Annotated in this window: 49 protein-coding genes (2 of these 49 running past the window's edge); 12 read left to right on the top strand and 37 right to left on the bottom strand. The window is 67.4% G+C overall.

Annotated elements, in window-relative coordinates:
- Both AC07OD_RS20310 and AC07OD_RS20305 read left to right on the top strand, forming a co-directional pair.
- Positions 1-65: the 3' portion of a wax ester/triacylglycerol synthase family O-acyltransferase gene (locus AC07OD_RS20310; protein ID WP_494597890.1), read on the top strand. 1,570 nt of this gene lie to the left of the window's left edge; only the last 65 of its 1,635 coding nucleotides appear in the window; its start codon lies beyond the left edge, outside the window; the stop codon is at positions 63-65.
- Positions 62-682, top strand: coding sequence for a DUF922 domain-containing Zn-dependent protease (locus AC07OD_RS20305; RefSeq protein ID WP_492245662.1), 621 nt, complete (start codon positions 62-64; stop codon positions 680-682). Before AC07OD_RS20310 ends, AC07OD_RS20305 begins: the two co-directional genes overlap by 4 nt.
- A gap of 27 nt (positions 683-709) precedes the next feature.
- Here the strand turns inward: AC07OD_RS20305 and AC07OD_RS20300 are convergent, their stop codons facing one another.
- The gene (locus AC07OD_RS20300) at positions 710-1,567 is read right to left on the bottom strand and encodes a LysR family transcriptional regulator (protein WP_218341398.1); all 858 of its coding nucleotides are present in this window, start codon (positions 1,565-1,567) and stop codon (positions 710-712) included.
- A 95-nt stretch (positions 1,568-1,662) separates the two neighbouring features.
- On the opposite strand from AC07OD_RS20300, the gene AC07OD_RS20295 reads away from it, so the two are divergent.
- A complete protein-coding gene (locus tag AC07OD_RS20295; RefSeq protein WP_218341397.1) occupies positions 1,663-2,043 on the top strand; it encodes a tautomerase family protein in 381 nt (126 codons plus the stop codon).
- 113 nt (positions 2,044-2,156) lie between these two features.
- Here AC07OD_RS20295 and AC07OD_RS20290 read toward each other — a convergent pair whose 3' ends face one another.
- The 4 genes from AC07OD_RS20290 to AC07OD_RS20275 all read right to left on the bottom strand — a co-directional run bounded on the left by AC07OD_RS20290 (position 2,157) and on the right by AC07OD_RS20275 (position 7,617).
- A complete protein-coding gene (locus AC07OD_RS20290; protein WP_494597889.1) occupies positions 2,157-3,794 on the bottom strand; it encodes a tannase/feruloyl esterase family alpha/beta hydrolase in 1,638 nt (545 codons plus the stop codon).
- Between the two features lie 167 nt (positions 3,795-3,961).
- A complete protein-coding gene (locus AC07OD_RS20285) occupies positions 3,962-4,963 on the bottom strand; it encodes a LuxR C-terminal-related transcriptional regulator (RefSeq protein WP_369641244.1) in 1,002 nt (333 codons plus the stop codon).
- A gap of 253 nt (positions 4,964-5,216) precedes the next feature.
- Positions 5,217-6,314, bottom strand: a complete 1,098-nt coding sequence (locus AC07OD_RS20280) for a M14 family metallopeptidase (protein ID WP_218297277.1) — start codon at positions 6,312-6,314, stop codon at positions 5,217-5,219.
- A gap of 94 nt (positions 6,315-6,408) precedes the next feature.
- Positions 6,409-7,617 carry a M20 aminoacylase family protein gene (locus tag AC07OD_RS20275; RefSeq protein WP_218297278.1) on the bottom strand — a complete coding sequence of 403 codons (1,209 nt, stop codon included), beginning with the start codon at positions 7,615-7,617 and terminating at the stop codon, positions 6,409-6,411.
- A gap of 76 nt (positions 7,618-7,693) precedes the next feature.
- On the opposite strand from AC07OD_RS20275, the gene argE reads away from it, so the two are divergent.
- Positions 7,694-8,866, top strand: coding sequence for an acetylornithine deacetylase (gene argE, locus AC07OD_RS20270; RefSeq protein ID WP_494597888.1), 1,173 nt, complete (start codon positions 7,694-7,696; stop codon positions 8,864-8,866).
- Between the two features lie 146 nt (positions 8,867-9,012).
- Here argE and AC07OD_RS20265 read toward each other — a convergent pair whose 3' ends face one another.
- On the bottom strand, positions 9,013-10,161 hold the full coding sequence (locus AC07OD_RS20265; RefSeq protein WP_492245666.1) for an ABC transporter substrate-binding protein: 1,149 nt from the start codon (positions 10,159-10,161) through the stop codon (positions 9,013-9,015).
- 152 nt (positions 10,162-10,313) lie between these two features.
- Between AC07OD_RS20265 and AC07OD_RS20260 the strand changes: the two genes are divergently transcribed.
- On the top strand, positions 10,314-12,416 hold the full coding sequence (locus AC07OD_RS20260) for a molybdopterin-containing oxidoreductase family protein (protein WP_494597887.1): 2,103 nt from the start codon (positions 10,314-10,316) through the stop codon (positions 12,414-12,416).
- A 95-nt stretch (positions 12,417-12,511) separates the two neighbouring features.
- On the opposite strand, the gene AC07OD_RS20255 is transcribed toward AC07OD_RS20260, so the two are convergent.
- The 5 genes from AC07OD_RS20255 to AC07OD_RS20235 all read right to left on the bottom strand — a co-directional run bounded on the left by AC07OD_RS20255 (position 12,512) and on the right by AC07OD_RS20235 (position 18,187).
- Complete coding sequence (locus tag AC07OD_RS20255) at positions 12,512-14,155, bottom strand: MFS transporter (protein WP_494597886.1); 1,644 nt, start codon at positions 14,153-14,155, stop codon at positions 12,512-12,514.
- On the bottom strand, positions 14,148-14,552 hold the full coding sequence (locus AC07OD_RS20250) for a DoxX family protein (RefSeq protein WP_492245750.1): 405 nt from the start codon (positions 14,550-14,552) through the stop codon (positions 14,148-14,150). The genes AC07OD_RS20255 and AC07OD_RS20250 overlap by 8 nt, the downstream gene beginning before the upstream one ends.
- 5 nt (positions 14,553-14,557) lie before the next feature.
- Complete coding sequence (locus tag AC07OD_RS20245; RefSeq protein WP_494597885.1) at positions 14,558-16,459, bottom strand: amidohydrolase; 1,902 nt, start codon at positions 16,457-16,459, stop codon at positions 14,558-14,560.
- 162 nt (positions 16,460-16,621) lie between these two features.
- Positions 16,622-17,323, bottom strand: a complete 702-nt coding sequence (locus AC07OD_RS20240; RefSeq protein WP_494597884.1) for a hydrolase — start codon at positions 17,321-17,323, stop codon at positions 16,622-16,624.
- 135 nt (positions 17,324-17,458) lie between these two features.
- On the bottom strand, positions 17,459-18,187 hold the full coding sequence (locus AC07OD_RS20235) for a pirin family protein (protein ID WP_396505137.1): 729 nt from the start codon (positions 18,185-18,187) through the stop codon (positions 17,459-17,461).
- Positions 18,188-18,372: 185 nt separating this feature from the next.
- Between AC07OD_RS20235 and AC07OD_RS20230 the strand changes: the two genes are divergently transcribed.
- Complete coding sequence (locus AC07OD_RS20230) at positions 18,373-19,275, top strand: LysR family transcriptional regulator (RefSeq protein ID WP_056422664.1); 903 nt, start codon at positions 18,373-18,375, stop codon at positions 19,273-19,275.
- Between the two features lie 257 nt (positions 19,276-19,532).
- Here the strand turns inward: AC07OD_RS20230 and AC07OD_RS20225 are convergent, their stop codons facing one another.
- From AC07OD_RS20225 to AC07OD_RS20200, 6 genes are all read right to left on the bottom strand, one after another.
- Positions 19,533-20,603 (bottom strand): alpha/beta hydrolase family protein, encoded by a 1,071-nt coding sequence (locus AC07OD_RS20225; RefSeq protein ID WP_494597883.1) that lies wholly within the window; start codon positions 20,601-20,603, stop codon positions 19,533-19,535.
- Between the two features lie 239 nt (positions 20,604-20,842).
- Entirely contained in the window at positions 20,843-21,523 is a 681-nt protein-coding gene (locus AC07OD_RS20220; RefSeq protein ID WP_494597882.1) for a type 1 glutamine amidotransferase domain-containing protein, read from the bottom strand.
- A 98-nt stretch (positions 21,524-21,621) separates the two neighbouring features.
- Positions 21,622-22,785: an iron-containing alcohol dehydrogenase gene (locus AC07OD_RS20215; protein WP_494597881.1), complete on the bottom strand. Its 1,164-nt coding sequence runs from the start codon at positions 22,783-22,785 to the stop codon at positions 21,622-21,624.
- 121 nt (positions 22,786-22,906) lie between these two features.
- On the bottom strand, positions 22,907-23,260 hold the full coding sequence (locus AC07OD_RS20210) for a hypothetical protein (RefSeq protein WP_494597880.1): 354 nt from the start codon (positions 23,258-23,260) through the stop codon (positions 22,907-22,909).
- A 3-nt stretch (positions 23,261-23,263) separates the two neighbouring features.
- Positions 23,264-23,605 carry a hypothetical protein gene (locus AC07OD_RS20205; RefSeq protein WP_218297289.1) on the bottom strand — a complete coding sequence of 114 codons (342 nt, stop codon included), beginning with the start codon at positions 23,603-23,605 and terminating at the stop codon, positions 23,264-23,266.
- 136 nt (positions 23,606-23,741) lie between these two features.
- Complete coding sequence (locus AC07OD_RS20200; protein ID WP_494597879.1) at positions 23,742-24,701, bottom strand: LysR family transcriptional regulator; 960 nt, start codon at positions 24,699-24,701, stop codon at positions 23,742-23,744.
- 137 nt (positions 24,702-24,838) lie between these two features.
- Here AC07OD_RS20200 and AC07OD_RS20195 point away from each other — a divergent pair, with 137 nt between their 5' ends.
- From AC07OD_RS20195 to AC07OD_RS20185, 3 genes are all read left to right on the top strand, one after another.
- Positions 24,839-25,954 (top strand): alkene reductase, encoded by a 1,116-nt coding sequence (locus AC07OD_RS20195; RefSeq protein ID WP_494597878.1) that lies wholly within the window; start codon positions 24,839-24,841, stop codon positions 25,952-25,954.
- Positions 25,955-26,018: 64 nt separating this feature from the next.
- The gene (locus tag AC07OD_RS20190) at positions 26,019-27,038 is read left to right on the top strand and encodes a zinc-binding alcohol dehydrogenase family protein (RefSeq protein ID WP_494597877.1); all 1,020 of its coding nucleotides are present in this window, start codon (positions 26,019-26,021) and stop codon (positions 27,036-27,038) included.
- 130 nt (positions 27,039-27,168) lie between these two features.
- Positions 27,169-27,582, top strand: coding sequence for a VOC family protein (locus AC07OD_RS20185; RefSeq protein WP_218297292.1), 414 nt, complete (start codon positions 27,169-27,171; stop codon positions 27,580-27,582).
- A gap of 109 nt (positions 27,583-27,691) precedes the next feature.
- Here the strand turns inward: AC07OD_RS20185 and AC07OD_RS20180 are convergent, their stop codons facing one another.
- Both AC07OD_RS20180 and AC07OD_RS20175 read right to left on the bottom strand, forming a co-directional pair.
- Positions 27,692-28,669 carry a Bug family tripartite tricarboxylate transporter substrate binding protein gene (locus AC07OD_RS20180; RefSeq protein WP_218297293.1) on the bottom strand — a complete coding sequence of 326 codons (978 nt, stop codon included), beginning with the start codon at positions 28,667-28,669 and terminating at the stop codon, positions 27,692-27,694.
- 206 nt (positions 28,670-28,875) lie between these two features.
- Complete coding sequence (locus AC07OD_RS20175) at positions 28,876-29,883, bottom strand: fumarylacetoacetate hydrolase family protein (protein ID WP_494597876.1); 1,008 nt, start codon at positions 29,881-29,883, stop codon at positions 28,876-28,878.
- 103 nt (positions 29,884-29,986) lie between these two features.
- Here AC07OD_RS20175 and AC07OD_RS20170 point away from each other — a divergent pair, with 103 nt between their 5' ends.
- The 3 genes from AC07OD_RS20170 to AC07OD_RS20160 all read left to right on the top strand — a co-directional run bounded on the left by AC07OD_RS20170 (position 29,987) and on the right by AC07OD_RS20160 (position 32,588).
- Positions 29,987-30,769, top strand: a complete 783-nt coding sequence (locus AC07OD_RS20170; protein ID WP_218297295.1) for an IclR family transcriptional regulator — start codon at positions 29,987-29,989, stop codon at positions 30,767-30,769.
- 27 nt (positions 30,770-30,796) lie between these two features.
- On the top strand, positions 30,797-31,957 hold the full coding sequence (locus tag AC07OD_RS20165) for a DUF3108 domain-containing protein (protein ID WP_494597875.1): 1,161 nt from the start codon (positions 30,797-30,799) through the stop codon (positions 31,955-31,957).
- Positions 31,958-32,288: 331 nt separating this feature from the next.
- On the top strand, positions 32,289-32,588 hold the full coding sequence (locus AC07OD_RS20160; RefSeq protein WP_010462989.1) for a BTH_I0359 family protein: 300 nt from the start codon (positions 32,289-32,291) through the stop codon (positions 32,586-32,588).
- Between the two features lie 46 nt (positions 32,589-32,634).
- Here AC07OD_RS20160 and AC07OD_RS20155 read toward each other — a convergent pair whose 3' ends face one another.
- The 18 genes from AC07OD_RS20155 to AC07OD_RS20070 all read right to left on the bottom strand — a co-directional run.
- Positions 32,635-35,064 (bottom strand): tetratricopeptide repeat protein, encoded by a 2,430-nt coding sequence (locus AC07OD_RS20155; protein ID WP_494597874.1) that lies wholly within the window; start codon positions 35,062-35,064, stop codon positions 32,635-32,637.
- A gap of 135 nt (positions 35,065-35,199) precedes the next feature.
- Complete coding sequence (locus AC07OD_RS20150; protein WP_494597873.1) at positions 35,200-36,261, bottom strand: AbrB family transcriptional regulator; 1,062 nt, start codon at positions 36,259-36,261, stop codon at positions 35,200-35,202.
- 161 nt (positions 36,262-36,422) lie between these two features.
- The gene (locus AC07OD_RS20145) at positions 36,423-37,373 is read right to left on the bottom strand and encodes a UDP-glucuronic acid decarboxylase family protein (RefSeq protein WP_218341378.1); all 951 of its coding nucleotides are present in this window, start codon (positions 37,371-37,373) and stop codon (positions 36,423-36,425) included.
- Complete coding sequence (locus AC07OD_RS20140; RefSeq protein WP_494597872.1) at positions 37,370-38,770, bottom strand: UDP-glucose dehydrogenase family protein; 1,401 nt, start codon at positions 38,768-38,770, stop codon at positions 37,370-37,372. The genes AC07OD_RS20145 and AC07OD_RS20140 overlap by 4 nt, the downstream gene beginning before the upstream one ends.
- Positions 38,771-38,867: 97 nt before the next feature.
- Positions 38,868-41,084 carry an O-linked N-acetylglucosamine transferase, SPINDLY family protein gene (locus AC07OD_RS20135; protein WP_494597871.1) on the bottom strand — a complete coding sequence of 739 codons (2,217 nt, stop codon included), beginning with the start codon at positions 41,082-41,084 and terminating at the stop codon, positions 38,868-38,870.
- 224 nt (positions 41,085-41,308) lie between these two features.
- A complete protein-coding gene (locus tag AC07OD_RS20130; protein WP_494597870.1) occupies positions 41,309-41,866 on the bottom strand; it encodes a hemerythrin domain-containing protein in 558 nt (185 codons plus the stop codon).
- A gap of 7 nt (positions 41,867-41,873) precedes the next feature.
- The gene (locus AC07OD_RS20125) at positions 41,874-42,287 is read right to left on the bottom strand and encodes a ribonucleotide reductase subunit alpha (RefSeq protein WP_492254477.1); all 414 of its coding nucleotides are present in this window, start codon (positions 42,285-42,287) and stop codon (positions 41,874-41,876) included.
- 49 nt (positions 42,288-42,336) lie between these two features.
- Positions 42,337-43,032 (bottom strand): nitroreductase family protein, encoded by a 696-nt coding sequence (locus AC07OD_RS20120; protein WP_494597869.1) that lies wholly within the window; start codon positions 43,030-43,032, stop codon positions 42,337-42,339.
- 22 nt (positions 43,033-43,054) lie between these two features.
- Positions 43,055-44,386, bottom strand: coding sequence for an NnrS family protein (locus tag AC07OD_RS20115; RefSeq protein ID WP_494597868.1), 1,332 nt, complete (start codon positions 44,384-44,386; stop codon positions 43,055-43,057).
- Positions 44,383-46,815 carry an adenosylcobalamin-dependent ribonucleoside-diphosphate reductase gene (locus tag AC07OD_RS20110; RefSeq protein ID WP_494597867.1) on the bottom strand — a complete coding sequence of 811 codons (2,433 nt, stop codon included), beginning with the start codon at positions 46,813-46,815 and terminating at the stop codon, positions 44,383-44,385. The genes AC07OD_RS20115 and AC07OD_RS20110 overlap by 4 nt, the downstream gene beginning before the upstream one ends.
- Before the next feature lie 96 nt (positions 46,816-46,911).
- A complete protein-coding gene (locus tag AC07OD_RS20105; protein WP_492245692.1) occupies positions 46,912-47,592 on the bottom strand; it encodes a carbonic anhydrase in 681 nt (226 codons plus the stop codon).
- Between the two features lie 30 nt (positions 47,593-47,622).
- Complete coding sequence (locus AC07OD_RS20100; RefSeq protein ID WP_218341431.1) at positions 47,623-48,429, bottom strand: peptidylprolyl isomerase; 807 nt, start codon at positions 48,427-48,429, stop codon at positions 47,623-47,625.
- A 157-nt stretch (positions 48,430-48,586) separates the two neighbouring features.
- Positions 48,587-49,321, bottom strand: coding sequence for a respiratory nitrate reductase subunit gamma (gene narI / locus AC07OD_RS20095; RefSeq protein WP_218297307.1), 735 nt, complete (start codon positions 49,319-49,321; stop codon positions 48,587-48,589).
- Complete coding sequence (gene narJ / locus AC07OD_RS20090) at positions 49,318-50,019, bottom strand: nitrate reductase molybdenum cofactor assembly chaperone (protein WP_218297308.1); 702 nt, start codon at positions 50,017-50,019, stop codon at positions 49,318-49,320. The genes narI and narJ overlap by 4 nt, the downstream gene beginning before the upstream one ends.
- 21 nt (positions 50,020-50,040) lie before the next feature.
- On the bottom strand, positions 50,041-51,564 hold the full coding sequence (narH, locus tag AC07OD_RS20085; protein WP_492245694.1) for a nitrate reductase subunit beta: 1,524 nt from the start codon (positions 51,562-51,564) through the stop codon (positions 50,041-50,043).
- A 23-nt stretch (positions 51,565-51,587) separates the two neighbouring features.
- Positions 51,588-55,391 (bottom strand): nitrate reductase subunit alpha, encoded by a 3,804-nt coding sequence (locus tag AC07OD_RS20080; RefSeq protein WP_494597866.1) that lies wholly within the window; start codon positions 55,389-55,391, stop codon positions 51,588-51,590.
- Positions 55,392-55,425: 34 nt separating this feature from the next.
- Positions 55,426-56,844 (bottom strand): MFS transporter, encoded by a 1,419-nt coding sequence (locus AC07OD_RS20075; RefSeq protein ID WP_218297311.1) that lies wholly within the window; start codon positions 56,842-56,844, stop codon positions 55,426-55,428.
- Between the two features lie 19 nt (positions 56,845-56,863).
- Positions 56,864-57,082: the end of an MFS transporter gene (locus tag AC07OD_RS20070; RefSeq protein ID WP_218297312.1), read on the bottom strand. The gene runs 1,074 nt beyond the window's last position; only the last 219 of its 1,293 coding nucleotides appear in the window; the start codon falls outside the window, past its right edge; its stop codon occupies positions 56,864-56,866.

Raw genomic sequence — 57,082 nt, 5'->3', positions numbered from 1 at the left:
ACGCGTTCGCGCCCGAGTTCGACCAGCTCTCGCTGCTCACGCTGATGCTGCCCTGGGGCGAATGAAGCGGCACCCTGTGACGCTGCGCGGCCTGGCGGCCCTGGCACGGCGGCCGCGGATGAAGGCAGCCGCACTGCTGGCGGCGCTGTGGGCCGCTGTGCCCCTGGCGCAGGCCGCCGTGCGCGAGGAGCATGCCGAGCGCCCGTACGCCGTGCATGCGGAGCCTGGCGACACGCTGCGCCAGGCGCTGAACGCGGCCACGCCCATCGTCACGGACGGCCAGCGCTTTCACGGCCACACCCGCTGGAACGTGCGCTGGACCTTCCGCTGGGGGCGCGAGGCCTCGTCGGGCGAATGCCGCATCACCGAGGTCACCACACGGCTGCGCACCGAGGTGCAGCTGCCCGAGCTGCGGCGCGCCACGCCGGCGCAGCGGGCGCTGTTCGACCGCTACCTGCCGGCCCTGTCACGCCACGAGCAAGGCCATGTGCAGTTCGGACGCGACGCCGCCCGCGCCATCGACCAGGGCATTGCGCAGCTGCCCGCCGCGCCGGACTGCGCCACGCTGGAGCGCCAGGCCAACGCGCTGGGCCACCGCCTGCTGCGCGAACACGCCGAGCGCGAGAAGCAATACGACCGCGACACGCGCCACGGCGCATCGCAAGGCGCCAGGCTGGAGTGAGCGGATCATCGCCCGGCCTCGGCCAGGCTAGCCCCGCACCGCGCTGCGGAAAGCCGCGGACAGCGCCGCCAGGGCGTCGCGCGGGCGGCCGTCCCTGATGCGGGTGTGCAGCAGCACGGGCAGGCGGGGCAGTGCGGGCAGCGCAAGGCGCGTGCCGACGTCCACCGCGCCCAGGGGCAGCATGCGCGGGGCCAGCGCCGCCACCCCCAGCCCGGCCATCACGGCCGCGGCCACCGCCGCCACGCCGCCGCCCACAAACACCTCGGCCCAGGCCATGCCGGCGGCATCCAGCGACCGCCCCGCCATCGCGCGCACGCCACAGGGCTCGGCCAGCGTGGCCAGGGGCAGGGGTTCGCCCGCGCGGTGCTGCCAGCCGGGGGCCGCGAGCCAGCCGAACTGCTCTTCGGCCAGCAGCTCGCCGTCGCTGCGGCCCACGTGCATGCGGGCCAGCACCGCATCCAGCTCGCGCCGGTCGTAGGCTTGCAGCAGGTCGCCGGACGAGCCGATCCGGATCTCGATCAGGAGCTGCGGGTCCTGCGCGTTCATGCGGGCGATCAGCGCGGGCAGCTCGGGCCCGGCCACGTGGTCGCTGATGCCGATGGTCAGGCGCTGGCGCGCCTGGGCGAACGTGGCGAGCGCGCGGTCGTGCACGGCCAGGAGTTCACGGGCGTGTTCCAGAAAGGCGGCGCCCCGCGCGGACAGCTGCACATGCCGGGGCGTGCGCTCGATGAGCCGGCAGCCCAGGCGGGCCTCCAGCCGCTGGAGCTTGAGGCTCATCGCGGCCTGCGCCGTGCCCATGGCCTCGGCGGCGCGCGTGAAGCTGCCCAGCTCGGCAATGCGCACGAAGGCCTCGACGGCATCGAGGTCCAGGGATCGCTCAACCATTTGAATTTGATATTTCTGAAATAGATATCCATAGCATATTCATATGGATAGCATTTCGCCAGCTTCTTCTTTTGTTGTTCAAAAAGGATCTTGCGATGCCCCTCATCCACATTGCCATGCGCGCCGGAAAGCCCGCGGCCTACCGCCAGGCGATCTTCGACACGCTGTACCGCGCCCTGCGTGAAACCTTCAACGTGCCCGAGGACGACCAGTTCATGACCATCACCGAGCACGAGGCCGCGAACTTCCGCTACAGCCCCACCTACCTGGGCGTGGTGCGCAGCGACGACGTGGTGTTCATCCAGATCACCGCCAACAACACGCGCACTCTGGAGCAGAAGAAGGCGCTGTTTGCGCGCATCGCGCAGCTGCTCGGGGAAAGCCCGGGCCTCAGGCCCGAGGATGTGTTCGTGAACATCGTGGAGGTCGCCAAGGAGAACTGGTCCTTCGGGCATGGCCTGGCGCAGTACGCGTAGCCATCCATTCCACGGCGCTGCGTGCCGTGGGCGGCGGTGAAGGCGGGTCGGCACGGCACCTGCGAACCAGCCGCCGGGCGGAGTGAACGGGCCGCCATGGCGGCCCGCCGCGTTCAAGACGCCGAGCAGGTAAAGCTCTCGGCCTTGGCGGGGTCGCCCATGCCGTTGTAGCGCGGGAACTTGGGGTACTCGCACACCGGGCGCTGGGCCAGGGGGGTGCTGGTGCCGGGGGCAAATTTCGTTGCCACCAGCTTGTCGGGGGCCGCGCCTTTTTCCACCCAGGCGTCCATGGCAGCGAGCAGGTCGATGGAACGCGGCTCGGTGCCCGCCCCGTCCAGGTCATGCCCGTTGGAAGGCGAGGTGACCATGCGCGCAAAGCCCTGCACCTTGCTCGCGCCCAGGCGCTGCTTCACCGTGTCGAAGTATTCCGCCGTGCGGTACACCGACACGCAGGTGTCGCCCAGACCATACCAGATCAGCAGCTTGCCACCGTTGTCGGCAAAGGCGGAGATGTCAGGGTCGGTACCGTCGATCATCTCGGCCAGCCGCAGATATTTCGCCTGGTACCGGGTCGGGTCGTGCGTCAGGATGTTGGCGTTGGGGTTGCCTTCCACCAGGCGCGCGGCTTCCGTCACGGCCATGTGGTTGAACGAGTCGGGGTTCTCAAAACTGGTACCGAACATGTACGACTGCCAGTCCGAGGTGGACGCGCCGCCCCGGCCATAGCGCGGATAGCCCACGGCACCGCGCGACAGGGTCACGGGCGTCTTGTGGTCGCTGTAGATGAGGCGGATGGATTCGATCTGGCCGGCCGTCAGGCAGCTGTCGTTGTCGGCGCCCTGGCACAGCAGGTCGGTGGGCACGTAGTTGCATGCCGCGACGTTGCCGATGATGCCGTCCTTCAGGCCATCGAGACCATCACACGCGGCCGTCTCGGCCTTGGCATACAGCGCGATCTTGGCCGGGCTCATCCAGTTCTCGCGGCTCTTGAAGATGTGGCGCAGCACCGTGGGGCCCAGGTTGACCTGGTGCGCCTGCTGGCTGATGGCGGGCTCCATGGCCACCACGCCGTCGTAGTCCTTGGGGTACTTCTGCGTGGAGATCAGACCCGAGCGACCGCCGTTGGAGTGGCCCATGTGGTAGCGCCGCACGGGGCGCTTGCCGTAGAACTCCGTGGCGATGGTGGTGCCAATCTCCAGCACGAAGTGGTTGGCATCGAACGCATGGTTGCGCAGCGCCACATCGCTGTTGCCCCAGGCAAAGCCGCGCACCTGGTGGCCAGAGTCGGAACTGATCTTCACATAGGGATTGGCCGATGGACCCACGAGCTGCTGGTACCACGGGTCATCGGTCGGAATGAACCCGTCGAACCCACCGCCGCCAATCGTCAGCGTCTTGCCGTTCCACTGCGCCAGCGTGGGCAGCTCCACCGCCCAGTTGATCGTCGACTCGGGCGAGGACACGATCTGGCCGCGCACAATGCAGGCGTCCGGGAGCGTGCCCTCGGCCTTGCGCAACTCGGTGCGCGTGACCTTGGCGCCATGGGGCAAGGCGGTGGAGGTGTAGGCGGCGCAGGCCTCGGCCAGGGGCCTGCTGGCCAGGGGCGCGGGGGCATCGCCGCCGCCGCCGCAGGCCGTCAGCGCCACGGCGGCAAGGGCAGTCAGGGTGCAGGCGGCCCACCGCCCCGGGGAGGCACGGTGGTGGACGCGGCGATGGGGTGCCACGCCGGCAAGGAATGGAATCGGGAACATGCGGGAGTCTCCAGTGATGGTGGTTTTCAGGAGCCCAGGCACTGGCAGCAGCAGCAGGACGGCCGCCACCGCAGCCCTTGTGGCTCCGGTGGGGACGATAGGAAAAGAAGGCTCCCTTGCAGCCCCTGCAAATGCAGAGGGCCCGGGAAACTACCGAGCAGGCCTGGCTACCCGTTGCGCAGCGCCGCCACCAGCGCCAGCTTGTTGTTCACCCCCAGCACGGCGTAGGCGGTGCGCAGGTAGGTGCGCACGGTGGCGGGGGTGAGCCCCAGGGTGGCGGCGATGTCCTTGTGGGAACGCCCCTGGGCGTAGAGCATGGCGGCGCTCAGCTCGCGCGGGGCCAGTGGGGACTTCTGGTGGCGCGATGCCATGCTGACAGCCACCAGCGGACCGCAGGGTTCGAGCCGCAAGCGGCAGGATTTGCCCACCAACAGGCTGCAGGGAGCACGTGGCAGGGCCTGCAGAACCTCCAGCGGCACGCGGGTTCCCGTCCAGCCGGGGCACGCCTCGCCCAGCGCCATGCTGATGCGCAGGCCCGCAAACAGCAGCTCTCCCGAGGGCTCCGCCAGCGCAAAGCTGTCCCAGGGACGGCTGGCGGACTCGCTCTGCAGCCGCTGCAGCACGTGGTGCCAGTGCTGCAGCAGATGCACCACAAATTCGCCAAACAGCACGGTCTCTTCGTCGGTGAATTCCGAACGCGCCTGCGGGCGGTACACCGAGACAAAAAACATCAGCCCGCTGTGGGGCAGCTCGGCGGTGAGCGCCATGCAGTGGTACAGGCCATGGCGCTGGCTGAACGCCACCACCTCGGGGTGTTCCACGATATCGCCCACCACATCGCGCTCGCGGATCACCACGCCCAGCCGGGTCATGGACTGGCGCGCGAACTCGTCCACCGCGGACAGTTCGTTCCATTCCTGTGCAAAGCTCTGGCTCAGGCCGATGCTGCCATGCAGCCAGTTGCGCGGACCGGTGTGCACATCGCCGGCCGACACCTCGCCCCACCAGGCCGCGTCGAAGGGGACCAGCTCCCGCAGCGTCTGCAAGGCCTGGTGCAGCATGTCCTGCGGCGGCGCTTGCTGCGCCCCCCGCGCCAGCGCGAGCAGGCTGCGGCTGAGCGCCCGCAAGGCATCGGCGGGGCCGCGCCCGCCCGTTGCGGAAGGGGGCATGCTCATCGGCATACCGCCGGGGCGTCTTGCGCTGCGCGAAGCGCGTCGTCTGCGTGGGCCATGGCGCCAGTCTCCTGTTTTTTCAGGCGATGGTAGCGGCCACGCACGGGCCGCCACCCCAAGCCCCACCCGAGGCGGCGGCAGGTGCGTGCGCAGCCCGCTACGCGGCTGCAGCCCGCGCCGGCGCAAATGCTATCATTTTTATAGCTTTCTGCGCTTATTCACAAAGCGCCAGCGGCCAATTCCATTCCATTCAGCGTGCCAGCCCATCCACCGCCTGGAACATCGACTGCCGCGCCTGGCTGATGATCTGGCCCTTCCATTCATCGGTGTCGGTGTAGAACGCCGCCAGCATCTGCGCCTTGATCTGCGCGGCCTTGTCGGCGGGGGTGCCGGGGTGCAGGTTGAGCCACTGTTCGGCGCGAATCGCGTTCATCACATCGAGCACGGGCACGGTACCGTATTCCATGGCGATGCCGGTGTACTCGGCATGCGGGCATTCGTCGTAGATCGAGGTCCACATGAGGCCGGTGAGGAAGGCCGAGGTGGACGAGCCGTCATAGATGGAGGTGACCGGCGTGGCGCCGCCGCCATCCCACCAGGCGCGTGCGCGCGCCACGGCCACATCGTCGTCGTTGCCGGCGTAGATGCGCTCGCCATGGCCGCTGGGGCCCAGGCCCGTGTGCAGGTCGATCCACGCGATGTGCGACGCGCCCGCGCCATGCTGGCGCAGCACCTGGCGCAGCGTGCGGTTGCTCCAGGTGGGCTCGGTGCCGCCAAAGAACAGGCCTTGCGGAAACTCGTGCTGGCCCCGCGAGATGGCGGCCTGCCAGGCCGCCTCGCCCTTGGTGCCGATGTACTGCTGCACGGCGGCGGCATTCTCGGGCAACGGGGGCCACGCCTCGGGCAGCAGCAGCGGCTGGACTTCGCGGTAGGCCTCGTTCACGGGCAGGGGCTTTGAAAAGTCCTGGAAGTTGCGGTTCAGGTCCACGTTCTCGTGGGTGAAGCGGCGCACGTGCGAAAAACCATAGGGGTTGAGCGCGTGGATGTAGAGCGTGGCCACGCCGGCCGCGCGCGCCTTGTCGCGCCACTCCTGGTCGTGCAGCGCAAACACCTGCACGCCGCTGCCGCAGTAGCCTTCCACGCCGTGGCAGGCGCTGCTCACGATGAGCAGCCTGGTCGCATCGGCCGGGCCGTCGCGCACCACGTCCATGGCCAGGTCTTCGCCGTCGCGCCCTTTGAGCGGGTGGGCGTGTGATTCGATGGGCAGGCCCGCAGCGGCCGCGGCCTCCAGAAATTTCTTGCGGGCCTGGGCGTAGCTGGGCGAAAAGGCGCGGGCGATGCCGATCATGGGCGGTGGCTTTCGTGGGTGGGTTGGGAACAAGAGAAAAGAAAGCCCGGGCACGCAGGGGGCCCGGGGCGTCAGGACAGCCAAGAAGCCGGCGTCAGGCCGCCGTTGGCTGCGCCAGCCACTCCTCGGCCAGCTTGACCCAGTAGGTAGCGCCCAGCGGGATCAGGTCGTCGTTGAAGTCGTAGCTCGGGTTGTGCAGCGTGCAGGGCCCGCCGCCATGGCCCATCTCGCGGTGCGCGCCGTCGCCATTGGCGATGAAGCAGTAGGCACCGGGCTTGGCCTGCAGCATGAAGGCGAAGTCTTCCGCGCCCATGGTGGGCTCCTGCACCAGCACATTGGCCTCGCCCACGATGCCGGCCATCACCTTGCGCGCAAAGTCGGCCTCGGCCGGCGAGTTCACGGTGGGCGGGTAGTTGCGGTGGAAGTGGAATTCGCAGGTGGCGTCGTGCGCGGCGCAGGTGTGCTCGGCCACCTGCTTCATGCGCTTTTCGATCAGGTCCAGCACCTCGATGGAGAACGTGCGCACCGTGCCCTGCAGCTCGCAGCTGTCAGGCACCACGTTGGTGGCCTCGCCCGCGTGCACCATCGTCACCGAGATCACGCCCGCGTCCACGGGCTTCTTGTTGCGGCTGATGATGGTCTGGAAGGCCTGCACCATCTGGCAGGCGATCGGCACCGGGTCGATGCCGTTGTGCGGCAGCGCCGCATGGCTGCCCTTGCCGCGGATGGTGATCTTGAACTCGTTGCTGGACGCCATCACCGGGCCGGGGCTCACCGCGAACTGGCCCACGGGCATGCCAGGCCAGTTGTGCATGCCGTACACGGCCTGCATGGGGAACTGCTCGAACAGGCCGTCGGTGATCATCTCGCGCGCACCGCCGCCGCCCTCTTCGGCCGGCTGGAAGATCAGGTACACGGTGCCGTCGAAATTGCGGTGCCTGGCGAAATGCTGCGCCGCGGCCAGCAGCATGGCCACATGGCCGTCATGGCCGCAGGCGTGCATCTTGCCCTGGTGCTTGCTGGCGTGGGCAAAGGTGTTGAACTCCTGCATGGGCAGGGCGTCCATGTCGGCGCGCAGGCCGATGGCCCGTCCGCTGGCGCCGCCGTCGCGGCCCTTGACGATGCCGACCACGCCCGTGGTGCCCAGGCCCCGGTGGATGGGAATGCCCCATTCGGTGAGCTTTTGCGCCACCACATCGGCGGTGCGCACCTCTTCGAAGCACAGCTCGGGATGCGCGTGAATGTCCCGGCGCACGGCGGCAATACTGGCCGCCTGCGTGACGATGGAATCAATAACGTTCATGATATGTATCCTTACGATCTCACAGTCTAGCCCGCTGGCCTGCCCTGCGCCACCCGGGGTTTATTTGCACTGCAACATGAAGCTCTCCCCACACGCCCTCGAACTCGCGCAAACCCTGGTGCGCATGAACACCGTCAGCCACAACTCCAACCTGGAGCTGATCCATTTCATCCGCGACCACCTCGCCCGGCTGGGCGTGAAAAGCCGGCTGACCTTCAACGAGGACAAGACCAAGGCCAACCTGTTCGCCACCCTGGGCGAAGGCAAGCCGGCCGGCGTGATCCTTTCGGGCCACACGGACACCGTGCCGTGGGATGGGCAGGAATGGACGATGGACCCGCTGAGCGCGCGCGTCCTGGACGGCCCCGAGGGCCCGAGCCTGTATGGCCGGGGCAGCGCCGACATGAAGGCCTTCATCGGCATCGCCGTGTCGCAGGCCGAGCAGTTCCTCCACAGCAACGCGCCCTTCGCCGTGCACCTGGCCTTCAGCTATGAGGAAGAGATCGGCTGCTTCGGCGTCAAGGAACTGATCGCCGACCTGCGCGACGCGAACATCAAGCCGCTGGCCTGCATCGTGGGCGAACCCACCAGCATGGTGCCCGCCATCGCCCACAAGGGCGTGTACCGCTACAAGTGCTGCGTGCGCGGCAAGGAGGCGCACTCGTCGCTCACGCCCCATTCGGTCAACGCCATCGAGATGGCGGCCCGCGTGGTCGGCCGCCTGCGCGACATGGGCGAGGGTTTCGAGCGCGAGGAGCCCCGCTTCGAGGGCTTCGATGTGCCGTTCTCGACCACCAGCGTGGGCCAGTTCCACGGCGGCATCGCCGACAACGTGGTGCCGCGCGATGCCGAGTTCCGCTATGAATTCCGCGACCTGCCCACGGCCAACGCCGCGCAGATGCAGTCCGAGGTGGTGGCGTATGCGAAATCTCTGGAGCCGCGCATGAAGCAGGTGGCGCCGGCGGCCGGCTTCTCGTTCGAAACCATCTGCGAGATCCCGAGCTTCCTGGGCAGCAAGGACGACCCGGTGACGCGCTTGGCGCAGACCCTGTCGGGCGAGAAGAGCACCACCCTCGTCGCCTTCGGCACCGAGGCCGGCCTGTTCAAGAACGCCGGCATCTCCACCGTGGTCTGCGGCCCCGGCAGCATCCGCCAGGCGCACCAGCCGGACGAGTATGTGAGCCTGGAACAGCTGGCGCGCTGCGAGGCGTTCATGCAGGGGCTGGCGCGCACCACCTCGATCGACTAGCCAAGTCCTGCAAAGCCTCTGGCCAACGCAATCCCCACGCGGGCTGCAACTGGCGCGCCCCAGACCAGTGCCACCGTGGAACTGGCTCCGCCAGGCCACGGGTGGCGTCCCCCTCTGGGGAAGACGCGAAGCGGCTCAGGGGGATATCAAGTCCTCACGCGTCCGTCCCCCGTCAGCATCGACATCTCGACAAACTTCGACGCCGCGTGGCTGGTGGCGCTGAACGACACCGGAAACCCCGAGATCACCTGGTTGCCGATCGCCTCGGTGCCGGCGATGAAGCTCTCGCGCGTGAGCTTGCCACTGCCTTGCGCCTGCCGCAGGCCCTCGGTGAAGATGCGGGCGGCCAGGTAGCCTTCCATGCTGGAATAGTTGGGCTGCACCTTGTCGCCCCCCTTCTTGATGGCCTCCAGGAATTCGCGCGTGATCTGGCGCGAGGGCTGGTAGGGCGAGGGCACGACCTGCGAGACCACCACGCCCGCGCCGTCCTTGCCCAGCTCGTCGGCCAGGGCCTGCGTGCCCACGAAAGACACGTTGTAGAACGTGCCGCCGTACCCCGCCTTGCGCGCCGCGCGCACGAAGGCCGCGCTGCCCGCATAGGCGGCGATCTGCACCACGGCGTCGGGCTGGGCGGACACCAGCTTGTCCACGGCGGCCTTCACATCGGTGGAATTGCGCTCCACCGTGGCCGTGGCCACCGCCGCGAGCTTGAGCTCGGCCAGTGCCCGGTTCACGCCGTCGAGCCCGGCCTTGCCGTAGGCGTCGTTCTGGTAGAACACGGCGATCTTCTTGAGCCCGAGGTTGGTGAGTTGGCGCACGATGAGCGCGGTCTCGTCGTAGTAGGACGCGCGCACATGGAAGATGAGCCGGTTGAATGGCTGGCGCAGCGCCTCGGCCCCGGTGAAGGGGCCGAAGAACGGCACCTTCTCCCGGGTGAACAGGGGCAGCGCGGCCAGGCTGGTGGGGGTGCCGATGTAGCCGAACAGGGCGAACACCTCGTCGGCGATGAGTTTTCTGGTGTTTTCGGCGCAGCGGTCGGGCTCGTAGCCATCGTCCATGGTGCGGATCTCCACCATGCGCCGGCCCACGCCGCCCTGGGCGTTGAGCTGGTCGAAAAAGAGCTTGGCCCCCAGGTTGAACTGCACGCCCAGCTGCGCCGCCGGGCCGGTGAAGGCAGCCGACTGGCCCAGCACGATGCGGCCTTCGCCCTGGGCACCCGCCCTCTGGAAGCCCCCCAGCGCGGCCGCACCCAGGCCGATGGAAAACTGTCTGCGCCCCAATGCCATTTGCTTCATGGTGAAATCCCTCTTCCTGTCAACACAACGAGGCTGACCCCTCGATGCTGCCGGTGAGCAGCCTGCTGGGGAAGCGATGCGCAATTTGATAGATGTTGGTTAGATATGCACGCCGTTTCCAACCCTCTGGCAGTTTAACGACCACCCCACATATGTCCACGCCTTCCGCCACCATTTCTCCGCCAGCTGCCCCCGTCCAGGTGCGTGGCGCCTGCCCGCACGATTGCCCCGACACCTGCGCCCTGATCACCACCGTGGACGACAACGGCGTGGCCACCCGCGTGCAGGGCAATCCCGACCACCGCCACACCGACGGCGCGCTGTGCGCCAAGGTGAGCAAGTACACCGAGCGCAGCTACCACCCCGAGCGCGTGCTCACTCCGCTCAAGCGCACGGGCCCCAAGGGCAGCGGCCAGTTCGCGCCTGTCAGCTGGGACGAGGCCCTGGACGACATCGCCCATCGCCTGCAGTCCATCGCCGCGCGCGACCCCGAGGCCGTGCTGCCCTACAGCTACGCCGGCACCATGGGCATGGTGCAGGGCGAGAGCATGGACCGCCGCTTCTTCCACAAGCTCGGTGCATCGCTGCTCGACCGCACCATCTGCGCATCCGCCGGGGCCGAAGCGCTGACGCAGACCCTGGGCGGCAAGGTGGGCATGAAGGTGGAGTTCTTCGCCGAATCGCAGCTCATCCTCATCTGGGGCAGCAACTCCATCGGCAGCAACCTGCATTTCTGGCGCTACGCGCAGCAGGCCAAGCGCAATGGCGCCCGGCTGGTGTGCATCGACCCGCGCAAAAGCGAGACAGCCGACAAATGCCACGAGCACATCGCCCTGCGCCCGGGCACCGATGCCGCGCTGGCCCTGGCGCTGATGCACGAGCTGATCGCCCACGACTGGCTGGACCACGACTACATCGCGCGCCACACGCTGGGCTGGGACCCGCTGCGCGAGCGCGCCCTGCAGTGGCCGCCCGAGCGCGCCGCCGAGATCTGCGGCATTCCGGTCGAGCAGATCCGCCAGCTGGCCCAGGACTACGGAACCACCAAGCCCGCCGCCATCCGCCTGAACTACGGCATGCAGCGCGTGCGCGGCGGCGGCAACGCGGTGCGCGCCGTGGCCTGCCTGCCCGCCCTCACCGGTGCCTGGCGCCACCGCGCGGGCGGCGTGCTGCTGTCCAGCTCCGGCCAGTTCCCGGCGCAGCGCGCGGTGCTGCAGCGGCCCGACCTGATGCCCCAGGCGGCCTCAGGGCGCGTGCCCCGCACCATCAACATGACGACCATCGGCGACGACCTGCTGCGCGAGGCATCGCCCGCCTTCGGCCCGAAGGTCGAGGCCGTGGTGGTCTACAACAGCAACCCCGTGGCGGTGGCCCCGGACTCGGGCAAGGTGGTGCGCGGCTTTGCGCGCGAAGACCTGTTCACCGTGGTGCTGGAGCACTTCAAGACCGACACCGCCGACTACGCGGACTACATCCTGCCCGCCACCACGCAGCTCGAACACTGGGACGTGCACCTGTCCTACGGCCACACCGACGTGGTGCTCAACCGCCCCGCCATCCAGCCCTTGAGCGAGGCCCGCAGCAACGCCCAGATCTTCCGCGACCTGGCCGCGCGCATGGGCTTTGCCGACCCCTGCTTTGCCGACACCGACGAGGCGCTGTGCCGCCAGGCGTTTGGGGATGCCGTGGACTACGCGCTGCTCGAATCCCAGGGCTTTGCCACCGTGGCCATCCCGGATGCACTGTTCGCCGAAGGCAACTTTCCGTCACCGTCGGGCAAGTGCGAGTTCTACAGCGCCCGCCTGGCCGCCCAGGGCCTGGACGGCCTGCCCGACCACCTGCCCAACTACGAACTGCAGGGCACCGACGCACGCTACCCCCTGGCCATGATCTCGCCGCCTGCGCGCAACTTTTTGAACTCCACCTTCGTGAACGTGACGAGCCTGCGCAACATCGAAGGCCGCCCGATCCTGGAGATCCACCCCGACGACGCCGAAGCCCGCGGCATCGCCAACGACGCCGTGGTGCGCGTGTTCAACGACCGTGGCAGCTACCAGTGCCACGCCACCGTCTCCCGCCGCGCACGGCCCGGCGTGGTCAACGGCCTGGGCATCTGGTGGCGCAAGCTGGGGCTTGACGGCACCAACGTGAACGAGGTCACCAGCCAGGCCCTCACGGACCTGGGCCGCGCGCCGACGTTTTATGACTGCTTGGTGGAGGTGGAGGCTGTGGAGGCAGCGGCAATAGCAGGCTGACCGCGCTCTGCCAGACACGCAGAATGCTCATGTTTTGATAGCTAATGGCGCTTATTGGACAGGCGCCAGTAGCTATTTTCACTAAAAACCACCTCTCACTGTGCCTGCATGGCATGGGTGCGGCCTGCGTCCCCCGCAGTCAACGCCAGAAAGTGATGCACCACGGGCCGCTCCGCTCCCTGGTGAAACCGCAGCGCCTCCGCCTGCAGGTCCGCGTCCGCCTTGGACACGCGGTGGTGCTGGCGCCGGTGCTCGGCCCAGGATTCGACCAGGAACCATTCGATGACCCGGCCCGGCTCGCCGGTGTGTTCGGCCACGCCCCAGGCGTAGGCACCGTCGCGGCGGCGCTCCTGGGACAAGCGCTGCATGGCCTGCAGGAAGGCGGGCAGGTCGGGCTTGGCGATGCGGTATTCGATCTGCACCATCACCGGGCCCCGGTCGTGCGCGACGGGCTCGGCCAGCAGGGGCTCGGGCCAGTGGTTGGAGGGCTGCAGGTCGGCCTCGCCGGTGGGCAGCTTCACGCGGTGAAAGATGAGCGATGCCACCACCAGCCCGGCCGCGCCCATCAGCAGCGTGACCGGCAAGCCGGCCTGCCCCGCGATGAGGCCCCAGCCCAGGCTGCCGGCGGCCATCGCGCCGTTGAAGACCATGAGGTAGATGGCCAGGCCGCGGCCGCGCACCCAGTTGGGCAGCACGGCCTGGGCCACGCCGTTGAGGGTGGTCAGCGCGATGATCCAGCCCAGGCCCAGCACCAGCATCAGCGCCACGGCGGCCCACTGGGGCGGGGCCACGGTCAGCACGCCCATGACGGCGGCGGTGAGCAGGGATGCCAGCAGCACCAGGCCGTCGGTGTCGAGCCGCTGGCGCAAACGGGGCAGCAGCACGGCGCCCAGGATGGCGCCCGCGCCCACGGCGCCCAGCATCACGCCGTAAAAGCCTGCCGAGCCGCCCAGCATGCGGCGCGCCACCAGCGGCAGCAGCGCCCAGACGGAGCTGGCAAACAGAAAGAACACGGCCGCGCGCAGCAGCACCACGTGCAGTTCGCGGCTGGCGCGGGCGTAGCGCACGCCGGCGCGGAAGGCGCCGAAGAACTGCTCGTTCAGGCCTGACGCCTCGGCCTTCGGGCGCTTCCACCACAGCAGCGCGGCGATCACGAACACATAGCTCAGCACGTCCAGGCCGTAGGCCATCGCCGCGCCGAAGCTGGCCAGCAGCAGGCCGCCCGCCGCAGGGCCGATGGCGCGTGCGATGTTGATGCCCAGCGAGTTGAGCGCCACGGCGCTCTTGAGTTCGCTGCGCGGCACCAGCTCGGGCACGATGGACTGCCAGGTGGGGCCCATGAGCGCAGCGCCGATGCCGCCCACGAAGGTCAGCGCCACCAGCCACTCGACCGTCAGCGTGTGGGTGTTGGCCAGGATGAGCAGCGTACCGCTGACGGCGGCCAGCAGCACCTGCACGCCGATGAGGAAACGGCGTCGGTCCAGGATGTCCGACAGCACACCCGCGGGAATGGCGAGCAGAAAGACCGGCAGCGTGGCGGCCGTCTGGATCAGCGCGACCGCGGTGGGGCTGGACGAGAGCTCGGTCACCATCCAGGCGCTGGCCACGTCGCGCATGAAGCTGCCGATGTTGCCCAGCACCGTGGCGGTCCACAGCACCGCGAAGACGGGAATGGCCAGCGGCGCGAAGCTGCCCGATGCGGTGGTGGTGTCGGGTTTGGTTGGGCGGTGATCAGACATGGCGGCCTCCGAGGTCGTGCCAGGCGACGAGCAGCATGCCGCCCACCAGGCCCCAATGTTCAAAAAATGCGTTGGCGCTGCGCTGCCGATCGGCGGGCGGTGCAGCCCAGAAGCGGTCCGCCAGCAAGGCGGCGAGCACGGTGAAGCCCGCCAGGGCCAGCGCCCCCAGCCAGCGGTACCAGCCCGACAGGATGAGCGCCGAGGCCGAGAGCTGCAGCACCAGCGTGGCGGCAGCGATGGGCGCGGCGGGCGCCAGGCCGAGCGAGCGCACCTCGGCCACGGCACCGGCAAAGTCACGGGCCTTGCCGATGCCGCCCTGCAGGTAGGCGGCGCACAGGCACAGCAGCGCCAGCGTCTGCACCCAGGGAGCGGTGGCGGCGGTGTGCAATGCGTGCAGCACCGTCACACCGCCCAGCAGGCGCAGCCGAGCGCACCCCAAAAGCCCTGCAGGTCGGACACGGGCAGCTTGCTGCTCCAGGCCGTGGCATGGGCGTGGCCGTGCAGGTTGCAGTTGCTGGCACAGCCGCAGTTCGCCGCCGCGTTGCGCAGCACGGCCTGCAGCGGCGCGCCGTCCGGCCCTCCCTGGGCGCCCCAGGCGCCGTAGCCGCCGAAGGTGCGCACGGGCGACCAGTCGGGCATGGCGGGCGGCGGGGCCGCGTCGTCGAAGCGCGCGAAGTCGCCCACGCCATAGACCACCTTGCCGCCCACCACGGTGAGCAGGGCCGTGGTGTCGGCGATGTCGGACTCGGGGCAGGCAAAGAAGTCGCGGTCCGGCACGACGAGGTCGGCCAGCTGGCCCGCCTCGATGCGGCCCTTTTTGCCCTGCTCGTTGCTGAACCAGGTGACGTTCTCGGTCCACATGCGCAGGGCCTGGTCGCGGGTGAGGCAGTTGCGCTGCGGCGTGAGCTGCAGGCCGCCCACCGTCTTGCCGGTGACGAGCCAGGACAGCGACACCCAGGGGTTGTAGCTGGCCACGCGGGTGGCGTCGGTGCCGGCGGACACGTTGACGCCCTTCTCCAGCATGCGCTTGACCGGGGGCGTGGCCTCGGCCGCCGCGGCGCCGTAGCGCTCGACGAAGTACTCGCCCTGGTAGGCCATGCGGTGCTGCACGGCCACGCCGCCGCCCAGGGCGGCGATGCGGTCGATCGACTTTTCCGAAATGGTCTCGGCGTGGTCGAAGAACCAGTTCAGGCCGGCCAGCGGCGTGTCCTGGTTGACCTTTTCGAACACGTTGAGCGCGCGCTCGATGGTCTCGTCGTAGGTGGCGTGCATGCGCCAGGGCCAGCGGTTCTGCGCGAGGATGCGCACCACCTCTTCCAGCTCGCCTTCCATGCCGGGCGCAAGCTCGGGCTGGGGCTGGCGGAAGTCCTCGAAGTCGGCGGCGGAGAACACCAGCATCTCGCCCGCGCCGTTGTGGCGAAAGTAATCCGTGCCCTGCTTGTACTGCGAGGTGGCCGTCCAGCTCAGGAAGTCTTCCTTCTCGTGCTGGGGCTTTTGCGTGAACAGGTTGTAGGCCAGGCGGATGGTGAGCTGGTCGGCATCGGCCAGCTCCTGGATCACGTCGTAGTCATCCGGATAGTTCTGCATACCACCGCCCGCGTCGATGGCGCCGGTCACGCCCAGGCGGTTGAGCTCGCGCATGAAGTGGCGCGTGGAGTTGACCTGGTAGTCGTGCGGCAGCTTGGGGCCCTTGGCCAGCGTGGCATACAGGATGGCCGCGTTGGGCTTGGCCAGCAGCAGGCCCGTGGGGTTGCCCGCGCTGTCGCGCACGATCTCGCCACCGGGTGGTGCGGGCGTGTCCTTGCCGTAGCCCACGGCGCGCAGCGCGGCGCCGTTGAGCAGCGCGCGGTCGTACAGGTGCAGGATGAACACCGGGGTGTCGGGCGCCACGGCGTTCAGCTCGGCCAGCGTGGGCAGGCGCTTTTCCGCAAACTGGTGCTCGGTGAAGCCGCCCACCACGCGCACCCACTGCGGCGCGGGCGTCACCGCCACCTGCGCTTTGAGCATGGCCATGGCATCGGCCAGGCTGCGCACCCCGTCCCACCGCAGCTCCATGTTGAAGTTGAGGCCGCCGCGGATGATGTGCAGGTGGTTGTCGATGAGCCCCGGCAGCACGCTGCGCCCGCCCAGGTCGATGACCCGCGTGCCCGCACCGGCCAGCGCCATCACCTCGCGGTCGTCGCCCACCTTGGTGAAGCGCCCTTGCGCAATAGCGACCGCGCTGGCCGTGGGGTTGGCGCGGTCCAGCGTGGTGAAGCGCCCGTTGCGCAGGATGAGGTCAGGGGTTTGGCCGGGTTGTGTCATGGTCTTCGGACTTCGAAATTTCAGCATTGGCAGAGCGCAAAGAGTGCACCAGATTTCGTAGCGAGCGGGCCGAGGTCGCACCGAGGACCGCAGCCGTACTTGCGTACGGCGAGAACCGCAGGTGCGAGATCGGCCCGCGCAGTAGAAAGATGGTGTGCTCTTTCAGGCTTCGTGGGCGTTGAACATGCTTTTGGCGTAGGTGATGCCCAGGCCATAGCCGCCACCGAACTTCTTGGCGATACCCGTCGTCATGTCGTACGTCTCGCCCCGTGCCCAGTCGCGCTGCAGCTCCAGCAGGTACTGCAGCGCCGTAATGGGCCGCGCGCCGGCCTGCACCATGCGCTCCATGGCGCGGTTGTGCGCTTCCACGGAGATGTCGCCACTGGCGTCGGCGATCACATACACCTCGAAGCCCTGGTCCAGCGCCGACAGCGCCGGGCCCACGATGCACACGCTGGTCCACAGGCCGGCCAGCACGATGCGCGGCTTGCCGATGGCGTTGACACGTGCGATCACGGCCTCGTCCTCCCAGGTGTTCATGGAGGTGCGGTCCAGCAGCGCCTGGCCGGGGAACGGTGCGGTCACTTCTTCGAACATGGGGCCGCTGAAGCTCTTCTCAGCCACGGTGGTAAGGATGGTGTCCACGCCAAACCCGGCGGCCGCGCTGGCCACCAGACCCGCGTTGGAGCGCAACGTGATCGCGTCGATGGAGTGCGTGGCAAAGGCCATCTGCGACTGGAAGTCGATCATGACCAGGGTGTGGTCGTCGGCGTTCAGCAGCGTGGCGCCGGGCTTGGCGTAGGCGACGGGGCGGGCGGCGTTGGCGCTGGCAGTCGTGGTCGTTGTCGTGTTGGCGTGGGTCATGGTGAGCTCCCTGGAAATTGAAGACGAAGTACGTGAAGAAGAACCAACAAAAAACGAGTCAAGGCAATGCGGCGGGCCGGGGCGCAAGGGATGGGCGGCATCGCCCGCCCCGCTCCTCAGCGGCGCCCCATCCGCTCAGTGCGGCATCGTGGGCAGCTCGTTGGGCCGCAGGTCGAACACCAGCACCTCGGCGCCTTCGCCGTGGGCAAAGCGCAGGGCCCCGGCGTCGCGGATGCGGGCGCCGTCGCCTTCGGACAGCCGCTCGCCGTTCACCTCCAGGCTGCCGCGGGCCACGTGCACATACACGTTGCGGCCCGGGCCCACGTCCAGATCGGCCGCTTCTTCGCTGCCGTCGAACAAGCCGGCATAGACCCGGGCGTCCTGGTGCACGGCCAGCGATCCGTCGGCCCCTTCGGGCGAGATGATCTGGCGCAGGCGGCCGCGCTTGTCGGCCTCGCTGAAGTGCACCTGCTGGTAGCGGGGTGCGGCACCGCGGGCACCGGGCACGATCCAGATCTGCAGGAAGTGCACGGGCTCAACGCCCGAGTGGTTGAACTCGCTGTGGCGCACGCCGGTGCCGGCGCTCATCATCTGCACGTCGCCAGGGCGGATGACCGAGCCGGTGCCCATGGAGTCCTTGTGCTCCAGCGCGCCTTCCAGCACGTACGAGAAGATTTCCATGTCGCGGTGCGGGTGGGTGCCGAAGCCCTTGCCGGGAGCCACGCGGTCGTCGTTGATGACCAGCAGGTCGGAAAAACCTTGCTGATTGGCGTCGTGGTAGTGGCCGAACGAGAAGGTGTGGCGCGAATGGAGCCAGCCGTGGTTGGCGTTGCCGCGGTGTTGGGCTTTGCGGATGTCGAGCATGGTGTCTTCCTTTCGATGTCTGTCGATGAATTTCACACTGGGAGTCCGGTTTGAAATCTGCTGGATTTCATTGGGCATCAGTGCTGCGATGGATGAAGTATCCGGCGCATGGGAGGGCATCAGGTTGAAAGGTTTGGCCATCCATCATCGATAATTTCGATGATTGAAATTCCGGGCCTGTTGCCATGCTGAAACTCTCCCTCGAAGCCATCGAACTGGTGGATGCGATTGCCCGCTACGGCTCGTTCGCGGGCGCCTCGGAGCGGCTGCACAAGGTGCCGTCCACCATCTCCTACGCCGTGGGCAAGCTCGAGGAGCAACTGGGCCTGGCCCTGTTCACGCGCAACGGGCCGCGCGTGGCGCTCACGCCCGCGGGGCACGAGCTGCTCAAGGAGGGCCGCTGGCTGCTGGCCTCGGCGCGGCAGCTCGAATCGCGCCTGCGGCAGATCGCCACCGGGTTCGAGTCCGAGCTGCGGCTGGTGCACGACTCGCTGATACCCACCAGCGCGTTCAACGACGACATCGCGGCCTTTGAGGGGCTGGACTGCGGCACGCGCCTGCGCATCGGCTGCGAGGCGCTGACGGGCACCTGGGAGGCGCTGCGCGACGGGCGCGCCGACATCATCGTGGCGGCGGGCGAAGGCCCCGCCGGCGGCGGCTACAAGGCCGTGGCGGTGGGCAGCCTGGACTTCGTGTTCTGCGTGACTGCGTCGCACCCGCTGGCGCGCCTGGGCCGGCCGCTCACGCGCAGCGACCTGCTGGAGCACACGGCCGTGGTGGTGGGCGACGGGGCGCGCACGCTGTCGGACCGCACGGTGGGCCTGCTGTCGGGCCAGCGGCGCATCACCGTGCCGTCGATGCAGGCCAAGATCGCCTGCCAGGCCGCCGGGCTGGGCCACGGCTTCGTGCCGCGCGCCTGCGTGCGGGTGGAGCTGGAAAACGGCATCCTGGTGGAGGTGCCGGTGGAAGAGCCCCGCGCTGATGAAACCTTCTGGCTGGCCTGGAAGCCCGAGCACCGGGGCGAGGCGCTCAAGTGGTGGTGCGAGCGGCTGGCCCGGCCGCTGCTGCCCGGAATCCTGCCGTACTAGGGATCCTCTGCACGGATCGAGCTGCCAAGTGTGCGCTGCGGATCGGGATGGAGTGCAAGGCGCAAAACGCAGCAATAGCCGTAGCTATTGCGAGTATTTGCAACGCCGCAGGCCGCCCGAGACCGCAGATGCACACGGCGCGATGATTCGTGCAGAGGGTCCCTAGGGGCCCGGCGGAAGCCGGCACTACACTTTTGATAGCTGCTTGCGCTTGCCAGACAAGCGGTAGGCAGCTTTTTTATCTTGATAATTCAGACTCAGCGCCACTGCTGCGCGAAGAACTGCACCACCTGCGCCTCCAGCACCGCGTGGTAGGCCACGCGGTCGAAGCCCGCCGGGTTGGCGGCGGCGTCGCCCGCGTCGGACGGCAGGCTCTGGCTGGGCTGGGCCATGAAGGCGAAGTGGCCGGCACCCGGCACGGTGTCCGCCTGCGCGGTGGGCAGATTGGCGGCCACCAGCCCGCCGTGGTACTTGCCCGTCAGCACGGCATCCTGCTCGGCCACGCGCAGCAGCACCGGCACGGTCACGGCTTTGAGGCTCTCGGGGGTAAACACCACGGCCATGGGCGCCAGGGCGACGATGGCGCGGATGCGCGGGTCGGGCACGGAGACCAGGGCGCCGTCCGGCACCACGTTGGCGGGCGTGGCCGTGTTGGCAGCGGCCGGCTGCGGCGCCTTGGGGCCCTGGGCCAGGCCGCAGAAGCCGGGGTCGTCCTGCACGCTGCGGCAGTGCTGGGCGGCGCGGGCGGGCTCGGCCTGGGCGCCGGCCAGGGCCAGCACGGTGTAGCCGCCGGCCGAGTGGCCCAGTGCGCCGATGCGGCCGGCCGGAATGCGGGGGCCCCACTCGGGGCTGGCCAGCAGCGCGTCGAGCACGCGGCTGACCTGGCGCGGGCGCTCGCCGAAGTAGCGGCCCGAGGTGATCATGGAGCGGTCCTGCCAGTTGTCGCCCGGGTGGCGCACGGCGGCCACGAGGTAGCCCTCCGCCGCCAGGCGCGTGGCCAGGTTGTGGTGCGCGAGTTCATTGCCGCCCGTGCCGTGCGACACCAGGATCAGCCCCTTGAGCGGCTCGGCCGACACGGGCGCGCCCAGGCCGACCACCGGGCGCCAGGGGCCCAGCTGCACCACGCCCGCGCTGCGCACGGTGGGGTAGAACAGCGCGACGTTGATCGGCTCGCCACCGGGCACGACCAGGGTGCGCAGGCCGGCGTGCTGGGCCGATGCGGGGCCTGCCAGTGCGACCAGCGCCACGAACGCGGTGGCCGCTACGGGCCGGACATGCCGCGCTGCCCACCGCAGGGCGAGGGAAAGAAGAACAATGAGGAGGATCACGGTGTGCCTTTCGTCTTGGAGTGCCAGGGGCCGCGACCTTGGAGTGACGGTCGGTGCGGCATGGCGGCACTGTAGGCACCGCAGGCCGGCAAAGGCAGCGGCATGCGACGAAATGCGCGGGCGTGGCGCGAAATGGCAGGCGACGGGCGCGAGCCGTGTGCGAACCGGGCGTTAACGCGCGCTGGGTGGGCGGGTGGTGGCCCGTGCGGGTGGCCGGCCTGCCAGCCGCCCGGTGGGCATCAACCCAGCGCTTTGAGCAGCGCCTGCGCCGCCGGCTCGGACGACGCCGGGTTCTGCCCGGTGATCAGCAGCCCGTCGGTGACGACGTGCGGCTGCCAGTCGGCCTGCTTGGTGTACAGGCCGCCGTGCGACATGAGCATGTTCTCCACCAGGAAGGGCACGACGTCCGTCAGGCCCGCAGCGGCCTCCTCGCCGTTGGTGAAGCCCGTCACGTTCTTGCCGCGCACCAGGGGCGTGCCGTCTGCCGCCTTGACGCCGCGCAGCACGCCGGGCGCGTGGCACACGGCCGCCAGGGGCTTGCCGGCGGCCAGGGTGGCCTCGATGAGGGCGATGGACTGCGTGTCGTACGCCAGGTCCCACAGCGGGCCGTGGCCGCCGGGATAGAACACGGCGTCGAACCGGGCCGCGTTCACTTCGGACAGCTTCAGGGTGCTGGCCAGTTGCGCCTGGGCGGCGGCATCGCCCTTGAAGCGGCGCGTGGCATCGGTCTGCGCATCGGGCGCATCGCTCTTGGGGTCCAGCGGGGGCTGGCCGCCCTGGGGCGATGCCAGGGTCACCTCGGCCCCCGCATCCTTGAACACGTAGTAAGGGGCGGCAAACTCTTCCAGCCAGAAGCCGGTTTTCTTGCCGGTGTCGCCCAACTCGCTGTGGGACGTGAGAACCATGAGGATGTGGGCCATTGCGGTCCCTTTCTGGGGGTGAGTGAAACGTCAAGCCGCCCACCGTACCCGCAATCCGCGCAGATGCGCCCGGGTGCGGCGCAGGTTGCGGCGTTGGCCTACAGCGCCGCTTCGAGAATGCGCCGGCTCACGGCGGGCGTGATCTCGCGCTGCTCGCCCAGCTGCAGCATCCCGTGCGCCTCCAGCTGCGCCACCACGGCGCCCACCGTGTCGGCGCCCAGGCCATAGCCCGACAGGCGCGTGGCGATGCCCATGCTTTCAAAGAAGCCGCGCGTGCGGTCGATGGCGGCGGTGATGCGCTCGTCGTCGGTGCCGGTGGTGATGCCCCACACGCGCTCGCCGTACTGCAGCAGCTTGGCGCGCTTGGGGCCCCGGCGCTCGTGCAGCAGCGCGGGCAGCACGATGGCGAGCGTGCGCGCGTGGTCGATGCCGTGCAGCGCGGTGAGCTCGTGGCCGATCATGTGCGTGGCCCAGTCCTGCGGCACGCCCGCGCCGATCAGGCCGTTGAGCGCCATGGTGGCCGCCCACATGAGGTTGGCGCGGTCGTCGTACACGGGCTCGGGGGCGGTCAAGAGGCGCGGGCCGATCTCGATCAGCGTCTGCAGGATGCCTTCGGCAAAACGGTCCTGCACGGGCGCGTTGACCGGGTAGGTGAGGTACTGCTCCACCGTGTGCACGAAGGCATCGACCACGCCGTTGGCCAGCTGCAGGGGCGGCAGGGTGTAGGTCTTGGTGGGGTCGAGCACCGAGAACACGGGATAGGTGTGCACGCTGCCAAAGGCCAGCTTCGCGCCCTTGGCGCGGTGGGTGATCACGCCGCCGTTGTTCATCTCGGAGCCCGTGGCGGGCAGCGTGAGCACGGCGCCGAAGGGCAGCGCGGCGGTGACGTTGCGGCCGTGCTTTTCCAAAATGGCCCAGGGATCGCCGCCCTCGAACTTCACGGCCGCTGCGATGAACTTGACCGCATCGATCACCGAGCCGCCGCCCACGGCGAGCAGGAAGTCAAACCCGCCTTCGCGGATCTGCGCCACGGCCTTCATCGAGGTTTCATAGCTGGGATTGGGCTCGATGCCGCTGAAGGTGGCGTGCTGGCGGCTGGCGAGCGCCGTGCGCACCTCGGCCAGCGTGCCGGTCTTCTCGGCACTGGCGCCGCCCACGAGGATGAGCACCTTGGCGGCGGCGGGCACGAGCTTGTCCAGGTCGGCGATGCGGCCCTGGCCGAACGCGATGCGGGTGGGGTTGTGAAAGTCGAAATTCAGCATGGCAATCCTTGGGTGGGGTGCGGGCATTGTGTCGTGCCCTGGGGCGGGGCGAGCGTCGCCTGCGCAACACGGCGGGCAGGCACACCGGCCCGCCAGCGCGCCATGCCCCTCCCTGCCCCGCCTACCGCAGCACCACCAGCGCCGCAAACCCGAGCAGCAACACCATCGCCAGCGCCAGCGCCACGATGCCAGCGATGCCCACCGTCAGCACCGTGGCCACGGAGAATCCCCCGCTGCGGCGCAGGGTGCCCAGGCCCCGCAGCAGCAGGACCAGCGCGGCACACAGCGTGCACAGCACCATGCCAAAGGCCGCGGTGATGCAATCGAGCCCGAACGTACCGCATGCCATGGCCTGCCCGAAGCCGGTGAGCAAGGCCAGCGACACGCCAAGGCCCACGGCGAGCACACCAAGCCCCGCCCAGACCGGCACCGGCACGCGCGCCGCCGCCGAAGATGTAGTGGTGGTGGTGGCCATGGATCAGCCCTCGGCCTCTTCTCGTGCCGCCTGCCAGGGCAAGGCCGGGTCGGTGAAGGCGGGTTGCCACAGGTCGGCATAGACCGCAAACGCCTGCCGGCGGGTCTCGTCCGACTCCAGCTCGACCGCGGCATCGTCAAGCCCCCGCACGCTCCAGTCGGCCAGCACGGCGTAGCGCCGCTGCGCCGTGTCGATCAGCACCGAATGCAGGGCGTGGGTCGTGCACGCCACATAGCGCCCACCGGGGCTGACCAGGAAGTAACCCACGTCGCCGGGCCGCAGGGCAGCCAGTGGCAGGGCGCGGCGCAAGGCATCGGCCCATTCGGGCGGGGCGGGTACGGGCATGGAAGAAAGAAACTCCTGGTGGGGCGCGGAACGTGCGCGCCGCGGTGGCGCGTCCTGCGTGGACCGACTGTAGCGGCAACGGCCACGGCCACGCTGGCGCCGCCCCTCAGGTGCTGCGGTCCCCGGGAGGCCCCGATCAATCCGGCGCCCCTGCCGCCCCACCCCTGGTTTCGCCCTGGCGACCGGACTCCGCGCCCGCCAACACCTGCAGCCGCTGCGCCATGAAGTCGCGCAGCGCGCGCACCAGCGGCGTGAGCTGGCGGCGGCTGGGCGCCACGAGGAACAGGGGCACGGCCTCGGTGGTCCAGCCCGGGCACAGCGGCACCAGGCGCCCGGCGGCAAGGTCGTCCGCCACGTCGAAGTACGACTTGTAGGCGATGCCCCGGCCCCGCACGGCCCAGCGGCGCACGGCGTCGCCGTCGTTGGACACATTGCGGCTGCGCACGCGCACCAGCACCTCCTGGCCCGCCGCATCCCAGAAGCGCCAGCGGTCGTGCACGTCCTCGCCGAGCATGAAACACAGGGCGTCATGGCCGGCCAGCGCATGCGGCGTGGCGGGCACCCCGCGAGCCTGCAGATAGGCGGGCGCGGCGCACAGCACGCGCCGGTGGTCGGCCGCGAGCGGCAGGGCCACCAGGCTCGAATCCTGCGGCTTGCCGTAGCGAAAGGCCGCGTCCACCGGTTCGCTGTAGACATTGGCCATGCGGTCCGACAGCTGCAGGCGGATGTCGATGCCCGGGTGCTCGGCCTGGAAGGCATCCAGCCACGGCAGCAGCACGTTGCGCCCCAGGTCAGAGGGGGCGGCGAGCAGGAGCGTGCCGCGAAATCCGCGGGCCTGGCCGCCTTGCAACTGGCCCCGCACCTGCTGCAGCGCGGCCAGTGCGGGGCGGCAGTGCTCCAGGAACAGCTCGCCCTCCTGCGTGAGCCGCAGGCTGCGCGTGGAGCGCACGAAGAGCGCCACGCCCAGCTCGGCCTCCAGCCGCTTGAGGGCCGCACTGGCCGCCGCCGGCGTGAGGTCCAGCGCCCGCGCGGTGGCCGACAGGCTGCCGCTGTCCACGGTGCGCACGAAGATGTCGAGGTCCTGCAGGCTTTTCATGGGTGGTGTGGGGAGTTTTAGGGCTGTATTTTCAAAATTTCTTTGAATATTGATTCAACCACCATCCTATTTAAAACAAAAGACAACAGGATCACCATCACGGCCATGTTCCACACCGCTTGCCAAGGCACAACGCCATGACCTCCACCGCCACCGCGCCCGCTCTCGCGCGCCCCTTGCAACTCGGCCCGCTCACCTTGCCCAACCGCATGGTGATGGCCCCCATGACCCGCGCCCGCAGCAGCCAGCCGGGCGGCGTGCCCAACGCGCTCATGGCCGACTACTACGCCCAGCGCGCCAGCGCCGGGCTCATCGTGAGCGAGGCGAGCCAGGTCTCGCCCCAGGGCCAGGGCTACAGCTTCACGCCCGGCATCCACAGCGACGCGCAGGTGCAGGGCTGGCGCCGGGTGACCGACGCGGTGCATGCCGCCGGCGGCCGTATGGTGCTGCAGCTGTGGCACGTGGGCCGCATGTCGCACGCCAGTTTCCACGCCGACGGCCTGCCCGTGGCGCCCTCGGCCATTGCCCCCGAGGCCCGGGTGTGGGTGGCGGACGGCGACGGCGTGGGCCACATGCTCGACTGCCCGGTGCCGCGCGCGCTGCAAGCGAGCGAAATCGCCGGCGTGGTGGACGACTTCCGCCGCGCCGCCGCCAACGCCATGCGTGCTGGGTTCGACGGCGTGGAGATCCACGGCGCCAACGGCTACCTCATCGACCAGTTCCTGCGCACCACTTCCAACCACCGCAGCGATGCCTATGGCGGCCCGGTGGCCCACCGCACCCGCTTCGCCCGCGAGGTGGCCGCCGCCGTGGCCAGCGAGGCCGGGGCCGAGCGCACCGGCATGCGCCTGGCGCCGTTCATCACGCAGCGCGGCATGGACTGCCTGGACATCATCCCCACCATCCTGCACCTGGCACGCGAGCTGGACACTCTGGGCCTGGCCTACCTGCACCTGGCCGAAGCCGACTGGGACGATGCCCCCTCCATTCCCGCCGATTTCCGCCAGGCCCTGCGCGCGGCCTATGGCGGCCGCGTGATCGTGGCGGGCAAGTACACGCCCGAACGCGCGCAGCAGATCCTGGATTCGGGCATGGCCGACCTGGTGGCCTTTGGCCGGCCGTTCATCGCCAACCCCGACCTGCCCGCGCGCTATGCGGCCGGGCTGCCCCTGGCCGGCTACGACCCGGGCACGCTGTTCGGCGGCGCGGCCCAGGGATATTCCGACTACCGCGCGCACGCGGCCGCGGCGTGACGCCTGGCCGCCACCGCATGGACCGGTCTTTTTCCACCTCCCTTTTCTGCAAGGACACACCACCATGAAAGCCATTGGCTACCAAGCCCCCCGCGCCATCGACCACCCCGCATCGCTGCTCGACATCACCCAACCCGACCCCGTGGCCACCGGCCGCGATCTGCTCGTGGAAGTGCATGCCGTTTCCGTGAACCCCGTGGACACCAAGGTGCGCAAGGGCAGCGGCCCCGCCGAGGGCCAGGCGTACAAGGTGCTGGGCTGGGACGCCAGCGGCATCGTGCGCGCCGTGGGCCCCGACGTGACGCTCTTCGCGCCCGGCGACCGCGTCTGGTACGCGGGCTCCATCGCACGCCCTGGCACCAACAGCGAACTGCACCTGGTGGACGAGCGCATCGTGGGCCACGCCCCCCAATCGCTGGACTTTGCCGAGGCCGCCGCGCTGCCGCTGACCACCATCACCGCGTGGGAGCTGCTGTTCGACCGCCTGGGCGTGGTGCCCGGCAAGCAGCCGACGAACAGGACCCTGCTCATCATCGGCGCGAGCGGCGGCGTGGGCTCCATCCTCACGCAGCTGGCGGCGCGGCTCACCAGCCTCACGATCATCGGCACCGCATCGCGCCCCGAAACGCAGCAATGGGTGCGCGACCTGGGCGCCCACCACGTGATCGACCACAGCAAACCCCTGACGCAGGAGCTGGCGCGCATCGGCCACCCCACGGTGGACATCGTCGTGAGCCTCACGCAGACCGACGCGCACTTCGACCAGATCGTGGAGGCCATCGCGCCCCAGGGCCGGTTCGCGCTGATCGACGACCCGGTGTCGCTCGACGTGACGAAGTTCAAGCGCAAGTCGGTGTCGGTGCACTGGGAGCTGATGTTCACCCGCGCGCTCTTCGGCACCGCCGACATGATCGGCCAGCACCGGCTGCTGACCGAGGTGGCGCAGCTGGTGGATGCGGGGCTGATCCGCACCACGCTGGACCAACGGTTTGGCACCATCAATGCCGAGAATCTGAAGCGCGCGCATGCGCTCATCGAGAGCGGCAAGGCGCGGGGCAAGCTGGTGCTGGAGGGATGGGCCTGAAGAACTGCGGGCCACGCAGGGGGGCGCAGCACCATCCGCGCGGCAGATTGTGTGCCGGGTTGAAAAACACTGTATTTACAAACAGTATTTCAGGTATAAAACAGGGCACCACAACCCGAGGAGACCTCCCATGCTGGACCACATGACCTTCCGCGTCACCGACATCGCCCGCACCAAGGCGTTCTACACCGCAGTCCTCACGCCTTTGGGCTACAGCCTGTGTTTTGAAGGCAACTACGGCTCCAACATGCTGGGCTATGCCTACCCGGCTCCGTCCGAGCCCGACGGCAAGAAGGCGGATGTGTGGTTCATCGACGGCCCCTCGCCCTACGGCGGCCCGCCCGCCACCACGGGCTGCCACCTGGCGTGGCGGGCCGCCACGCGGGCCCAGGTCGATGCCTTCTACCGCGCCGCCGTCGAAGCCGGGGGCCAAGACAACGGCGCCCCGGGCCTGCGGCCCGACTACCACCCCCACTACTACGGCGCGTTTGTCATCGACCCCGAGGGCAACAACATCGAGGCGGTGTGCCACCTGCCTGAATAGTCGATGGGCCTGCTGGGGCCAGCGGCCTGCCAGGCTGATGGGGTGGAGAGGCCTGTCAAGGCCAGGCGGCCACCCAGTGCACCGTTCCGTGCACCGAGGTGCTGAGGGATCAGTCCAGCTTCACGCCCGCCGCCTTGATGATCTCGCCCCAGCGCTTGGACTCGGCCCGTGCCATGGCGCGGAACTGCTCGGGCGTACCGGGCAGGGCTTCCATGCCGAAGTCGTTCATGCGCTTGACCACAGCGGGGTTGAGCAGGGCCTTGTTCAGGTCGCCGTTCAGGCGCGCCGTGATGGCCGCGGGCAGACCGGCGGGCGCCAGGATGCCCTGGAACGCAAACACCTCGGTGTTGGGCACACCGGCTTCGGCCAGCGTGGGCACGTCGGGCAATGCGGCCACGCGCTTGGCCGAGCCGATGGCCAGCGCGCGCACCTTGCCCGAGGTGATCACGGGCAGGCCGGCGGCCAGGTCCAGGAACATGCAGGGCACCTGCCCGCCCATCACGTCCTGCAGCGCGGGCGCCGCGCCCCGGTAGGGGATGTGCGTGAGGAAGGTCTTGGTGCGGTTCTTGAACATCTCCATCGCCAGGTGGTGCGGCGAGCCGTTGCCGGGCGATGCGTAGTTGAGCTTGCCGGGGTTGGCGCGCGCGTAGGCCAGGAATTCCTTGACCGTCTTCGCTTCGAACGCCGGGTGCACCACCAGCGCCAGCGGAAAGCGGCTGATGCCGCCCACGTAGGTGAAGTCCTTCTCGGGATTGAACGGCAGCTTGGTGAACAGGTGCTCGTTGTAGGCCAGCACGGCGTTGTCGGCCGACATGAAGGTGTTGCCGTCGGGCTTGGCCGTGGCCACCAGCTGCGCGCCGATGTTGGTGGACGCGCCGGGACGGTTGTCCACGATGATCTGCTGGCCCAGGGTCTGGCGCATGGCCTCGGCCACGGTGCGCGCCAGCACGTCGGTGCCGCCGCCGGCCGGGTACGGCACCACCCAGCGCAAGGGCTGGTCGGGCCACGCGGACTGGGCGGCGGCCCAGGGGGCGGCGGAGGTGGCGCCTGCGGCGGCCAGGGCGGTCAAGAGGGTTCTGCGGTGCATGGGGCTGTCTCCTTTTACTATTCAATTGATAGCTGCTTGCGCTTATATATCAAGCGCTAGAGGCCATTTTGGCTTAAAAATCTCTATGCCACACGTTCAGCGCACGGCGCATGAAACGGGCACATCCTCAGGCCAGTGCCACCGTGGAACTGGCTCCGCCAGGCCACTGGTGGCGTCCCCCTGAAGTGGAAGGCCCCGAAGGCGACTCAGGGGGCTGCAATGGTCTGGTCGATCGCGCCGAAGATGCTGGCGCCGTCCTTGCTCTTGACCTCGATGCGGATGGTGTCGCCGAACTTCATGAACTCGGTGCTGGGTTTGCCGTCCTGGATGGTCTCGATGCAGCGCTTTTCGGCGATGCAACTGTAGCCCTTGGGCCATTCGGTACGGCCGCTGGCGTCGGTCACGCCCTTGTTGCTCACGGTGCCGCTGCCGATGATGGAGCCGGCGCGCAGGTTGCGCGTCTTGGCCACGTGGGCGATCAGCTGGCCGAAGTGAAAAGTCATCTCGGGGCCGGCGTCGCACATGCCGACCTTGCGGCCGTTCCAGGTGGACTGCACCGTGAGGTTCACGCGGCCGTGGTCCCAGGCTTCGCCCAGCTCGTCCAGCGTCACGGCCACGGGGCCGAACGCGGTGGCGGGCTTGCTCTGGAAGAAGCCAAAACCCTTGGCCAGCTCGGCCGGGATCAGGTTGCGCAGGCTCACGTCGTTGGCGATCATCACCAGGCGGATGCCGTCCAGCGCCTGGTCGGCGGTGGCGCCCATCTTCACGTCGCCGGTCACCACGGCGATCTCGGCCTCGAAGTCGATGCCCATGGCCTCGCTGGGCACCACCACCTCATCGCAGGGGCCGATGAAGTCGTCGCTGCCGCCCTGGTACATCAGCGGGTCGGTGTAGAAGCTTTCGGGCACCTCGGAGTTGCGCGCTTTTCGCACCAGTTCGACGTGGTTGATGTAGGCCGAACCGTCCGCCCACTGGTAGGCGCGGGGCAGCGGGGCCATGCACTGGGCGGGGTCGAAGGGAAAGGCGTGGCGCGCGCGGCCGCTGTTGAGCTGGTCGTACAGGTCCTGCAGCTGGGGCGACAGGAAGCCCCAGTCATCCAGCACCTGCTGGAGCTTGCTGGCAATGCCGGTCGCATAATGGGCTGTGCCCAGGTCGCGGGAGACGACAACCAGTTGGCCGTCGCGCGAGCCGTCTTTGTAGGTAGCGAGTTTCATGGTGGCAGGACCTTTGTCTCAAGGGGTTGAAAGTCTTCACCCAGCACGAATTACGCTTGGGTAAATTGATTTAACTAAACAAAACTCGCAAATTTTAGTGCACATGGACAAAGAACGTGCAGGAATTCAATCGGTCGAGGTGGGTTTTGCCCTGCTGGAGGGGCTGACACGCTCGCGCGGACCGCTGATGCTCAAGGATGTGGCGGCCTCGGCCGGCATGAGCGCGGCCAAGGCGCACCGGTATCTGGTGAGCTTTCAGCGCCTGGGCCTGGTCACGCAGGACAGCCGCACCGCGCGCTACGACCTGGGGCCCGCCGCCCTCAAGCTGGGGCTGGCCTCGCTGGCCCGGCTCGATGCCGTGCGCCTAGCGCGCGAGCGCATGCCCGAACTCATGGAAAGCATCGGCCACACCTTGGCGCTGGCCGTGTGGGGCAACCACGGCCCGACCATCGTGCACTGGGAGGAATCGCCCCAGGCCGTGACCGCCAACCTGCGCCTGGGCGACGTGATGCCGCTGCTCTCGTCCGCCACCGGCCGCTGCTTTGCGGCGCATATGGCGCCCGACGTGGTGGCTCCGCTGCTCAAGGACGAGCTGGCCCGCGCCGTGAAGATGCGGCGCACCGACCTGCCCTCCACAATGGCCGAGGTGAACGCACTGCTGGCGGAGGTGCGCACGCGCGGCGCGGCCCGCGTGGTGGACACCCTTCTGCCCGGCATCGTGGCGTTCTGCGCACCGGTGTTCGACGCGGACGGCCATCTGGAGCTGGGCATCACCACGCTGGGCTCCATCGCCACCTTCGACCCGGAATGGGACGGCGCCATCGACGTTCCGCTGCGCGCGGCCGCCGCCCAGCTGTCGAGCGACCTGGGCGCCGGCAGCGCCTGACGCCCCCTCCTGCACGCATCGCTGTAGATGCCACGGCGCGCCCTGGTTCTCATCACCGCCCTGGTACTGGCCCTGCACTGGCTGGTGCTGACAGGGGTGCCCCTGGCGTGGGACAGCCCCCAGCAGCCAGCGGCGGGCCGCGTCTTCAGCACGCGCAGCGTGGCAGTCCCGCCGCCCGCGCCCGCCTCCACCGCGGCTCCAGTGGCCGCGCCCACGCCAACGCCGCCTGCGGCCAAGCCCGTGGTGCGCAGGAAACCTGCGCCGCCCGTCCCCTCCCCGGCCGCGGCAGATCCGCCGGTTGCGGCGCCCGGGGCCTCCGTGCAGGTGGCGGGTGCAGAGGCCAGCGCAAGCTCCGCCACCGCCGCGCCAGCCGCCGACGTTGCCACGCCAGACGCGGCCACCCCGGCATCAGCCCCCCAGGCCGAGGCACCGGCACCAGCGGCTTCGGCACCGCCTGCGGAAGAAACCACCTCCACCACCGCCGCCGGAATCGACATCGCGCCCCCGGGCTCCGGCACAGCGCGCAGCGCGGGTGCCCCGCCGCCGCCCGTGCGCATTCCGGCCCCCACGCGGCTGGCGTTCGACGTGAGCGGGCAGGCCAAGAAGTTCGCGTACAACGCCCGCGCCGAGCTGCTCTGGCAGCACGACGGCAGCCGCTACGAAGCACGCCAGGAGGTCAGCGCCTTCCTGGTGGGCAGCCGCACACAGCGCAGCGTGGGCGCCATCACGGCCCAGGGCCTGCTGCCCGAGAAGTTTTCCGACAAATCCCGCAGCGAGCAGGCCGCGCATTTCGACCATGCCAAGGGCCGGGTGACCTTCAGCGCCAACACACCCGAGGCCGCCGTCGGCCCGGGCGCACAGGACAGGCTGAGCCTGTTCATCCAGCTGGGTGCCATGCTGGCGGCCGACCCGGGCCGCTTCGTGCCCGGCACGCAGGTCACCATCACCACTGTGAGCGCCCGTACCGCAGACCGCTGGACCTTCACCGTCGAAGGCCCGGAAACGCTGGACCTGCCCGCCGGCCCCACCCCCGCCCTGAAGCTGCTGCGCCTGCCCCGCAAGGACTACGACCAGAAGGCCGAGCTCTGGGTCGCCCCCGCCCTCAACTACCTGCCCGTGCGCATCAAGCTGACCCAGGCCAACGGCGACTTCGCCGACCTGCTGCTGCGCAGCAGTGGCGCGCCGTGAGGCGTGGTCGCGGCAGGCCGGTTGAAACTGGTCTGCGCAAGAGGGAAGACGGCACAGCAGGCGGCTGCGGCGCCCACTCCAGCATCAAAGTGTTGCGCCCGAGCGCCACCCGAGCTCCGGACCGGTAAAAAACCCCCGGAAGCCCGGCCGCACCGCTTTTTCATGAAATACTGGAACGCAGCAGAGAGCCAAGCCCAGAGCGGGCTTCCGCTGATCACCGATCCGTAGGACAAGGCGTTACGACCTTGCCAGCGTTTCCCGGAAGCCGCCTTGGGCCTTGAACTCTGCGAACCCGCTGTCATCTGACATCTATATCGACAAGGGGAACACGATGCACATGCTCTACGACTCAGAATCCTTCGTGGTGGTCCACATGCTGCCCGACGCCGTGGAGAAAAAGAGCACCCAGGCGCTCAACGACACCGCCCCCGCCGTTCCCCAGCTCGCACGCCATGGCTTTGAAATCGTGGACAAGCGTTCGGGCAAAGAGGTGTACCTGGACGGCTCCTGGGCCGAGATGTTCCAGGAGCAGATCCTGGCCTGGCAGCGCGACACCCCCACGCAGGAAGAAGTGGAAGACGCGCTGGACCGTTATGCGGGGCTGGCGCAGAACCCGGTGGTCGTGCACTGAGCGGCGCGCGAAGGGCCGCGCAGCCTCTCCCCCCCTCGTGGCCGGATCAAATGCGGATCCCGTCTGGCATCAATCCTTGTACATGTCGGCTATGCATCGCGGTATAAGCCGCTTCCAGGTGCCTCGCAAATTGCCGCGCATCAAATAGTGGCGAGACAACTTTCTGCTCCGCCAGTCTGGCGCGCAGCGCCTGCAAGCGCCCCGGGTCCTGCGCCAGCGCAATTGCCAGGGCCTCGTATTCGGCCGCGTCCCGGGTCACTAACTCCTGCATGCCCACGGCATGGAGCAGGCTGGACGCCACGCGGGCAGCAAACGACCTGCCCTGGCAGGTAAGCACTGGGAGCTCCGCCCACAGCGCATCGCTGGCTGTCGTGTGGGCGTTGTAGGGTAACGTGTCCAGGAACAGGTCGGCGCAGCGATGGCGCGCCAAGTGCTCATCCAACGGCATGCGCGGTGCGAACACCAGCCGCTCTGGAGCAACACCTCGCGCCTGCGCTTCACCGCGCAAATTGGTCACTACGCTGGCATTACCTTCAAAAAGCCACAGAACACTGCCTGGTACAGCGCGCAAGATACGCATCCAGCTATCGAAAACGAGTGGGCGAATTTTGTAATTATTGTTGAAGCAACAAAATACGAACCCCGCACTTGGAAGCCCCAGTTCCTCACGAGTGAATACCCTGTCACTGATTCTTCGCTTCGCGTCATTGACTTGGTAGCTGTGCGGCAAGTACACAACCTTCTCAGAAAAAAACTCCCTCTCGGCATCCGGAATGACCACCCTGTCGGCCATCACATAATCCATATATGGTGCCCCTGTCGTTCCTGGATATCCCAGGTAACTAACCTGTACGGGCGCACAACGATGAGAAAAAACTCCAAAACGTTGGTCTGTAGTGAAGCCTTTCAAATCGACAGCAATGTCTATGCCCAGCTCCCTTGACATACGGGCAACATCAGCATCCCGGTGCTCACGCACATCGATAAAATGATCGAAGCTGGCAACCAAGCGTTCTCGCATTGAATCATGGATATTTGGCCCGCTTGAAAATGCAAACCATTCAAAATGCTGCCCATCATGCTCCTCAAACAGCTCCGCCATGAGATATGCAGTCGCATGACCATAAAAATCAGCAGAATAGTAGCCAACGCGAATTTTTTCAGATGACGCATGCTGAGGAATTGCACCCAGAGAATGATTCTCTGGGAAATCCGCCTTCACCCGATTAATAGCAGCTCGCATTTGCAGCGAGGGCGAATCAAACAACGACAACGCAACAAAAGGTGGCACATTATTTTCACCAGCAAGAATGCTTTCTTCGCAGCGTTTCAAATCGGCAGATAGCTCACTCCAGTCGCAAGAATGAACACGGCTATTCACAATCCAGCCGAACAAATACTGGTTATCTGGCTGCATATCCGACGCAGCCAGGAAGTCTGCTAGAGCCTCTGCATGTCTGTTGAATCGTACGTGGAGACCCGCACGGTTAAAGTACAGGCCGGGCCTGTCAGGAGCCAACCGGATTGCCAAGTCGTACATGTCCAGCGCATCTGCAAACAGCCCTGCGTCGGTCAGCACCACCGCCAGAAGTGCAAGGATGTCCAAGTCATGGGGTTGCAGCGCAGAAGCCTTTCGCAGCACAGGCACGGCTTGGTCGTACCGGGCCAGCGCATGTAATGCCTGCCCCAGGTTCTTGTACGCTGGCACCAGCTTTTCGTCTGACTGAATGGCTGCTTGAAAATGCGGTACCGCCAACTCCCATTGTTCCTTCTGGGCCAGGATGGCGCCTTTACCGTTGTGGGCCTGAGCATGTAGCGGTTGCAGTGCGAGCAACCGGTCGAAGCCAGCTAGCGCCTCATCGGTGCGGCCTAGTGCTGCATTCAACGTTGCAAGGTTCAACAGGGCATCGACGTAATTGCCGTCCAATGTCCAGGCCTGCTGGTAGCACGCCAACGCCTCGTCCAACCGATCGAGCGCCCGAAGCGCGGTTCCTTTGTTGTTGTGGGCGGTAGCCATTCGGGGTTGGACGGCGATAGCCAGATCGTAGCTTTGGAGGGCCTCTGAAACCCGTCCAAGCTCAACCAATGTCTTTCCCCGGTTGACATGAGCCTCGGCAAAATCGGAGCGCAGTGCAATGGCGCGATCAAAATGCGCCAGTGCCTCTTCACGCAGTCCCAATGCACCCAGTGCAAGCCCGCAGTTGACATAGGGCGCGGGATCCCTCGGCTGCTGCTCAATCGCTTGACCAATCAAATCGCATGCAGCCTGGTGATGCCCCGTCTGGTACGCCAAAACGCCCAGCATGTGCAAGGCTCCAAAATGGCGCGAATTGACCTGCAGGATGGCGTTATACATTTGATTCGCTTGTGTCAACTGCCCCTGCTGGTGCAAACGTATGGCCTGCTCAAACAATGCCGTTTGCTGGGTCTGGAGACTCCGTGGAGGGCGGCCACCCAAGTTGTATTTGATGCTCATGATCAGAAAGTGCGGCCATACAAGGGCACGCGCAAGATAGTTGTGTAAGCGAACGCATCGCCATGAACTCTGATTGTGCGGGAGGCCGCGGCCGCGGCCGCGGCCTCGCCCAACGCAGTCGCTCCCTGCCACATATCAGGCCTCGGAGGACGGGTAGATTTTGCGGTACAGCGGGTCCACCAGCATCAGCACCGCGATCAGCCGGCACACCTGGAACGCCGTGACCACCGGCACGCCCAGCTGCAGCACCTTGGCGGTGATGGCCATCTCGGTGATGCCTCCGGGCGAGGTCCCCAGCAGCAGGGTGACCCAGGGCAGACCTGTCGCCCAGGCCAGCGAGGCCGCGAACAACGCGCACACCCCCATGAGCACCAGGGTGCCCACCGCCACCGACACGAGCCAGCGCGGCGCCGTGTGCAGAAAATCCGCACGAAAGCGGACCCCCAGGCTCACGCCGATGACCAGTTGCGCCGCATTCACCATCGCCTGGGGCACGGCGGACAGGGTGATGCCTGCCATGGTGAGCCCCATGGACACCAGCATCGCGCCCATGAACCACGGGTTCGCCCGGCCCAGCCTGCCCATCAGCAGGGCCCCGGCCCCCGTCAGCAGCGCCATCAGCGCCAGACCGGGTGCGCTCACCACCCGGGCCGTGGGCGGCAGGATGTCCAGGCCATGCAGTCCGCTCCATTGCAGCGCGAAAGGGATCGTGACCGTGACGATCAGCAACCGCAGGCTGTGGCTGGCCGCCACGAGGTCGGTGCGGGCGTTCTCGCGTTCGGACAGCAGGGTCATTTCGGATGCCGCACCGATGGCCCCCGAGAAGTAGCTCGTGGCCCGCAGCATCGGCGCAGGCACCCCGTGCATGCGCGGCGCATGCACCCTGTACAGCCAGGCGCCAAACAGCCAGCCCAGGAACAGCGCCCACACGATGCCCAGCGCGATGGCCCACCAGAGCCCGCCAATCAGTCCCACGACCTGGGGCGTGAAGTACAGGCCCAAGGCGGCGCCAATGGTCCACTGCCCCGCATTGCGCAAGGGCCCCCAGCTTTCCGTGGGCCCGCCAGCGATGGACACCACCGAAGTGGCCAGCAGCGGGCCGATCATCCAGGGCAGCGGGGTGTGAAGGGCTGCGCAGCCGATCGCGCAAGCCAGAGCGAGCAACAGGGTCAGGAGGATACGGAGAAACAGATTCATGGCAGCGGGGGCTCGGTATCGGCATCGGAAAGGACCAAACCCCGGCGGGCACCATACCCGCACCTCCTGCCCCTCGACATGTTCCAAATGGAACGGGGGGCATCGCGGAATGGCACAGCGGGGGCGGATGCCAGACACGCGCTGGCTCCGCCTCCCGGGGCTCAGCCGGCGTCCGCCTCCTTGAAATAGGCAATGGTCCGGCGCAAGCCCGCGTCAATGTCGACGCGGGGGGCCCACCCCCCCAGCAGCTGGCGCGCCAGCGAAATGTCGGGCTGCCGCTGCCGGGGATCGTCTCCCGGGAGCGGGTGGTAGGTGATCCGCGCGGACGAGCCCGTCCCTGCGAGGATTTTCTGCGCGAGTTCCAGGACGGTGAACTCCCCTGGATTGCCCAGATTGACCGGTCCCGCCACCTCGTCCGGCGTGGCCATCATGCGCACCAGGGCTTCCACGAGGTCATCCACGTAGCAGAAGCTGCGGGTCTGCGTCCCCGCCCCGTAAACGGTCAGATCCGCCCCGCGCAGCGCCTGGATGATGAAGTTGGAGACCACCCGGCCGTCATCCGGACGCATGCGCGGGCCATAGGTATTGAACAGCCGCACGACCTTGGTGCGCACGCCATGCTGGCGCCGGTAGTCGAAGAACAGGGTCTCCGCGCAGCGCTTGCCCTCGTCGTAGCAGGCCCGCACACCGATGGGATTGACGTTGCCCCAATAGGACTCAGGCTGCGGATGCACGCCGGGGTCGCCATACACCTCGCTCGTCGAGGCCTGAAGAATCACGGCATGGCACTTGCGGGCCAGCTCCAGCAGATTCATGGCACCCAGCACGCTGGTGCGCAGGGTCCGCAGCGGATCGGACTGGTAGTGCACGGGCGACGCGGGGCAGGCCAGGTTGTAGATCTCGTCCACTTCGGCATCCAGGGCCTGGACGACGTCGTGGCAAAGCACACGAAACCGCGGCGAGGCCAGGAGGTGGGCGATGTTCTTTTCCAAGCCGGTGGAGAAGTCGTCCACGCACAGCACCGCATGGCCATCCTTCAGCAGGCGCTCGCACAGATGGGAGCCAAGAAAGCCAGCGCCTCCCGTGACCAGGATTTTTTTTTCCGTCGTCATGCTGCCATGGCCCCGAGTGCATCCGCAGCGCTGCGGCCCACGGTCAGATAGTCGAACCCCAGGGCCCGCATGGAGCGCGGCTCGTACAGATTGCGCCCGTCCACGACAAGGGGCTGCCGCAGGGCCGCCCGCAGGGCATCGAAATTGGGACTGCGAAACACCTGCCATTCGGTCACGATCAGCAAGGCGTCTGCACCGCGCGCGGCGTCAATGGGATCCTGGGCATAGCTGATGTGTTCGAGCAGTTCGGGCCGGTCGCGCAGATCCTCCTCCAGGCAACGGCGGGCCTCCTGCATGGCCACCGGATCGAAGACCCGAAGCACCGCCCCGCGCTCCAGCAATTCACGGACCAGCACCCGGCTGGAAGCCTCGCGCATGTCATCGGTATTGGGCTTGAAGGCAAGCCCCCACACCGCCAGCTGACGGCCGGAAAGATCCGGTCCGAGCCGCTGGGCGAGCTTGTCCACCAGCAGCCGCTTCTGTCTATCGTTGACCTGTGCCACCGCCGCGAGCAATCGCAGCGGCAGCCCGACCTCCTCGCCCATACGCTGCAACGCAGTCACATCCTTGGGAAAGCAGCTGCCGCCATAGCCCACGCCCGGGTAAAGAAAGCTCTCACCAATGCGCGGATCCGCGCCGATACCCACGCGCACGGGTTCGATGTCCACACCCAGCCGGTCGGCCAGGTTGGCCATCTCGTTCATGAAACTGATGCGCGTGGCCAGCATGGCGTTCGCCGCATACTTGGTGAACTCGGCACTGCGCCGGTCCATGCAGATGACGCGGTCGTGGCCATGCCCGAACGGGCGGTACAACTCACGCATGAGGTTGCCGGCCCGCAGCTCCTGCGGCGTGTCGCCGCAGCCGAGAATGATGCGGTCGGGCCGCATGAAGTCCTCGATCGCGCTGCCTTCCTTGAGGAATTCTGGATTGGACACCACGGCGTAGCCAGGGGCCGGGTCCGCGCCTTCCCCGCGTCGCGCCAGCGTGGCGGCGACAGCACGGTGCACCGCTTCGCCCGTGCCGACGGGCACCGTCGACTTGTTGACGATGACCTTGAAGCCCGTCATGTGCGTGGCAATGGCACCAGCCACATCGAATACATGGCGCAGATCCGCACTGCCGTCCTCCGCAGAAGGAGTGCCCACCGCGATGAACTGAACATCCCCGTGGGCCACTCCGCGCGCCATGTCGGTGGAGAACCCCAGCCGGCCCGCGCGGGAGTTGCTGACGACCAGCTCCTGCAGCCCGGGCTCATAGATAGGCACTTCTCCGCGCTGAAGGGCTGCAATCTTGTCGGCATCCGTGTCGATGCACAGGACATCATTGCCCAGTTCCGCAAGGCACACCCCGGTGACAAGCCCTACATAACCGGTTCCGAACAGGGTGAGATTCATTTTTGGAGTCAGAGCAAAGTTGTGGAATTGGCACGCGCTGCGTACGCACCCGTGACGGCGCCAGCCACCGCTGCTCGGGGCTGCCAAGGAGGAAGCATCACACCTCGATCACATCGGGAGGCAAACCCTGGCACAAGCGGTCGTACATGGTGGTGTACGCCGATTCCACATGGCGTGCGAAGAGCCTGGCATCGAACAGCGGCGACACAGGGCCCTCCCTGCGCAGTTTGCCGCGAATATGCCCAAGCTGCGAGGGGTCACGGGCCAGCTCAATCGCCCGCGCCTCGAAATCGCCCTGGGTCTGCGCGATGAGTTCCGGCAGTCCGACGGCGCACAAGAGACTGGCAGCCACGCGGCTCGCGAATGACTCCCCCATGCATGTCAACACCGGCAACCCCGCCCACAAAGCATCGCTGGCGGTGGTGTGCGCGTTGTAGGGCAGGGTGTCCAGGAACAGGTCCGCCAGCCGCAAGCGCGCCAGATACTGGTCCATGGGCATGCGCGGTGCAAACACCAGGCGCTCCGCGGAAATCCCCCGGGCCTGCGCCTCGCGCCGCAAGTTCCGCGCGGCTGTCGGGTTGTCTTCCAGCAGCCACAGCACGCTGCCTTCGACAGCGTGGAGGATGCGCATCCAGCCGCCGAAAGTGGGTGGCATGATCTTGAAATTGTTGTTGAAGCAGCAAAAGACAAACCCGCTGGCTGGCAGACCCACCTCCTCGCGAGTAAATTCGCGCTCCGCAATCTTGCGCCGCGAATCGTTGACCTGGTAGCTGTGGGGAAGGTAGACCACTTTTTCAGTGAAATGGGCCTGGGATTGAGGCGGGATCACCACCTTGTCGGCAATCACGTAGTCCATGCAGTCGGCCCCGGTGGTACCCGGATAGCCCATATAGCTGGCCTGGACAGGGGCACACCGGTGGGAAAAGCAACCCAACCGGCTCGCCATGGTAAAACCCATCAGGTCAATGGCGATATCGATACCGAGTTCCCGAGAGAGACGGGCGATCTCGATATCACTGCGCTCACGGACATCCAGAAAATGATCAAACGCCGCCGCCACGCGCTGGCGCATCCTATCCTGTACGTCAGGCCCCACGGAGAAGGCGAACCACTCGAACCGCTCGCGGTCATGCACCTCAAAGAGCTCGGCGATCAGGTGCGCCATGGGGTGATCTCGAAAATCTGCCGAGTAGTACCCCACGCGGATTTTTCCGTGCCTTGCACGTGCAGGAATGGCGCCCAGTGCCGGAGCAGGAAGCTCGCGCTCGGCCTGGAGCCGCGCCGTCTCCTTGTGAAGCGCGGGCACATCGAACAATGACAACGCAATGAACGGCTCCAGCGCGTGCTTCTGGTGTGTGACTGCCTGCTGCAGCTGAAGGATCTCCTCCTCCAGACCCTGCCAAATGCAACCATTCACCTTCGCCGTGGCGATTTCGCACTGCAGCACAGGAATCGGGGCAGACAGGCGCTGAGCCAGGTACAACTGCTGCAATGCTTCGTCATACCGCTTCATCTCCCGCAGAAGCCTGCCCATGAGGAATCTGGACTCCCCTTGCTGGGGCCGAAGCTCGACCGCGCGGCGGACATCCGCCAGCGCGTTTTCCAGGTTTCTCAGTTGCAGTTGCGCCTCGCCCCGGTTGTTGTATGCCTCTGCGTACTGAGGCTGGAGGGCCAGTGCCCGGCTGAAGCTGGCAACTGCTTCGGCATAACGCCCCAACCGAAGCAAGGCCGTGCCCCGATTGTTGTGCGGCTCCGGTATCTCGGGTGCGCGCGCTATCACTTCGTCCATGCATTCCAGGGCTTCTCCAAACTGCTTCATCTGCAGGTGCACGCAGCCCAGATTGAAACGCGCCTGCGCATTCCCGGGCTCCATCGCCAGCACGCGGCGGTAGCTTTCCATGGCCTCCGGCAACCGGCCCAGCGTTTGCAGGACGGTTCCGCGGTTGTAGTGCGCCAGCACCAACCCCGGCGAAAGCGCGATGACCTGGTCGAATGAGGCCAAGGCCTCTTCGTTGCGCTGCAGGCGCAGCAGGGCGTTGCCGCGGTTGAAGTACGGATCGACGTAATCGGGCTTGAGTGCGATGGCCCGGTCGTAGGCACGAATGGCGTCGGCAGTCCGGTTGGACAGCAGCCAGTCATTTCCCCGCGTGTTGCAAGCTGTCGCGTCATCGGGGAGGGCTGGCTCAGGGGCGACTCTATTGCCCGACACCAGGCCCGTGCCGTAGTTGATTCCGAACTTGAAACCAGGCGGTGTGGAAGATAGGGAGCCCACCTTGAAGGGCTGGCCAAAATGGGGTTTCTTTGCGTCGGTCAAGGTGCGTCCCGGTGCAGATGAGAGAGTGACATCCCGTGATGGTAAACACCTGCACGGCTCCAGTCCCGATCCGCCCTCCACCCGGGTGCCATCGGCCTCTGGACCTGAGAGGCTCCGGGGGCAAGGCTCCGCTCGCTCCGTCTAGTCAACCGTTCCGGAACACGGGTACTGCGGCACCCGGCTCAATCACGGCACACGGGGGCGCTGCAGAGGGCACCACCGTGTCAGGCAGCGCCGCGGCGGCGCGCCATCTCCCGCCCCATCCCGTCCAGCGCAGCGGGCTCCAGCAGGTGCAGCGCCGCCGGGTAGGCTTCCTGCTCCTCGCGGCGGATATGGCCTGCATAGCGGTCCGCAAATCGATCAAGGAGCGCCTCCTCCGATTCCGCGAATCCCTGGATGGCTCCTTGTTCCAGCGCCTGCAGCGCAACCCGTGCTGCAGCCCAGTCCGCCACCATGCGGACATGGTCGTCCTGCAGGCTGCGCACCAGCGCCAGGACCCCGGGCTCGGCCTGGGCGAGCAGCAGCGGGAAGACGTGGAGTTCCTCGTCTTCATGGTGCAGCGGTGCGGCGATGTCGAAATACCGCAGCACGTCGCGCGCCGCCTGGCGGGCGCTCTCGTCGGCACCCTGCAGGCGCACATGGGCGCGCAGGCGGCCCAGCAAGGCCAGCGAACGCTGCACGCGCTCATGGCAGGCCTCCAGCATGGCGAAGGGTTGCTCGAACCCGACGGCCGGCGCGCTGAAACCGGGGATATGGCGGGCGGATGGGGCGGGCCAGGCCATCTGCGCCTCAGCCGAACCGGACGGGCTGTCCCTGCCGGTCGAAGGGTATATACGCCCCATGGGACCCACCCTTGATCGCATCGACCATGCGTTGCAGGGGCGCCTGGGCATCCGCACTGGTGGGTGCCTTGTCCAGCGTGCCCGACAGGGCTGCTGCGAACACCATGGCCCAGTCATGGCCCGGGGCGCTGAACTGGCTGGCCTCTTCCACCAGCGCACTGAACGAAGGCAGCTCCTGCGGCGCCTTGTCCACGCACATCAGCGGCACCAGGGCTCCGCCCTGCCCCGCTTCGAAGCGGGCACGCTGGGCCGGGCTGGCGTCGTCCGGCAGCTCCACCGCGGCAAACACGAACAGGAGGCGCTGGGGCTCGGGCTGCAGGCGCGCAGCCTGCAGCAGGTCGTCAAAACTGGAAATGTCCATGAAGGTTTCTATGAAATGAAAGGAAAGGAATCGCCGGGCGCGCCCCGCTTCAGAAGCCGGGCAGCACCACGCCCTGCTGTGCGTCGAGCGTGCTCACATAGCTGTCCGCCGCGGGCCGGGCACGCGCGGCCTTGCGCGACTGCACGGTCCCGATGCTGACAAAACACAGCGCCTGCTCCCAGGGGGCCAGCTGGAACAGCCCCCGCAGCCCGCCCGACGTGAGGGCCTTGCCGCTCGTGAGCGCCGACCCATACCCCTGCGCTGTGGCCATGAGCAGCATGTTCTGCACCGCGCATCCCGCGGAAACCAGGCGCTCGGACAGGTCGATGCCGGGGTCGCCGCATTGCCCGTTCACCACCACCAGCATCAGCACCGGTGCCCGGTAGGCCTTCTCGCGCGCCTGCTCGGCCTGCGCCAGCGTGGCTGCGGGATCGCGCTCACGCAGGGCCTGGGCAAACACATCGGCCAGCGCCGGGCGCGCTGCCTCGGGCACCAGCACGAAGCGCCACGGCACCAGCTGGCCGTGGTCCGGTGCGTGGGACGCGGCGTTGAGGATCTGCGCCAGTTCCAGGGCACTCGGCCCCGGGGCGGCCAGCCGCTTGGGCAGGATGGTCTGGCGCGACTGGATCAGCGCCGCGGCCATGGCGGCGACATCCTCCGGCGCGGCGGCCGCGCGTGCAGCGCCATGCGCCGCAGGGGGCACGGGCCGGGGCGTGTGGTTCAAAGGCCAGGGAATGACAGCCATGGAATATCCTTGAAAAGGTGCTTCAGCCCGGACGGCCATCGGCCCGCACCCGGCCATACCACCGGCCCAGCCGGACGCCCCACACGCCCATGGTGACGGCCCACAGGCACGCTGCCAGCGGCAGCAGCCAGGCCCACGCGATACCGAAAACACCCGGCACCGCCGACGCGATGCGCAGCACCGTGGCCGCCTGCAGCAGCCAGAACAGCGACCACGCGATGCGGTCGGCGACCAGAGCCCGGCCACTGTGCCCGCACGACACCCGCGTCACCATGGCCAGCATCAGCGACGCCAGGCAGCCCATGGTCAGCGCGTGCAGCGCGCCCAGGCCCAGCGTTCCCAGGCCAAAGCCCCAGGCCAGCCACTGCGACAGGCCTCCGAGCACGAAAGCCAGCCCCAGCCACAGAAATCCGATGTGCAGCATCGCCAGCAGCCGGTTCCTGAGGCTTTGCACCAGCCCCCACACGCAGGCCAGCCAGACCAGCACGCCCCCCACCACCAGCTGCAGCGTGCCGTGCACCAGCGTCCAGGCGGGCCCCGCCTGGGTGGCGGGCAGCCCGGCCCACTCCAGCCAGGCGGCGAGCACCTGCAGCAGCGCGGCGGCGAGCATGAGCCACAGCACCCAGAAGGGCCGCCACGCCTGCACCATGGGCATGGCGCTGGAGGTGAAGAAGGGGATCATGCGGTGCGCCACCGTGACGTAGACCACGACGACAAACCCCCACAGGCCGGTGAACACCCAGGCGCGGGCGAGCGCATGTGTTCCCACGGCAAGGCTCAGCCACAGGCCCGCGAGGCTGAGGCAGCCCAGCGCGCAGGCGCCCGCGACGACACGCGCATGCAATTGGTCCTGCGCCTGGCTCTGGCGCACACGGCCCCAGAACAGCGCCGACATCCACACCAGGCCAACGGCCGCCAGCGCCAGCCCCGCGAGGGCCGCGCCAATGCGCCAATGCGCGCCCGCCAGCCACAGCAGCCAGCCCGCGGCCTGCGCCACCAGGGGTGCGCGCAGCGCCTGCGCCGGCAGGGGCGCCACCCCGAGCCATTTGGGGCCGGCCGTGAACAGGAAACCCGCAAAGAACAGCGGGATGAAGCCGAATGCCATCACGACCGAATGCACGAGCGTGGGGGACAGCGCATAGTAAAGGCCCCACCAGCCGGTGGACCTGGCCACCTGCACCAGCGCCCACCATCCCCCCGACGCCACCAGCACCACCATGGCCAGGAAGAAACCCAGCCGGTGCGGTGCCAGCATGAGGTAGCGCCAGCGCCACCGCGTGTCCAGCGCGGCCAGCACCTCAGGCGACGGTTTTCCCGCCGCGGGGCGCACGGGAATGACCGGCCGGGAGGTCACCCACAGGTCCCCAGGTGTCCACACTGCGTGCAGTAGTCGCAGCCGTCCTTGCGGATCACGGCGTGGGCGCCGCATTCGCTGCACTTCTTGCCCGCCATGGCCTGCGGCACGGCCACCGGCGGCGGCGCGGGTTCGTCCAGGGGCAGCTGCTGCTGCACGGGGTCGGCCACGCGGCGCGCCAGGATGTTCTGGATGGCATAGGCCATGGCCGCCACTTCGGAGTCGTGCCACATGGGCACCAGGGTGCCATCGTCCTTGCGGTGCTGCCCCAGGCGCACCGGGCCCCGGTCCCAGGCCACCTTGCGCATGTCGGACAGCGCCCGCTCCAGGAAGCCGCCGCGCGCCGCCAGCGACAGCATGCGCATGCTGGAGGTGATCCACTGCTGCGATTCACCGCTCTGGCCCACGGGCATGAAGAACTCGATGGCGCGGTCCACCGTGCCGTTGCCAACCCCCGTGGGCACGGGCAGGAACGACACAATGAGGTACAGCGTCTTGTGGCCTTCCTGCGTCCAGTACTCGAGCTTTTCGGCCACGGCCGAAAGGCCGCCTTGGGGGCGGCTTTCGATCACGGTACGCATGGGGTCCACCGCAGGTGCGGGGGGTGCTACAGATGCTGGTTCAGGCGCGGCGTGGGTTTCCAGCACCGATCCCAGGATGGCATTGGGCCGGTAGGTGGCCAGGCCCTTGAGCCTGGCGCGCCAGGCCTGCAGGTACAGGTCCTTGAAACCTTCGTAGGGATAGTCGGCCGGGATGTTCACCGTCTTCGAAATAGCCGTGTCCACAAAGGGCTGCACGGCCTCCATCATCGCAATGTGGCCTTCAGCCGGCATGGCCAGCGCCGAGACGAAGTAGTCCGGCAACGCCTCCACATCGCCGCCCAGCTCGCGGTACAGCCGCCAGGCGTGGTCCTCGACAGCGTACTCCGAGGTGCTGCCGTCGGACTCGCGCTTCTTGCGCTTGTACATCCACGAGAAAGGAGGCTCGATGCCGTTGGAGGCGTTGTCGGCAAAGGCCAGGCTCACGGTGCCCGTGGGGGCGATGGACAGCAGGTGGCTGTTGCGGATGCCGTGCTGGCGGATGGCGGCCTTGAGCGAATCGGGCAGGCGGCTGGCGAACGTGCCCTCCGACAGGTAGGGCTCGGCCTGGAACTTGGGGAACACCCCTTTCTCGCGCGCCAGGTCCACCGAGGCGGCATAGGCGGCATCGCGCATGCACTCGGCGATGCGCGCGGCCATGGTGCGGCCCTCGGGCAGGTCGTAGCGCAGGCACAGCATGGCCAGCGTGTTGCCCATGCCGGTGAAGCCCACGCCGATGCGCCGCTTGGCCATGGCCTCGTCGCGCTGCTGCGGAAGCGGCCAGTAGGTCACATCGAGCACGTTGTCCAGCGCGCGCACCTGCAGCGCCACGGCCTTCGTGAACGCATCGAAATCAAACGCGGCCACGCCCCCGAAACCGAAGGGATGGCGCACAAAGCGGGTCAGGATGATGGGGCCGAGGTCGCAGCACCCGTACGACGGCAGCGGCTGCTCGCCACAGGGGTTGGTGGCCGCGATGTCTTCGCAATAGTGCAGGTTATTGTCTTCGTTGATGCGGCCCAGGAACAGGATGCCGGGCTCGGCGAAGTCATAGGCCGACTTCATGATCGTGTCCCACAGCTCGCGCGCGGGCACCGTGGCGTAGACCCACTGGCCATCGGCGCGCTGGCGGGCTCCCTGGGCCAGCAGGGCAGTGCCGGGGCGTGCCTTGTGCACCAGCTCCCACGGCGCGCTGTTCTGCACGGCATGGATGAACTCGTCGGACACCCCCACCGACACATTGAAGTTGTTCCAGCGCCCCGGCGTGCGCTTGGCCGTGATGAATTCGTGCACATCCGGGTGGTCGATGCGCAGCACACCCATCTGCGCGCCCCGGCGCGCGCCCGCGCTCTCCACGGTGGAGCACGACTGGTCGAACACGTTCATGTAGCTGCACGGCCCCGAGGCCATGGACGCGGTGCCCTTGACCTGCGCGCCCTTGGGCCGGATGCGCGAGAAGTCGTAGCCCACGCCGCCGCCCCGGCGCATGGTTTCCGCTGCCTCGCGCAGCGCCTCGTAGATGCCCGGGAAACCCTCGTCGTCCACACCCTGGATGCAATCGCCCACGGGCTGCACGAAGCAGTTGATGAGCGTCGCCTGGATGTCGGTGCCCGCCGCGCTCATGATGCGGCCCGCCCCGATGGCGCCCGCCTTCAGGTTGGCCAGGAACAGGGTTTCGTACTTTTCGCGGAGTTCTGGTTTTTCGACCGAGGCCAGGGCCCGCGCCACGCGCTGGTACAGCTCGTCGGCGGTGGTTTCCCCGGGTTTGAGGTATTTCTCACGCAGCACATCCAGGCTGATGGGCTGCAGGGACGAGGTGGGCTTGAGGGGGGGCTGGGGTTCGCGTTTCATGGGGGCCGATGATTTGGGTTTCACGCCAGTGAGGTCTTGCGTTCCATCAAGAGGGACTCATTCCTCGCGGATCTGCCACGAGCATGCCCGACAAGGTCAAAGCTCGTCCAGAAGAACCTGCCCATCATGCTCCACGTACGGATGGTAAGGACCGGTTCCGCTGTTGTCCGCCCGCGAGGCCGGCACAAAACCGCCCGTCTTGACATCAAACACATGGACTTCTCCTTCCTCGATCACATAGTGCCAGCCGTGCAGGCTGATCTGGCCCGACTGCACGCGGCTGCGCACCATGGGGTACTCCATGAGGCGTTCGAGCTGCAGCACCACCGCGCGCTGCTCGGTGCGGCGCAGCACCTCGGGGCCAGCCTGCATCGGCAGCAGGGCCTCGCGCCCCAGGTCCAGCCAGCGGCTCAGGTTGGGCGCTTCGGGCGAAACCTCACCATACATCGCCTTGATAGCCCCACAGTGACTGTGGCCGCACACCACGATGCGGCGCACCTGCAGGTTGAGCACCGCGAACTCGATGGCCGCCGTGGTGCCATGGTGGCCATGAGATCCGTCATACGGCGGGATGAAGGCACCCACGTTGCGCACCAGGAAAAGCTCCCCCGGGCCCGCGCCCGTGAGCAGGTAGGGCACCAGGCGCGAGTCGGAGCAGCCGATGAACAGGGTGGTCGGGTGCTGCCCTTCGTCCACCAGCGCCTGGAACTGCTCGCGGTACTGGGGAAAGGCGTCGTTGTGGAAACGGCGCAGGCGATCAAGCAGCTCGTCGGGCATGGGCAGGCAATCGGGTGGCGTGCGGTGCAACTACTGTACAAGCGGCGAGTCGGCCGCGTCCAGCGACACGCCTTCCACCACGGCCGCGCCCGCCAGCACCTGCAGGTACTGGCGCAGGGCGTTCACCCAGGCCTGCTGGCGCAGCGTGAGGGCGATGGCCCGGCGCACTTCCTCGAACGACGGCTGCTGCCCCGGGTCGCGGGCCACCACCTCCACCACATGCAGGCCAAACCGGCTGTGCACCAGGCGTGCGAGCACGCCGATCTCGGCGCTGCCAAACACCTCGCGGGCGAACTCGGGGGCGCAGTCGGCGCGGGTCAGCCAGCCCAGGTCGCCGCCTTGCTGGCCGCTGGGGCAGTTGGACCACTGCGCAGCCGCCTCGGCAAACTTCGCGCCACCATCGTCCGCGCAGCGCAGGTCGATCAACATGGCCTCGGCACGCAGCCGCAGCTGCTTCACGTCCACGCCCGGCGTCACGGCGAACAGCACGTGGCGCAGCTGGGCCCGCTCGCCATGGGCGTGTGCCGCAGGGTGGGCGTCGTGGTAGCGGCGGCAGGCTTCTTCCGACGGGTCGGGGATGGGCAGCTCGCGCTCCAGCAGCTGCTCGATGGCATTCGAGGCCTCGGTGCTGATGGCGCCTTCGACACCCGGCACGTCGTCCTGCGCCAGCAGGCCGCCTTGCTGGGCCGCCTGTCGCAGCAGCTCGGTGCAGGCACGCTGGCGCAGGGCCTCCTCATCCAGCCACTCGGCCGTTGAATTCAATGCCACGCCGTTGATGCGCGCCACCGGGGCCTGCCCCATGGGCTGAGGGGTTGCCATGGCGGGCGAGTCTGCCATGGCAGTCGCTCCTACCGTGGCGGAGAGCGCCTCGTAGGCGGCCGTCTGCTCCGGGGAGAGCATGCTTTGGGGGGCGCTCTGGCTGGTTGCGCTGGTGCCGCAACCGCAGCTACCGGTTCCACATCCGCTCATGGTGTGCTCCTTTTGTGATGCGAAATCAAGCGCCACGGCGGTCTTGCGACTGCATGTGGCCGGGCGGCAGGTTCAGGCGGCGCGCACGCACTACCTGATAGGGGCGCAGCACATAGGCCAGCGTGCCAAAGCCGCTCCACACATGCACCAGGCGGGTGAAGGGGAAGATCAGGAAGATACTCATGCCCAAGAACATGTGCGTCTTGAAGATCCAACCCGCACCGGCCAGCAGATCGACCGCGCCACTGCGGAAAGTGACGATGCGTTGCCCCCACTCAGCCAGGCGCATCATCATGGAGCCGTCCAGATGTTGTGCCGACAGCGGGATGGTGGCCAAGCCCAGCGCCAGTTGCACCCACAGCAGCACCAGGATCAGGATGTCGCTGGTCTTGGAGGTGGCGCGGATGCGCGCATCCGACAGGCGGCGGTGCAGCAGGAGGGACAGGCCCACGAAACCCATCAGGCCTGCAATGCCCCCCGACACCATGGCCATGAGCTGCTTGGCGCCTGCGCCGATGAAGTGCTCATACAAGAAGTGCGGTGTGAGCATGCCCACGGTATGGCCAAAGAACAGGAACAACACCCCCACATGAAACAGGTTGCTGCCCCAGCGCAGGCTGCCGGTGCGCAGCAGCTGGGAGGAATCGCTTTTCCAGGTGTACTGGTCGCGGTCGAACCGCGCCCAGCTGCCGATGAAAAAGACAGCGAGGCAAATATAGGGATAGATGCCAAACAACAGGGTGTCAAGCCAGGCGGTCATACGGAGACTCCTTCTGGTGCCCGCTCGGCGCGGGGGGTACGAACAAAATGCAGAGGCTGCGGCTGGTCGGGCTTGGACTGGCCCTGGGTGCTGCAACCGCCAAACGCTTCGGGCTCGGCCCAGGCCTCGTCCATGGACGGCTCGGGCGTGAGCGCCACCGACTGCACGCGCTGGCCCGACACTTCGAGCACCGCAGCAATCACGCTGGCATAGGGGCTGTTGCGCGCCACCAGCGCGCTGAACAGCGCGTTCAGGATGTGGGCCATTTCGCCCAGGAACTCCCTGGCCACCTCCACCGGCTGGGTGGAGGCGAACTCCAGCACCACGGGCAGGTGGTCGGGCAGCTCTTCGGCTTCGAACTTCAGGCCCGCCTTGTCGTAGGTCTGCAGCAGGTCGATGAGCGCCGGCCCCCGGTCGCGCGAATCGCCGTGCACATGCTCGAACAGGTGCAGCGAGGTCTGGCGGCCCCGGTCGAAGTTGTCCACGTAGCGGGCCTCGGCTTCCAGCGGGTCGATTGCCGCAAGGTGCTGGCACACGGCTTCGAGTTCGGCCATGCGCTCGGGGGTCAGCGCCTGCTCCACCTGCAGCGCGTCGATGAGCTGCGGCATCACGCTGCGCAGTTGCGCATCGGGGTAGCTCAGCAGGTAGCCCAGGGCGCGCAGGGTCAGGCGCACGGAGGTCGGGTTCTTCTTGAACATGGTGATTCCTTTGCCTGTGCTTCAGACCGTGGCTTTGATCGGGATCGTGCGGGGCTTCTTTCCGCCGAACATGCTGGTCTCGGTGGCGCCATCGGAACAGCCGTTGCCAAACGAGAAGCCGCAACCGCCCCGGATGTCGAACGCGTTCTCGGCGTACTCGCGGTGGGCCGACGGGATGACGAAGCGGTCCTCGTAGTTGGCAATCGCCATCACGTGGTACATCTCCTCCACCTCGGCCATCGACAGGCCCGCCTGCTTGAGCACGGCCAGGTTCTGGCGCTGCTCCACATGCTTGTCGCGCTGGTAGGTGCGCATGGCCAGCATGCGCTCGAGCGCCCGCACCACGGGCCCCGTGTCGCCTGCGGTCAGCAGGTTGGCCAGGTACTGCACGGGAATGCGCAGCTGCGACACATCGGGAATGTCGCCATTCACGCCCACATGGCCCGCGTTGGCGGCAGCCGTGATGGGCGAGAGCGGCGGCACATACCAGACCATGGGCAGCGTGCGGTATTCGGGGTGCAGCGGCAGGGCCACCTTCCATTGCACGGCCATCTTGTAGACCGGGCTGTTGCGGGCGGCGTCCATCCAGCTGTCCGGAATGCCGTCGATGCGGGCCTGGCGGATCACATCGGGGTCGTTCGGGTCCAGGAAGATGTCGAGCTGCGCCTGGTACAGGTCGCGGTCGCGCTCCACGCTGGCGGCTTCCTGGATGCGGTCTGCGTCATACAGCAGCACACCCAGGTAGCGGATGCGGCCCACGCAGGTTTCCGAGCACACCGTGGGCTGGCCCGCCTCGATGCGCGGGTAGCAGAAGATGCACTTCTCGGCCTTGCCCGACTGCCAGTTGTAATAAATCTTCTTGTAGGGGCAGCCCGAGACGCACATGCGCCAGCCGCGGCACTTGTCCTGGTCGATCAGCACGATGCCATCTTCCTCGCGCTTGTAGATCGAGCCGCTGGGGCACGACGCCACACACGCCGGGTTCAGGCAGTGCTCGCACAGGCGCGGCAGGTACATCATGAAGGTGTTTTCGAACTGGCCGTAGATGTCCTTTTGCACATCGTCGAAGTTCTTGTCCTTGCTGCGCTTGCTGAACTCGCCGCCCAGGATTTCTTCCCAGTTCGGGCCCCACTCGATCTTCTCCATGCGCTTGCCGGTGATCAGGCTGCGCGGGCGGGCCGTGGGCGCGGCCTTGCTCTCGGGCGCGGACTGCAGGTGGTCGTAGTCGAACGTGAAAGGTTCGTAGTAGTCGTCGATCTGCGGCAGGTTGGGGTTGGCGAAGATGCGCATGAGCAGCTTCCACTTGCCGCCCTGGCGGGGCGCGATGGAGCCGTCCGGGCTGCGTACCCAGCCACCGTTCCACTTGTCCTGGTTTTCCCATTCCTTGGGGTAGCCAATGCCGGGCTTGGTTTCTACGTTGTTGAACCAGGCGTATTCCACCCCGGGGCGGCTGGTCCAGACGTTCTTGCAGGTGACGGAACAGGTGTGGCAACCGATGCACTTGTCCAAGTTCAGCACCATGCCGATTTGTGCGCGAATTTTCATCGTGTTTCTCCTTGTCTTCGGCTTCAGGCGTGGGCTGCTGCGCTGGACGTTGGCTCGTCATCGAGCCAGTCCACGCGGTCCATCTTGCGCACCAGCACGAACTCGTCGCGGTTGGTGCCGATGGTTCCGTAGTAGTTGAAGCCGTAGCTGTACTGCGCGTAGCCACCAATCATGTGGGTGGGCTTGAGCACGATGCGGGTGACCGAGTTGTGGATGCCGCCGCGCGTGCCGGTGATCTCGGAGCCGGGGGTGTTGATGATCTTCTCTTGCGAGTGGTACATCATCACCATGCCGGGGTTCACGCGCTGGCTCACCACCGCGCGGGCCGCGATGGCGCCGTTGGCGTTGAAGAGTTCGACCCAGTCGTTGTCCACGATGCCGGCGACCTTGGCGTCGTCTTCGCTCAGCCACACCACCGAGCCACCCCGGTTCAGCGTGAGCATCATCAGGTTGTCGCTGTACGTGCTGTGGATGCCCCACTTCTGGTGCGGCGTGATGAAGTTCAGCTGGATTTCCTTGTTGCCGTTGGGCTTCTTGCCTTCGACCTCGTGCAGCGTCTTCAGGTGCACCGGTGGGCGGTAGCTCACAAAGCCTTCACCGAAGTCACGCATCCACGGGTGGTCCTGGTAGAACTGCTGGCGGCCCGTGAGGGTGCGCCATGGGATGTACTCGTGCACGTTGGTGTAGCCGGCGTTGTAGCTGACCTTTTCGCTCTCCAGCCCCGACCAGGTGGGCGAGCTGATGATCTTGCGCGGCTGCGCCTGGATGTCGCGGAAGCGGATCTTTTCGTCCTCGCGGTGCAGCGCCAGGTGCACGTGGTCGCGCCCGGTCTGCTTGCCCAGGGCCTCCCAGGCCTTGCAGGCCACGTGGCCGTTGGTTTCGGGGGCCAGCATCATCACCACTTCGGTGGCGTCGATGTCGGTCACGATGCGGGGCATGCCCTGCGTCACGCCTTCTTCCTTCACACGGCCGTTCAGGTCACCCAACTGGCCCACCTCGGTCTGCGTGTTCCAGCCGATGCCCTTGCCGCCATTGCCGGCCTTGTCCATCAAGGGGCCCAGGGCGGTGAAGCGCTTGTAGAGGTTGGGGTAGTCGCGCTCGACCACCGTGACCTGCGGCGCGGTCTTGCCGGGAATGAGTTCGCACTCGCCGTTCTTCCAGTCGCGCACGCCATAGGGCTGCGCCATTTCACCGGGGGTGTCGTGCATGATGGGCGTGAGCACCACGTCCTTTTCGACGCCGAGGTGGCCCACGCTGACCTCGCTCACGGCCTTGGCGAAACCTTTGTAGATCTCCCAGTCGCTCTTGGCCTGCCATGCAGGGTCCACTGCGGTGGACAGCGGATGGATGAAGGGGTGCATGTCGCTGGTGTTGAGGTCGTTCTTCTCATACCAGGTGGCCGTGGGCAGCACGATGTCGGAGTACAGGCAGGTGGTGCTCATGCGGAAGTCGAGCGTGACCAGCAGGTCCAGCTTGCCTTCGGGCGCGTGGGTGTGCCACTGCACTTCCTCGGGCTTGGCTTCGTCCTTGCCCAGGTCCTTGCCCTGCACGCCGTGGGTGGTGCCCAGCAGGTGCTTGAGGAAGTATTCATGCCCCTTGCCCGACGAGCCCAGGATGTTGGAGCGCCACACGAACATGTTGCGCGGCCAGTTGGACGGATGGTCCGGGTCCTCGCAGCTCATCGTGAGCGTGCCGTCCTTCAGAGACTTGACGACGTAATCCTTCGCGTCCATACCCGCGGCAGCGGCATCCTTGGCCACCTGCATGGGATTGGTCTTGAGCTGGGGAGCCGATGGCAGCCAGCCCATGCGCTCGGCGCGCACGTTGTAGTCGATCTGCGCACCGTGGTAGGCCTTCTTGTCGGCCAGGGGCGAGAGGATTTCCTCCATGCCCAGCTTCTCGTAGCGCCACTGGTCGGTGTGGGCGTAGAAGAAGCTCGTGCTGTTCATCTGGCGGGGTGGGCGGATCCAGTCCAGCGCAAACGCCAGCGCCGTCCAGCCGGTCTGGGGCCGCAGCTTTTCCTGGCCCACGTAGTGCGCCCAGCCGCCACCGCTCTGGCCGATGCAGCCGCACAGCATCAGCATGTTGATGATGCCGCGGTAGTTCATGTCGCAGTGGTACCAGTGGTTCATCGCCGCGCCGATGATCACCATGGACTTGCCATGCGTCTTGTCGGCGTTGTCGGCGAACTGGCGCGCCACGGTGATGATCTGCTCGCGCGGCACGCCGGTGATGGCCTCTTGCCAGGCAGGGGTGTAGGGGCGGTCGGCGTCGTAACCGCCACCGGGCTCTTCGCCGGGCAGGCCCCGGTCAATGCCGTAGTTGCCTGCCAGCAGGTCGAACACCGTGGCCACCATCACGCGGCCCTGGGCTTCGTGCCCGGCCAGCTCCAGGTGGCTCACCGGCACGCGGCGCACCATCACGTCGCCACCTTGTTCGTTGGCCGTGAAGTTGGGCGTTGCCACACCGCCAAAGTACGGGAAGGCCACATCAGCCACGTCATGGGCCTGCGCGCCGTCCTCGATCACCGACAGCTTGAGCTTGACGGTGTTGCCGGTGCGTGCCTCTTTGTTCTCCAGGTTCCACAGACCCTGGTCGGAGCGGCCGTCGGCCCCCCAGCGAAAGCCGATGGAGCCATTGGGCAGCGTGACCTGGCCCAGCTCGTCGTAACCCACCGTCTTCCAGTCGGGATTGTTGGACTGGTCGAGCTGGCCGGGGAAGTCGCTGGCGCGCACATAGCGGTCGGGCACCATCACCGTGCGGCCATCGGGCAGCGTCTTTTCCTTCAGCACCACCAACAGCGGCAGGTCGGTGTAGCGGCGTGCGTAGTCGTCAAAGTACGCCGAGCGGCCCTTGCCGCCGTCCTTGAAGTAGAACTCGTTCAGGATCACATGGCCCATGGCCATGGCCACAGCAGCGTCGGTGCCCTGCTTGGGGTGCATCCACAGATCACCCAGCTTGGCCACTTCGGAATAGTCGGGCGTGATGGACACGACCTTGGTGCCCTTGTAGCGCACCTCGGTCAAGAAGTGCGCATCGGGTGTGCGCGTCTGGGGCACGTTGGAGCCCCAGGCAATGATGTACGAGCTGTTGTACCAGTCGGCCGACTCGGGCACGTCGGTCTGCTCGCCCCAGGTCTGCGGGCTGCTGGGTGGCAGGTCGCAGTACCAGTCGTAAAAACTCATGCACACACCGCCAATCAGGCTCAGGTAGCGTGAGCCAGCGGCGTACGAAATCATCGACATGGCCGGGATGGGCGAGAAGCCGATGATGCGGTCCGGCCCGTGCTTCTTGATCGTGTACACGTTGGCCGCGGCGATCATCTGGTTGACTTCGTCCCAGGTGCTGCGCACGAAGCCGCCCAGGCCCCGCTGCTTTTGCCATTCGCGCTTGGAGGCGTCGTTCTCGACGATGCTGGCCCAGGCGTCCACCGGGCTCTTGGCCAGGGCGATGGCGGCGCGCCAGTGCTTGAGCAGGCGGCCACGCACCATGGGGTATTTCACGCGGTTGGCGCTGTACAGGTACCAGCTGTAGCTGGCGCCGCGCGCGCAGCCACGGGGCTCGTGGTTGGGCAGGTCGGGCCGGGTGCGGGGGTAGTCGGTCTGCTGGGTTTCCCAGGTGACGATGCCGCCCTTGACATAGATCTTCCAGCTGCAGCTGCCCGTGCAGTTCACGCCGTGCGTGCTGCGCACGATCTTGTCGTGCGCCCAGCGGTCGCGGTAGGCGTCTTCCCAGGTGCGGTCTTCACCGTTGGTTTCGCCGTGGCCCTGGGCAAAGGTCTCGCGGGGCTGCGAGAAGTACGAAAGGCGATCGAGGAAATGGCTCATCGGGGGCTCCTTGTTCTGTCTTGTTCAGGTGTGCTCAGCAAGGCATGGCGGCGTTCTTGCGCGCGTAGTGCCACCAGGTGATGACGATGCAGACGATGTAGAACGCGAAGAACGTCCACAGCGCGGCATGGGGGCTGCCGGTCAGGGCAATCGAGCTGCCATAGCTCTTGGGAATGAAGAACCCGCCGTAGGCGGCCATGGCGGCGGTGAAGCCCAGCGTGGCCGCGCCCAGGGTGTTGCCTTCCTTGTTGGCATGCGCGATGGCGGCCGGGTCGTTGCGGTCCACGCCGCGCATGGCTTCGGTCAGGAAGATCACGGGGATCATGCGGAAGGTGGAGCCGTTGCCGATGCCGGTGGTGAGGAACAGCACCAGGAAACACACGAAGAAACCCGCGAACTGGCCTTCGTTGCCGCCGGGGCCGCCGGAGGGCAGGAAGAACGTGACGCCCACCACCGCGATGGCCATGACGATGAAGTTCCACAGCGTGACGCGTGCGCCGCCGAGCTTGTCGGCCAGCCAGCCGCCAAAGGGGCGGATCACGGCGCCCACCAGCGGGCCCAGCCAGGCATAGGCCAGGGGGTTCACGCCGGGGAACTGGCTCTTGATGAGCAGCGGAAAGCCCGCCGCATAGCCGATGAACGAGCCGAAGGTGCCGAGGTACAGCACGCACATCAGCCAGTTGTGCTTGCGCCTGAAGATCGCGGCCTGCGCGGCGAACGAGGCGCGCGCGTCGGCGATGTCGTTCATGCCGAACCAGGCGGCCAGCGCCGTCAGCGCGATCCATGGCACCCAGATGAAGGCGGCGTTCTGCGTCCACACCTGCACGGTCTGGCCGTTCTTCACGATGGTCTGGCCTTCGCCGCCAAAGATGCCGAAGATGCCGGCCGTGACCACGAGCGGGCTCAGGAACTGCACCACCGACACGCCCAGGTTACCGAGGCCCGCGTTCACCCCCAGCGCCGAGCCCTTGCGCTCCTTCGGAAAGAAGAAGCTGATGTTGGCCATGCTGGAGCTGAAGTTGCCGCCGCCCAGGCCACACAGCAGCGCCAGGATGAGCATGGTGGGGTAGGCCGTGGTGTTGTCCTGCACCGCAAAGCCGATGCCGATGGCGGGGATCAGCAGCGAGGCGGTGGAGATCGCCGTCCAGCGGCGTCCGCCCACGAGCGGCACCATGAATGAATAGAAGATGCGCAGCGTGGCACCCGAGAGCGCGGGCGCCGCCGCCAGCCAGAACAGCTGGTTGGTCGAATACTTGAACCCGAGGCCCGGCAGGCTCACGGCGACCACGCTCCAGACCTGCCAGATGGCGAAGGCCAGGAACAGCGCGGGCACCGAGATCCACAGGTTGAGCTTGGCGACGGCCTCGCCTTCGCGCTCCCAGAACGACTTGTCCTCCGGAGCCCAGAGGGTGAGCAGGCGCCCCTGGCGCCCGCTGGTGGTGGTGGCAGACATGGTGAGGTTCCTTGAAAAATCAGCGGGCGCCAGCCGGTGCGGCGGCGTTCGGCGAGCCCATGAGACGGGTGTTGCGCACTTCGGTGAAGTACATCCAGATCAGCGACACCCACACCACGCCGTACATCAGCATGAAAGCGCTGGAGCGGATGCCGGTGATGTCCATCAGCGCGCCGAACAGGATGGGCAGGATGAAGCCGCCCAGGCCGCCGGCCAGGCCCACGATGCCGCTGATGGC

The sequence above is a fragment of the Acidovorax sp. GW821-FHT10E03 genome (assembly GCF_059415205.1).
Note: the sequence above shows the minus strand (reverse complement) of the source record. Positions and strands in the feature narration are given on the sequence as shown.

Excerpts from the sequence above, each read along its gene's own strand:
- AC07OD_RS20305 (WP_492245662.1), top strand. The coding sequence starts at position 62 with ATGAAGCGGCACCCTGTGACGCTGCGCGGCCTGGCGGCCCTGGCACGG.
- AC07OD_RS20300 (WP_218341398.1), bottom strand. The coding sequence starts at position 1,567 with ATGGTTGAGCGATCCCTGGACCTCGATGCCGTCGAGGCCTTCGTGCGC.
- AC07OD_RS20295 (WP_218341397.1), top strand. The coding sequence starts at position 1,663 with ATGCCCCTCATCCACATTGCCATGCGCGCCGGAAAGCCCGCGGCCTAC.
- AC07OD_RS20290 (WP_494597889.1), bottom strand. The coding sequence starts at position 3,794 with ATGTTCCCGATTCCATTCCTTGCCGGCGTGGCACCCCATCGCCGCGTC.
- AC07OD_RS20285 (WP_369641244.1), bottom strand. The coding sequence starts at position 4,963 with ATGCCCCCTTCCGCAACGGGCGGGCGCGGCCCCGCCGATGCCTTGCGG.
- AC07OD_RS20280 (WP_218297277.1), bottom strand. The coding sequence starts at position 6,314 with ATGATCGGCATCGCCCGCGCCTTTTCGCCCAGCTACGCCCAGGCCCGC.
- AC07OD_RS20275 (WP_218297278.1), bottom strand. The coding sequence starts at position 7,617 with ATGAACGTTATTGATTCCATCGTCACGCAGGCGGCCAGTATTGCCGCC.
- argE (WP_494597888.1), top strand. The coding sequence starts at position 7,694 with ATGAAGCTCTCCCCACACGCCCTCGAACTCGCGCAAACCCTGGTGCGC.
- AC07OD_RS20265 (WP_492245666.1), bottom strand. The coding sequence starts at position 10,161 with ATGAAGCAAATGGCATTGGGGCGCAGACAGTTTTCCATCGGCCTGGGT.
- AC07OD_RS20260 (WP_494597887.1), top strand. The coding sequence starts at position 10,314 with ATGTCCACGCCTTCCGCCACCATTTCTCCGCCAGCTGCCCCCGTCCAG.
- AC07OD_RS20255 (WP_494597886.1), bottom strand. The coding sequence starts at position 14,155 with ATGTCTGATCACCGCCCAACCAAACCCGACACCACCACCGCATCGGGC.
- AC07OD_RS20245 (WP_494597885.1), bottom strand. The coding sequence starts at position 16,459 with ATGACACAACCCGGCCAAACCCCTGACCTCATCCTGCGCAACGGGCGC.
- AC07OD_RS20240 (WP_494597884.1), bottom strand. The coding sequence starts at position 17,323 with ATGACCCACGCCAACACGACAACGACCACGACTGCCAGCGCCAACGCC.
- AC07OD_RS20235 (WP_396505137.1), bottom strand. The coding sequence starts at position 18,187 with ATGCTCGACATCCGCAAAGCCCAACACCGCGGCAACGCCAACCACGGC.
- AC07OD_RS20230 (WP_056422664.1), top strand. The coding sequence starts at position 18,373 with ATGCTGAAACTCTCCCTCGAAGCCATCGAACTGGTGGATGCGATTGCC.
- AC07OD_RS20220 (WP_494597882.1), bottom strand. The coding sequence starts at position 21,523 with ATGGCCCACATCCTCATGGTTCTCACGTCCCACAGCGAGTTGGGCGAC.
- AC07OD_RS20215 (WP_494597881.1), bottom strand. The coding sequence starts at position 22,785 with ATGCTGAATTTCGACTTTCACAACCCCACCCGCATCGCGTTCGGCCAG.
- AC07OD_RS20210 (WP_494597880.1), bottom strand. The coding sequence starts at position 23,260 with ATGGCCACCACCACCACTACATCTTCGGCGGCGGCGCGCGTGCCGGTG.
- AC07OD_RS20205 (WP_218297289.1), bottom strand. The coding sequence starts at position 23,605 with ATGCCCGTACCCGCCCCGCCCGAATGGGCCGATGCCTTGCGCCGCGCC.
- AC07OD_RS20200 (WP_494597879.1), bottom strand. The coding sequence starts at position 24,701 with ATGAAAAGCCTGCAGGACCTCGACATCTTCGTGCGCACCGTGGACAGC.
- AC07OD_RS20195 (WP_494597878.1), top strand. The coding sequence starts at position 24,839 with ATGACCTCCACCGCCACCGCGCCCGCTCTCGCGCGCCCCTTGCAACTC.
- AC07OD_RS20190 (WP_494597877.1), top strand. The coding sequence starts at position 26,019 with ATGAAAGCCATTGGCTACCAAGCCCCCCGCGCCATCGACCACCCCGCA.
- AC07OD_RS20185 (WP_218297292.1), top strand. The coding sequence starts at position 27,169 with ATGCTGGACCACATGACCTTCCGCGTCACCGACATCGCCCGCACCAAG.
- AC07OD_RS20180 (WP_218297293.1), bottom strand. The coding sequence starts at position 28,669 with ATGCACCGCAGAACCCTCTTGACCGCCCTGGCCGCCGCAGGCGCCACC.
- AC07OD_RS20175 (WP_494597876.1), bottom strand. The coding sequence starts at position 29,883 with ATGAAACTCGCTACCTACAAAGACGGCTCGCGCGACGGCCAACTGGTT.
- AC07OD_RS20170 (WP_218297295.1), top strand. The coding sequence starts at position 29,987 with ATGGACAAAGAACGTGCAGGAATTCAATCGGTCGAGGTGGGTTTTGCC.
- AC07OD_RS20165 (WP_494597875.1), top strand. The coding sequence starts at position 30,797 with ATGCCACGGCGCGCCCTGGTTCTCATCACCGCCCTGGTACTGGCCCTG.
- AC07OD_RS20160 (WP_010462989.1), top strand. The coding sequence starts at position 32,289 with ATGCACATGCTCTACGACTCAGAATCCTTCGTGGTGGTCCACATGCTG.
- AC07OD_RS20155 (WP_494597874.1), bottom strand. The coding sequence starts at position 35,064 with ATGAGCATCAAATACAACTTGGGTGGCCGCCCTCCACGGAGTCTCCAG.
- AC07OD_RS20150 (WP_494597873.1), bottom strand. The coding sequence starts at position 36,261 with ATGAATCTGTTTCTCCGTATCCTCCTGACCCTGTTGCTCGCTCTGGCT.
- AC07OD_RS20145 (WP_218341378.1), bottom strand. The coding sequence starts at position 37,373 with ATGACGACGGAAAAAAAAATCCTGGTCACGGGAGGCGCTGGCTTTCTT.
- AC07OD_RS20140 (WP_494597872.1), bottom strand. The coding sequence starts at position 38,770 with ATGAATCTCACCCTGTTCGGAACCGGTTATGTAGGGCTTGTCACCGGG.
- AC07OD_RS20130 (WP_494597870.1), bottom strand. The coding sequence starts at position 41,866 with ATGGCCTGGCCCGCCCCATCCGCCCGCCATATCCCCGGTTTCAGCGCG.
- AC07OD_RS20125 (WP_492254477.1), bottom strand. The coding sequence starts at position 42,287 with ATGGACATTTCCAGTTTTGACGACCTGCTGCAGGCTGCGCGCCTGCAG.
- AC07OD_RS20120 (WP_494597869.1), bottom strand. The coding sequence starts at position 43,032 with ATGGCTGTCATTCCCTGGCCTTTGAACCACACGCCCCGGCCCGTGCCC.
- AC07OD_RS20110 (WP_494597867.1), bottom strand. The coding sequence starts at position 46,815 with ATGAAACGCGAACCCCAGCCCCCCCTCAAGCCCACCTCGTCCCTGCAG.
- AC07OD_RS20105 (WP_492245692.1), bottom strand. The coding sequence starts at position 47,592 with ATGCCCGACGAGCTGCTTGATCGCCTGCGCCGTTTCCACAACGACGCC.
- AC07OD_RS20100 (WP_218341431.1), bottom strand. The coding sequence starts at position 48,429 with ATGGCAGACTCGCCCGCCATGGCAACCCCTCAGCCCATGGGGCAGGCC.
- narI (WP_218297307.1), bottom strand. The coding sequence starts at position 49,321 with ATGACCGCCTGGCTTGACACCCTGTTGTTTGGCATCTATCCCTATATT.
- narJ (WP_218297308.1), bottom strand. The coding sequence starts at position 50,019 with ATGTTCAAGAAGAACCCGACCTCCGTGCGCCTGACCCTGCGCGCCCTG.
- narH (WP_492245694.1), bottom strand. The coding sequence starts at position 51,564 with ATGAAAATTCGCGCACAAATCGGCATGGTGCTGAACTTGGACAAGTGC.
- AC07OD_RS20080 (WP_494597866.1), bottom strand. The coding sequence starts at position 55,391 with ATGAGCCATTTCCTCGATCGCCTTTCGTACTTCTCGCAGCCCCGCGAG.
- AC07OD_RS20075 (WP_218297311.1), bottom strand. The coding sequence starts at position 56,844 with ATGTCTGCCACCACCACCAGCGGGCGCCAGGGGCGCCTGCTCACCCTC.